Genomic DNA, 54,202 nt, shown 5'->3' on the forward strand with positions numbered 1-54,202 from the left:
CAAAGATACGGCCGCGGTGCCACCGATCCGCCGCATGGCCGGCCGGCAATGTCATTAACAGGGCAGGCAGAAACTGGAACAGGCCGACCAGACCCAGATCCCAGGCGCTGGAGGTGATGTCATACATGTGCCAGGCCACCGCAACCATCAACATCTGGTTGGCGGTGACGCCTGCCAGACGAGCCACCCAAAAACGCATGAATTGGCGCTGCGCAAACAAATGGGAAAAACCGGTTTTGGGCATTGACCGAGCTTAGCAGTGCAGGCGCAAGGACAGGCCTGCAGCGGCTGACGCCGACGTGAGCCGTGCGGCCAACAAGCGGGGAACACCCTAGCCGTCCAGAAATTCCAGCTGAAAAGTTGGCTTTGCTATCTTATCTATTGGTTCTATTAATACATAGTAGTAGTAGATAAGGGTTGCACCTTTCTGTGGGTAACCTTGTTTTCATGATTCATATCAAGGGCTTACATGCGGTCAACCCTTGTGGGCACCCGTGCTTTTGAGGTGTATCCGGAAACTGGATAACATTTCTTTGGGGTGATGCCCTGTGGATAAGTACGACCTTATGCCAGAACTATTCACAGAGTTGTCCTTTCTCATCTTGCGCGTTCATGCGGCTTGCGCCGAGAATCCTTGGTGTTATCCTGAATTTCCTGGTTTGGCCTGTGGGATTGCCACGGCGGGATATCTTTCCGTGTTTATGGTCATATTGACCTCTAGCCTCCGTATAACCTTCGCATATAGCTATTAAATTTATAGCAAAAAAGTAATCATGGATGTCAAGAAACCTTTTGAAATTGCGCGCGAGACGCTCAAACAACTCACCGTGCGCAAGATGGCGCCCACGCCGGCCAATTACCAGATGATTTACAGCGAAGTTGCGGGGGTTGCCACCGAACTGCCGTTTCCCGCCGACCGGCTGCGTGACATTGCGCAGGCCTTGCCCACCAAAACGCCCGGCCAGCAAAAACAGCGCGGCTTGCTGGACTCCGCCATCCGGCAATTGAACTGGGACGGTGTCAAAAACGCCTTGATGGCTTATGGCGGCTTCAGCCCCCCGGCCGACACATCCCCCTTTGCCGGAACGCAAGTGTCAATTGCGCCGCCGGTGGAGACCCTGTCGTCCACGGTCAATGCACCCGCCTTGACGGCGGATTTTTTTGAACAAATTGCGCGGCTGATTGAGTACGCCCTGCCGGCGCTGGGGACGGACGATGAACGCTTTGCCGAGCAAACCCAGTTGTTGCTGACCGCCATGCGCCAGCCGGAGCCCGATGTGCTGGCGGTCAAGCTGATGCTGAGCAACTTTGGCAACCGGCTTTCGTTTGCCGCCGAAGACCAGGCCGAGATCAAGGTCACGCTACTCAAGCTGCTGCACCTGATCATTGAAAACATCGGTGAACTCAGTCTGGACGATCGCTGGCTCACGGGTCAAATCGAGGCCCTGATGACGGCGTCAAGCCCGCCGCTCAGTTTGCGCCGGCTCGATGATGTGGAACGCCGCCTGAAAGACGTGATCTTCAAGCAGACCGAGGCCAAAGGCCGGGCCCTGGAAGCGCAGGAAGAAATGCGGCTGATGCTGTCCACCTTCATTGAACGGCTGTCGCAAATGACCGAATCCACCAGCGCCTACCACGGCAAGATGGAAGAAAACGCGCGCCTGATCGAGCAGGCCAAAACCATGGCCGACATCGCGCCGGTGCTGAAAGAGGTGGTCGGCGCCACCCGAACCATGGCGCACGACAGCCTGACGGCGCGGGACGAGTTGCGCGGCATGCGCGAAAAGGCCCAAACCACCGAAGCCGAGCTGGTCAAACTGCACCAGGAACTGGACCGTGTCAGCGCGCTGGCGCGGCATGACCCCTTGACTGGCGCGCTCAATCGCAAGGGTCTGGACGAAGCGTTGGACCGTGAAATCTCCAATGTCCGGCGTAAAGAGAGCCCACTGTGCATGGCGATGCTGGACATTGATAACTTCAAAACGCTCAACGACACCCTCGGGCACGCCACCGGTGATGCGGCGCTGACGCACTTGGCGACCGTCACCCGCGAAGCGATGCGGCCGCAGGACACGCTGGCCCGCTATGGCGGTGAAGAATTTGTGATTTTGCTGCCCGACACGCCGCTGGACAAAGGGATCGAAGCCATGACGCGCTTGCAACGCGAATTGACCAAACGCTTCTTTTTGGCCGGCACCGAGAAAATTCTGATCACCTTCAGCGCCGGCGTGGCGCAGATGGCGGGCAACGAGTCCGGCCTGGAAACCATCAAACGGGCCGATCAGGCCATGTATTTGGCCAAGCGTTCGGGTAAAAACCGCGTGCTGGGTTCATGATTTCAACCGATTAGAAGTTCCTATGACATATTTGATTTTGGGTTTGATTATTTTTCTGGGCGCGCATTCGGTGCGAATCGTGAACGAGGACTGGCGCACCCGAACCCGGGCGCGGCTGGGGCCGTTGCCCTGGAAGGCGCTGTATTCGCTGGTGTCGGTGATCGGCTTGGGCTTGGTGGTGTGGGGCTTTGGTCTGGCACGACAGCAGCCGGTGCAGTTGTGGAGCCCGCCCACCGGCATGCGCCACCTGGCGGCGCTGCTGACCCTGATTGCTTTTGTGTTGCTGGCGGCGGCCTACGTGCCGGGCAATGGCATCAAGGCGCGTCTGCACCACCCCATGGTGCTGGGCGTCAAGGTCTGGGCGTTGGCGCATTTGCTGTCCAACGGCAACCTGGGTCATGTGGTGTTGTTTGGCTCGTTCCTGGTCTGGGCAATTTTGGATTTCAGTACCGCCCGCCGGCGTGATCGGGCCACCGGCGCACGCTACCCGCGCGGCACCGCAGGCGCCACCGGCATCACGGTGGCGCTTGGCGTCGGCACCTGGATTGCCTTTGCGCTGTGGTTGCACGGGTTATTGATCGGTGTGCGTCCGTTCGGCTGAACCATACATAAGGGGTTGATCAATGAGCATTCGCAATCTTGATTCTTTGTTTGACCCGGCCTCCATCGCCGTTTTTGGGGCCTCGTTGCGGGCCGGCAGCGTCGGATCCACGGTCTGGCGCAATCTCACCAGCGGCAACTACAAAGGCGCGTTGTACGCGGTCAACCCCAAACACCGTGAACTGGCCGGACATCCGGTGGTCGCCCATGCCGCCGATTTACCGGCCATTCCCGCGCTGGCGGTGATTTGTACGCCACCGGCCAGCGTGGCCAAGTTGATTGAAGAATTAGGGCGGCTGGGGACGCGCGCTGCCGTGGTGATGACCGCCGGCATGACGGGCGAGCAGAAGCAGACCATGCTGGAAGCGGCGCAGCGCCACTTGCTGCGCATCCTGGGGCCCAACTGTATTGGCCTGCTGGCGCCGCACAAGGGCCTGAATGCCAGTTTCTCCCACATTGACGCGCTGCCGGGTGAGTTGGCTTTTGTCTCGCAGTCCGGTGCCCTGGTGACCGCCATGCTGGATTGGGCGCAGGGACGGGGCATCGGCTTTTCATATTTTGTGTCGCTGGGCGAACACACCGATGTCGATTTTGGCGACATGCTGGACTACCTGGCCAGCGACCCGAAGACGCGGGCCATTTTGTTGTATGCCGAATCGATCGAGTCGCCACGCAAATTCATGTCAGCGGCCCGAGCGGCGGCGCGCAACAAACCGGTGATTGTGGTGAAGGCCGGGCGTTCGCCGCAGGGTCAGCTGGCGGCCGCCTCGCACACCGGTGCGCTGGCCGGTTCGGACATGGTGTTTGATGCCGCGATTGACCGTGCCGGCATGCTGCGGGTCAATACCTTGCAGGAGCTGTTTCTGGCCGCAGAAACCCTGTCGCGCTTTCGGACCAATGTCAGCAATTCCCTCACCATCTTGACCAATGGCGGCGGCGCCGGCGTCATGGCGGCAGACGCCGCCGCCTACATGGGCGTGCAACTGTCGGAACTGAGCGAGGCCACGCGCAAGCAACTGGATGCCGTGCTGCCGCCCAACTGGTCGCATGGCAACCCGGTGGACATCATTGGCGATGCGCCGGTGACGCGTTACGAGCAGGCGCTCAAAGTGCTCAATGCCGACCCGGCGAGCGGGGCGGTGCTGTTTATCCACGCCCCTACCGCCATCGTGCCCAGCGCCGACATTGCGCGGGCCTTGGTGCCGCTGGTCCCCCATGATGCGTTTGCGCCAGCGCGCCTGATGAGCTGCTGGCTGGGTGACAAAGCGGTGCAGGAGGCGCGCCAGGTGTTTCAGGACGCCGGCATCGCCAACTATGACACGCCGGAGCAGGCGGTGCGCGCGTTTTCCATGCTGCAGCGTTACCGGCACAACCAGGCCGAGCTGACGGAGGCGCCGCCGGCCTTGCTGCCGGATATGCGCCCGGACACGGCGGCGATCAAGGCCATCGTGCAAGCGGCGCTGGCCAGTGGCCGCGAGATGCTGACCGAACCGGAAGCCAAAGCCGTGCTGGATGCCTGCCGCATTCCGGTGGTGCCGACGCAACGCGTCGACGCCACGCCCGAGGCAGCCGTCAGCGCCGCGCTGACCATTGGTTTCCCGGTGGTGCTGAAGATTTTGTCCGACGATATTTCGCACAAATCAGATGTCGGCGGTGTCGCCCTCAACCTGCAGGACGCGCAGGAGGTGCGCGATGCCGTGCAAAGCATGCTGGTGCGCGTGCAGCGCCAGCACCCCAAAGCGCGCCTGCAGGGCTTTACCGTGCAGGCCATGGTGCGGCGCGCGCATGCGCAGGAACTGATTGTCGGCAGCACGATCGACAGCGTGTTTGGCCCGGTCATCCTGTTTGGTCAGGGCGGCACGGCGGTCGAGGTCATGGCGGACCGGGCGGTGGCCTTACCGCCGCTGAATGTGCCGCTGGCCAAAGCGCTGGTGTCGCGCACGCGGGTGGCCCGCCTGCTGGCCGGCTGGCGCGACACGCCTGCGGTGGACGAGGCGGCGCTGCACGGGGTGCTGGTGGCGGTGTCACAGCTGCTGGCGGAGATTCCCGAGATTGCCGAACTGGACATCAACCCCCTGATCGTCAACTTTGAAGGCGCCATGGCGCTCGATGCGCGCATCCGGTTGAGTGCGACAGCGCCCGCCGGCGCGACTAATTTTGCCATCTGTCCGTACCCCCTCCAGCTGGAGGAAACCGTGCAGTGGCAGGGGCGTACGCTGTGTCTGCGGCCGATTCGACCAGAAGACGAGGCGCTGCACATGGAGTTTTTGCAGCATCTTGACCCGGAAGACGTCCGGATGCGGGTGTTCTACAGCAAGCGTGCCATTGAGCGCAGCGAGCTGGCACGGCTGGTGCAGATTGATTACGCCCGCGAAATGGCTTTTGTGGCGCTGGCCCCCGGACCGGATGGCCAGCCGCAGACGCTGGGCGTGGTGCGCGCCATGGCCGACCCGGACAACATCGAGGCGGAGTTTGGCGTGATCGTGCGCTCCGAGCTGAAAGGCAGCGGCCTGGGGCTCTTGCTGATGCAGAAACTGATTGCCTACCTGCGCAGCCAAGGGACGCAGCGGCTGGTGGCCACCGTGCTGGATTACAACGAGCGAATGCTCAAACTGGCCAAAGAACTTGGCTTTAAAGAAGTCGCTGAGAATGAAGCGGGCGAATGCACCAAATGCATCGCGTTGCCCCTTACTTGATGCCGATGGCCCACTGAATCAGGTACTTGGCCACAAAGCCGGTCATGCCGAAAGCCAGACCCAGAAAGATGACAAAAGTGCCGAATTTACCGGCCTTGGATTCCCAGGCCAGCTGGCCGATGATGAACAGCATGTAGAGCATGAAGCCGCCGACGCCGAAGGTGAGGCCGAAGGCGGCAATTTGTTCTTCCGAATAACCAAACATCAGCGCGACTCCCGTTCCGGCAGGCTTGAAACATCGACCAGGTCGCGATAGGCATGCCAACTGGCATGGCCCAGCATCGGAATCACCGCAATCAGGCCCAGCAGGGCAGAACCCAGACCGAGCAAGGTAAAGCCCATGATGAGGGCAGCCCAGAAGGCCATCGGCAAGGGATTCGCCAGAACCGCTTGCCAACTGGTCAGAACCGCCTGCCACAAAGTGACCCGACGGTCCAGCAGCATCGGCATGGCAATCGCGGTCGAGGCAAAAATAGGCGCCGCCATCACGCCACCCAAGGCCAGCCAAAGTTCAAACAGGTGACTGTCTTCGGCCAGCATCACATGCCGGATGAAGTCGAGCGGCGTGGTGATCGGCACGGGGGCCAGCAGGGTGATCAGTGCCGCCGAGGTCAGCACCCAGCCGGTGGCGGCCAGTGCCAGCAACGCGCCGAATTGCACCAGACACCAGTAATCATTGCCCCATTTGTTGAAATGGCTGTGTTGCCAGTTCAACCAGGTTTTCAGCACCACGCTGGCATCGGCTTTTTCACCACGCTCGAGGGCGCGGCTCAGCGCATACAGGCTGGTCGCCAGCACCGGGGCGATCACCAGAAAACCGGAGAGCACCCCGGCCAGGAGCCAAAAACGGTCGCGCGCGAGGCCCAGGATGGCCATCCCGACCAGGGTCAGCACCAGGCCGTGGGCAAAACTGATCCAGCCACAGCGTGCCATGTCGCGCCAGGCATGGACCAGCCAGTGCATTGGCTGGAACAGCGGGATGGTGCGTACGCCAGGAAGTGCGCGGGCAGGCGGCGTGGCCGGAATCTGGGGCGGTGGTGTGTGCATGAGTAGGGCTATTTTAGGCTTGCGTTGGAGGGGACCGGCTTGGCGGCCAGCGCACACGCTGACCCGAATCACGGGCCATGCAGCACCGCATAATGCCTGATTTGCTGCCCGAGGAAATTGCCATGCCCCGTCCGATCCTTGCTGAATCCAATATTCACCCCGCCATTCGGGACAAGATTGCCAGCCACGAACAAGGCCTTGTTCAAGAAGTGCAGGCGGCGGTGGCAAAGCACGACGTGGTGGTGGTCGGCATGGGCCTGAACCCGTTCCCGAAACAGGCGCGCAAAGCGCTGGATGCCGCCGGGGTGGCGTACCAGTACCTGGAATACGGCAATTACTTCAACAACTGGCGCAAGCGCAACGCACTCAAACTGTGGACCGGCTGGCCGAGCTTTCCGATGGTGTTTGTCAAAGGCACGCTGGTCGGCGGTGCCAGCGATCTGGTCAAGCTGATGGACAGTGGTGAACTTAAGAAAATGCTGGCCTGAACGCAACAAGGCCGGGCTTCGCTGTTGGCGAAGCCCGGCCCCGGTGAGTTGCCGCTAGTTACTTGCTGGCGGGACTAGCGGGTTGTGCGGCAGGTTGGACCGGCCCTTTGCCGTCCCGCATGCCGCCTTTGCGGCCATCGCGACCCTGGCGGGGCATGGCGTTGGCATCAAATACTTTTTGCTGCTCGGGCGTCAGCGTGGCGTAGAAGGCTTTGGTGGCTTCCCCATGCTTTTCCATCACGACATTCATGTCGGTCATGCGCTGGGTGTGCAGGGCCTTCATTTTGTCGATGCGTTCGGGTGTGGTCAGCTTTTCCATCTCGGCGCGGTCAGGGCGGGTTCCCATCATGCCAACCGGTGGTTTCATCGCTGCCGTGTAGGTGGTCCATGCGCCTTCCTGGGCCGCGGTCAGCTTGAGCTTTGCTTTCAGGTCCGTGTTGCGTTTGTCCATCCAGGCCTGCATCTTGGCGGGGTCCATTTTGCCCATGCGGTCATGGTGCATACCTTGGTGCATGCCGCCGCCTGCGCCCATCATGCCGTCGCAGTCGCCGCGCATCGGGGATTGTGAAAAAGCGGCAAAACCGGCCGTTGCCAGCAGGGCGGCGATCAAAACGGGTTTAAAAACTGATTTCATGTGAGCTTCCTTTTTGGTTCGGTCTGACACGCAGAACTTGGCATCAGGTTGGAGACTAGTTTGCACCCGCTTTGTATCGCTTGCGTGACGCGTGATGAAGGGTTTGTAAAGTTCCGTTACAAATAGCGCGGGAATTTGATGGGATGATTGGCGGTTCAGAAATTGAATCAATCGTCAAAAAGGGTGCCAGTGTTCAAGAACGTGATCATGTATCGAATCGGGCCAGACTGGTCCGCGTCAGTGGCGCAGATGGAGGAAAGCCTCGACAGCGCGCGCTTTGTGGAATGTGGCGCCAGCCAGGAAAAATCCATTGGCTGGATCGAGCCGCGTGGCGAGGCCAACGGCCCGCTGGTGGAATCGGTCGGCGGGCAGCTGATCCTGAAGCTGATGATTGAGAGCAAGGCGCTGCCGGGCTCTGTCATCACCAAAAAGGCCAAAGAACGGGTGGCACATATCGAGGCCACCACCGGGCGTAAACCCGGCAAAAAAGAAACCCGCGAAATCAAGGACGACATCAAGCTGGAATTGATGCCGCTGGCCTTCAGCAAGGAGTCGTCAACTTTGGTCTGGATCGACCCCGCCGCGCAGCTGCTGGTGATCGATGCCGGCAGCCAGGGCCGCGCCGATGAGGTGGTCACGATGCTGGTGAAGGCACTGGCCGGCCTCGCGGTCACGTTGATCGACACCAAGGTCTCGCCCACGGCAGCCATGTCCGAGTGGCTGATCTCGCAGGAACCGCCCGCCGGCTTCACGGTGGACCGGGAGTGCGAGCTGAAAGCGGCCGATGAATCCAAGGCGGTGGTGCGCTATACCCGCCACCCGCTGGACACGGATGAAGTTCGCCAATATGTCGAGCAGGGCAAGCTGCCCACCAAGCTGGCGCTGACCTGGGACAGTCGGGTCTCGTTTGTGCTGACCGAAGGCCTGCAGCTCAAGAAGCTGGCATTTCTGGAGGTGGTGTTTGAAGGCAGCTCGGCCGGCAAAGACGACGGCTTTGACGCCGACGCCGCCATTGCCACCGGCGAGCTGCGCAAACTGCTGCCCGATTTGTTGGAAGCGCTGGGTGGTGAGGTGTCGCTGGCTTGACGACGACGCCAGTGACGTGTCGCTGGCCCTGACGACGTAAAGCCCAGAAACCCTTTGGGGCTTTACGCCACGACTTAGTAGACGACTGGTCTACTTTTGGTATGATTGCGTCATGGTTATCGATCAATCCCCCGCCAAAAAACACATTCTTGATTGCGGCGAGCGCCTGATCGCGAACAAAGGCTTCGTCGGGGTCGGGCTGGCAGAAATCCTGGCGGCAGCTGGTGTGCCCAAGGGCTCGTTTTATCACTACTTCAGCTCGAAGGAACGCTTTGGCGAGGCCTTGCTGGTGCGCTATCTGGACCAGTACCTGCAGCAGCTGGACACCTTGCTCACAGCGGACGGCACCACCGCCCGCGCCCGCTTGATGCGCTACTGGTCGCACTGGAACGTCAGCCAGTGCGGCATCACCGCCGATGGTTGTGGCGCGTCCGGCGGCGGCGTCAAATGCCTGATCGTCAAGCTCAGCGCCGAAGTGGCCGACATTTCAGAAACCATGCGCCTGACCCTGCGCGATGGCACCGACCGGGTGGTGCAGCGCATTGCCCAGTGCCTGGAAGAGGCGCGCGCGGAAGGCTCCGTCCCGTCCACGCTGGTGGCCGACACCACCGCCATGACTTTGTACGAACTCTGGCTCGGGGCCAGTCTGCTGGCCAAGTTGCGGCGCGATAGCAGCCCGTTTGAACACGCCACGCGCAGCACCGAATGGCTGCTCGGTCCGCAAACCACTTAAGGGACGCCTTGTTGCTCGCCTTTTCTTTCACTTACTAGCCGACCGGTCTACTTTGACTGATCCTTCATTTCAACCTTCACTCACCAGGACCACCATGCAAAACTTTGATTTTCACAACCCGACGCACATAGTTTTCGGCAAAGACCGCATCGCTGATCTTGCCAACCTGGTGCCGGCGGCGGCCAAGGTGCTGATTTTGGTCGGCGGCGCCAGTGCGGAAAAAACCGGCACGCTGGCCGAAGTGCGGCAAGCTTTGGGCGCACGCCAGCACAGCACCTTCAGCGGCATCGAACCCAACCCGGGTTTTGACACCGCCATGAAAGCGGTGCAGCTGGTGCGGGAGGGCGGCTTTGACTTCTTGCTCGCGGTCGGTGGTGGCTCGGTGATTGATGCCGCCAAATTCATCGCCGCCGCGGCGCTGTTTGAAGGCGACGCCTGGGACATCCTGCTGCAGGGCGGCCGCAATATCAGCCAGGCCCTGCCGTTTGGCACGGTGTTGACCTTGCCCGCCACCGGCTCGGAGATGAACAACGGCTCGGTGATCACACGGCGCGACATCGGTGCCAAGCTGCCATTCCGCAGTCGCCACCTGTACCCACTTTTTTCAGTGCTGGACCCGACCAAAACCTACACCCTGCCGCTGCCGCAAATCTCCAACGGTGTGGTCGATGCCTTTGTCCACACGGTGGAGCAATACCTGACCTATCCGGCGAACGCACCGGTGCAAGATCGGTTTGCCGAAAGCCTGCTGCAAACGCTGGTTGAGATCGGGCCACGCCTGTTGACGGCCACGGCGCCGGACTATGACGACCGCGCCAGCCTGATGTGGACTGCGACTCTGGCGCTGAACGGCCTGATCGGCGCCGGCGTGCCGCAGGACTGGGCCACCCACATGATTGGCCACGAGCTGACGGCGCTGCACAACATCGACCACGCCCGCACGCTGGCCATCGTGTTGCCGGCCCTGCTGCAGGAGCGTCGCGCTCAAAAGCACGCCAAGCTGCTGCAGTATGGCGAACGGGTTTGGGGCATCCGCAGCGGCAGCGAGGACGAGCGCGTCACAGCGGCCATTGAACACACGCGTGACTTCTTTGAGCGCATGGGCATTCCGACCCGCCTCAGTGCCTATGGCCTTGGCGCCGAGGCCATTGACGTGGTGGTTCACCAGCTGGAAGATCACGGCATGACCCAACTCGGTGAACACAGTGACATAACCCCCGCGATCAGCCGCCGGATTCTGGAAGGCGCGCTTTGAACCGCGCCCCCGTTGAAAAAATCTCACCTAACCCAGAAGGAAACAACATGAAAATATTGATGGTTCTGACCTCCCACGACCAGCTCGGCACGACCGGTGCCAAAACCGGTTTCTGGCTGGAGGAATTCGCTGCGCCTTACTATGTGTTCAAGGACGCCGGCGCCCAAATCACCCTGGCCAGCCCGCTCGGTGGCCAGCCGCCGCTGGACCCCAAGAGTGACGACCCGGCTTCGCAGACCGAGGCGACGCACCGCTTCAAGGCCGACCCGGCCGCGCAGGCCCTGCTGGCCAGCACACACCCGCTGAGCGAAATGGCTGCGGCTGATTTCGATGCGGTGTTTTACCCCGGCGGCCATGGCCCGCTGTGGGATCTGGCGGAAGACGCCGCCTCTATCGCATTGATCGAAACCATGCTGGCCGCTGGCAAGCCGGTCGCCGCCGTCTGCCATGCACCTGCCGTGCTGCGCCATCCCACGTCGCCCGACGGCTTGTCCGTGGTGCAGGGCAAGTCGGTGACCGGCTTCACCAACAGCGAGGAGCAGGCGGTCGGGCTGACGCAGATCGTTCCCTTTCTGGTGGAAGACATGCTGAAAAGCAATGGCGGCACGTATTCCAAGGGCCCCGACTGGCAACCCTATGTCGTCATCGATGGCCTGTTGATTACCGGGCAAAACCCGGCTTCCTCCGAGCCCGCCGCCAAGGCCTTGCTGGTGCAGCTCAAACCACACTAGCCTGTAGCCCGGTTCCGCCGCGGCCGCCGTCGTGACGCTGCTACGATGGCTGGCCCGATCCCGGCATGCCCCCGAGAAAACTGATGAACTCTTCGAATGAAACCGCGTCAGCCTACCTGGAGAACCGGGCGCTGATGCTGCTCCTGCTGGTGGTCACCCTCGGCCTCGGCTGGATTCTGGTGCCGTTTTACGGCGCCATCATGTGGGGCGCGATCATCGCGCTGCTGTTCGCCCCCTTGTACCGCCGGCTGCTGCCGCCACTGAAACAGCGGCGCACCCTGGCGGCGCTGCTGACGATGCTGGCCGTGCTGCTGATCGTCATTCTTCCCTTTGCGCTGATCACCGCCGCGCTGGCGCGTGAAGCGGCCCATTTGTACGAGCGGCTGCAGTCGGGTGAGCTGAATCCGGCACTGTATTTTCACGAGTTGTTCGACGCCCTGCCGGCCTGGATCATCGCTTTGCTCGATCGTTTCGGGTTGGCCAACTTTGCCACGCTGCAGCGTCGCTTGGTGGCTGCCCTGCAGCAGGGCAGCCAGTTCATTGCCACGCAGGCGCTCAGCATTGGCCAAAACACCTTTGAATTCGTGGCCAGCCTGTTCATCACCTTGTACCTCGCGTTCTTTTTGATTCGCGATGGCGACGGTGTGGCCCGCGCGCTGCGGCGGGCGCTCCCGCTGGAACCCCGGCACAAGCGGGAATTAATCAGCAAGTTCACCACCGTGATTCGGGCAACCGTCAAAGGCAATCTGCTGGTGGCGGCGGTGCAGGGGGGCTTGGGCGGCCTGGCCTTCTGGTTTTTGGGGGTGAACGGGGCCTTTTTATGGGCCGTTTTGATGACCTTCCTGTCGCTGCTGCCAGCGGTCGGCGCCGGGCTGGTCTGGCTACCGGTCGCGCTTTTCTTCTTCCTGACGGGTGCCATCTGGCAAGGCATTGCGCTGATCGCCTGGGGCGTGCTGGTGATCGGGCTGATCGACAACGTGTTGCGCCCGATTCTGGTGGGCAAGGACACGCGCATGCCCGACTATGTGGTGATGATCACCACACTCGGTGGCATGTCGGTGTTCGGTATCAATGGTTTTGTGGTCGGGCCCACCATCGCGGCGATGTTCATCGCGGTCTGGCATATTTATGTGACGACGCAGGCCGACGCCACGCCTTAAGCTCGCCGGCGGGCTCACTGCAGGCCCGCCCCCCGCATCAGGGTTTGCTTTTCATCGGGCAGGTATTCATGCCCAGCAGGGTGTACACCGGGCACCAGCCGATCAGGCCGGTGGCCAGCGGCACGATGCCGAGCCAGCCCCACCAGCCAATGGTGCCCATGGCCATCAGGCCCAGCAAGACCAAACCAGCAAGGATGCGCACCATGCGGTCAATACCACCTTCGTTATTTTTCATTCTGAGCTCCTGAGAGAGTTGTTAATGGCCGGATTAAGCGCTCTTTTTCCCTTTCCGTCTGTGACAGAAGTCACGCAGCCCAGGTTCAGGCGTTGAGCGAGGCGGCCAACTCGCGCAGCGCCGCGCCATTGACGATCTGAATCTGCTCGCGGCCCAGCGCCACCCAGCCTTCGCGTTCAAAGCGGCGCAGCAGCCGGGTGACGATTTCGCGCACCGTGCCCAGTTCGTTGGCCAGCGCCTGATGCGTGATCGCCAGTTGCTGGCCATGCCCCAGCAGCGCCGCCGCCAGCCGCCGATCGAGTTTGTGAAACGCCACCGCATCAATCAGGCTGGTCAGATCGGCCATGCGCTCGGCAAACAGGCCCAGCACCTCGTTGCGAAAAGCCATGGTGTCCAGCCAGCGCCGGAAGATGTCGGCCGGGATCAGGATCAGGGTGCTGGCTTTGGTGGTGATGCCGTGGGCCGACAGCGGCTGGGTCCGAAACAGGCAGGCCGATGACACCAGACACAACTCGCCCGGCACCACCCGGTACAACTCCAGCGAGCGGCCGTCGCCCGAACTGCGCGACACCTTGATTTCGCCCGCCAGCACCAGCGGAAAACCCTGGCAGGGCGTGTTTTCACTGAACAGCACCGTGCCGGCCGGCACCTGCATCGGCGCCAACCTCGGGTACAACTCGGCCAAGGACGGTTGCACCTGCGCCAGCGCGGGATACAGTTCGGCCGGCAGCGCGGCAAGCGCCGTCATGGCGCGGTCAGCCGCATGGCAGCAAGAGAATCGATTAAGTTCATGGTAAATAGGGCGCTAGCCGCCGTGCGGTCTTCGCAAACAGCTATTAAAACACTAGCAACAATGGCCTGCCAGATCGTCCAGTATCGGGCAATCGGGCCGCTCGTCGCCCTGGCAGTGGTCCAGCAAGGCGCTCAAGGTGCGCTGCATGGCCTGCATCGCTTCAATCCGGTGCGCCAGTTCCGTCACATGCTTCTGGGCGATGCGCTTGACGCTGGCGCTGGCGCGCTGCCGGTTGTGCCACAGCCCCACCAGTTCGGCAATCTCGGCCATCGAAAACCCCAGCTCGCGCCCGCGTTTGATGAACTGCAGGGTGCGCACATCAGCCTCGGTGTACTGGCGGTAACCGCTGTCGGTGCGGGCCACCGGCGCGAGCAGGCCCAGTGACTCGTAGTGCCGCACCATCTTGGCCGACACATTGGACAGAAGCGCCGCCACACCAATGGCGACCGGCCAGACCCGGATCGCCTCAATCGACGCCGTGGCGGACGGGTTCATGCGGCGACGGCGTAGCCTTCTTCGGCAATGGCCTGGGCCAACAACGCACGCGGTTGCTCCGACTGCACTTCCACCAAGTTGGCGGCGCGGTCAATGCGGATCTCGGCTTGCGGGTCGGCTTGTTTCACGGCGCGGGTGACCGCTTTTTCACAGTGGCCGCAGGTCATGCCGGTGACGGTAAAGGTTTGCTTCATGGAAAACTCCAGTAGGAATGGGACATAGATCAAGTGAGACGAAGCATAGCTTGAACCTTCCCACGGTGGCAAGGTCAAGCCCAGCGGGGAATGACCCATTGCGAGCAGGGATTTCAATGCGTCCCGGCTTGACCTTGCCATCATGGGAAGGAATAGGATGCCCCCATGACTACTGACACACACCCTTCTTCCGCCGCCGTTCCGCTGGACATCGGCATTGGCGGCATGACCTGCGCCTCCTGTGTGGCGCGGGTTGAAAAAGCCCTGAAAAAAGTGCCCGGCGTGCAGGACGCCACCGTCAACCTGGCGACTGAATCGGCGCGCATTCTGGTGGCACCGGGCGGGCCGCTGGAAGCTCAGCTGCGCCGCGCCGTGCGCGATGCCGGCTACGAACCACGCGCTGCCGACGCCGCCGTGTTGGCCGAAGACGCCTCGCCGTGGGCCGGCTTTGCACCGGTGGCGATGGGCCTGGCCTTGTCGACGCCGCTGGTGCTGCCCATGCTGGGCGACCTGTTGGGCTTGCACTGGATGCTGCCGCCACTGTGGCAGTTTTTGTTGGCGACACCGGTGCAGTTCATTCTGGGCGCGCACTTTTACAAGGCCGGCTGGTACGCGCTCAAGGCCGGCACCGGCAACATGGATCTGCTGGTGTCGATTGGCACCACCGCCGGCTGGGCCTTGTCGATGTGGTTGTGGCTGACGGCGGAACCCGGTGCCATGGTGCATTTGTACTTTGAAGGCTCGGCGCTGGTCATCACACTGGTGATGCTGGGCAAGTGGCTGGAAGTGCGCGCCAAGCGCCAGACCACCTCCGCCATCCGCGCCCTGCACGCCTTGCGCCCGGACGTGGCGCACCTGATCGGGCTCGATGGTGAAATCGATGTGCCGGTGGCCGAGGTGCTGGTCGGTGACCGGCTGGTGGTCAAACCCGGCGAGCGCTTTCCGGTAGACGGCGTGCTGCTGGAAGGGCAGACGCAAGTGGACGAATCGATGCTGACCGGCGAGCCACTGCCGGTGGAAAAACACGCGAGCCAAGCGGCCGGCACCGACCCGGCGGCGCTGCTCACCGGCGGCTCCATCAACGGCGACGGCCGCGTCGTGATGCAGGTGCGCGCGGTTGGTATTGATACCGTGTTGTCGCGCATCATCCGGCTGGTGGAAGACGCGCAGGCCGCCAAGGCGCCGATCCAGCGCATGGTGGACCAGGTCAGCGCGGTGTTTGTGCCGGTGGTGCTGGTGATTGCGCTGATCACGCTGCTGAGCTGGTGGCTGACCGGCCACCCGTTCGAGCAGGCGCTGATTTACGCCGTGGCGGTGCTGGTGATCGCCTGTCCCTGCGCGCTGGGGCTGGCGACCCCGGTTGCCATCATGGCCGGCACCGGCGTGGCGGCGCAGCACGGCATTTTGATCAAAGACGCGCAGGCACTGGAGCTGGCGCACAAAGTCGACATCGTCGCCTTTGACAAGACCGGCACCCTGACCGTCGGCCGGCCCAAATTGACCGCGCTGCAGGTGCTGAAAGACGCCGCGCAGGATGCCATGGAGGCCGATGCCGTGCTGAAGATCGCGGCCAGCCTGCAAAGCGGCAGCGAGCATCCGCTGGCGCGCGCCGTCGTCATGGCCGCGCGCGACAAGGGCTTGGCGATCGACGCCCCCGACAACGTGCGCGCCGTGCCGGGACGTGGCACCGAGGGCGAGGTCGGCGTGCGCAGTTTTCTGATTGGCAGCCTGCGCTGGATGGAGGAACTGCACATCGACATCAGCACCCTGGCGGCCGACGCGACGGCGCTGCAAGCGCAGGGCGCCACCGTGTCAGCGATGGCCGAGCGCACCACCCAGGGCCTGACCCTGCGCGCGCTGCTGGCCTTTGGTGACGAACCCAAGCCCGGCGCCAAGGAAGCGCTGGCGGCGCTGCGGGCCCGTGGCATCAAAACCATCATGATTTCCGGCGACAACCGCGGCGCCGCCGAGGCCATGGCGCGCCGCTTGGGCCTGCGCCCGGAAGCGGGCGAAGTGATGGCCGAGGTGCTGCCCGGCGACAAAGCCGCCAAGGTGATGGCGCTGAAAGAGGGCGGCCACACGGTGGCGATGGTCGGTGACGGCGTCAACGACGCACCGGCGCTGGCCGCTGCCGATGTCGGCCTGGCGATGGGCAACGGCACCGACGTCGCCATGCACGCCGCCGGCATCACCCTGATGCGCGGCGACCCGTTGCTGGTGGCGGCGGCGCTGGACATCTCGGACCGCACCGTGGCCAAAATCCGGCAAAACCTGTTCTGGGCTTTTGCCTACAACGTGGCCGGCATTCCGCTGGCGGCGCTGGGCTTTTTGAACCCGGTGGTGGCCGGGGCGGCGATGGCGATGAGCTCGGTTAGCGTGATGAGCAATGCGTTGCTGCTGAAGCGCTGGAAGCCGGGGAAATAATAAGGGTAAATCGGTCTCTAGCCCCCGTTTTATATGCGTAAGTAGCTATTAAATTAATAGTACTAGGCTACGCACTGCGAAAACTTGAACTGCGGCGGTCCAAGCCGTTTTCAAACCTGCCGGGCGACTGTTGTCGTGCTTAACATGGCGCCCTGTTCCCAGAGGTCACGGCCGGGACAGTTCGGTCGACCTGCCAGCCCGCACAATGGACCGATCAGCGCAGTCCGCGCCCCTGCAACGGCGCCACTGGCCCGCGCCAGCATGTCGCTTTTGACGCCTCCAATAACAGCAAAAATATTTCCTATGAGTGAACAACGCGCGCGCATCAAGGTCCTTAGTGCCGGCATCTTCAGCCTGATACTGGTGTTGGGCGTGGCCCGGTTTTCTTACACGCCCTTGCTGCCGCTGATGCAGCAGCAAGCCGGGCTGGGGGTTGCGGCGGCGGGCTGGCTGGCGGCCATCAACTACGCCGGCTACCTGAGCGGCGCGATCATCGCCTCCCTCATCAGCGACCTGGTGCTGAAAGACCGCCTGTACCGGATTGGCATGGTGCTGGCGATTGTCAGCACCGCCGTCATGGGGCTGACCACGGATGTCACGATCTGGGCCTTGTCTCGCTACGTGGCGGGCCTCAGCAGCGCCGCTGGCATGCTGCTCGGCACCGGCCTGATCATGAACTGGCTGATCCGCCACAACCACCGCAGCGAGTTGGGCATCCACTTTGCCGGTATTGGCCTGGGCATCGCGGGCTGTGCCGCCGCCGTCACGCTGTTCAGCCCGTGGCTGGACTGGCGCCAGCAATGGTTCGCTTTTACCGCGTTGGGTTGTCTGCTGCTGGTGCCGGCCTTGCGCTGGCTGCCCAAGCCGGATCAAAGCGGCTTGACGACGAGCGCGCAGCAGATGCAAGACAACCCGCCGAGTCCGCTTTATCTGCGCATTTTCATGGCGGCCTATTTCTGTGCCGGCTTCGGCTACGTGGTGAGCGCCACCTTCATCGTGGCGATTGTGAACAAGTTGCCGGGGCTGGCCGGGCAGGGCAATCTGGTGTTTCTGGCGATCGGGATTGGTGCCGCGCCGGCCTGCATCAACTGGGACTTTATCGCCCGCCGCACCGGCGACCTCAACGCCCTGATCCTGGCGGCGGTGCTGCAAATCGTTGGCATTTTGTTGCCGGTGATGGTGGGTGGCCTGGTGGCGGCGCTGTTCGGCGCCTTGCTGTTTGGCGGCACCTTCATCGGCATGGTGAGCTTGGTGCTGAGCATGGCCGGGCGCTACTACCCGACCCGGCCGGCCAAGATGATGGGCAAGATGACGCTCTCCTACGGCGCGGCCCAGATCATCGGCCCGGCCATCACCGGCTCGCTGGCCAGCCACCTCGGCAGCTATAACGCCGGTTTGTACTTTGCGGCGGCGGTGATGGCGGTCGGCACGCTGCTGCTTTTAGGGCTCAAGGTTGTCGAACGACGCGATGCGGCGGTGAAAACTCAGCTTGGTATCAGGGTTTTATGAGTGAAATCGGCCTCTAGCCCATGCAGAATAAGCGCAAATAGCTATTAAATTAATAGCAAAAAAGTCATTAACCGGCTGCGCGGTCAGCGTGGCCCCGGTTTGAGCACCTCAAGGTCCGGCGGTCGCCGCACCAGTCGCCGCTAATGGCAGGTGGAACAACTCGGCCACCGCCTGGCCGTATTGGGCGTAGCCCAGTGCATTGGTGTTGTGATGCGAGCCGCCTTTCACCAGCATGAAACGCTTCGGTTCCTGCGCGGCGTCAAACAGCTTGCGGCCCAGCGACGGCGAAATCAAGTGGTCCTCGCTGCCATGCACCACCAGAAGCGGCGAGCCGATGCTGGCCACCTTGCGTACCGACTCAAAGCGCTGCGTGATGAGACTCGACACCGGCAGCCAGCCCCATTTGAAGGAACTGACCACGTCGAGAATGCTGGTGAAGGTGCCGTCGACGATGGTGCCGCTCTCGTCATTGACCTGGGCGGCCAGGTCGATGGCGATGGCGCCGCCCAGCGAGTGGCCAAAGATGTAGCGCGGTGGTGCCGGGTGGCGTCTGGCGATCCAGTCCCAGGCGGCACGCGCGTCTTCGAGCGCCGTTGCTTCCGACGGCAAGCCGGCGCTGCTGCGGCCAAAACCGCGGTAGTCCACCGCCAGTACCGAGAAGCCCAATGCCTGCATGCGACGCATGCGCCCCGCCGAGCCTGACACGTTCCAGCCGGCACCGTGCAGGTACAGCAGTACCGGGGCGGCTTTCTGCTCCGACGGCAGGTACAGGCCGTGCAGCTGTTCCGCCTTGCCGCTGGCGATGGAGTTGAAGTCAATCCACACGTCCATCATGTCATCGGTGGCCTGCACGCCGCCCCAAGCGCGGTCGCTGGGCTGGAAAATCCATTCGCGCTGCCGGACGTCCAGCGCGGCGCAGCCGACCATCGCGGCGACGGCAAGGAGCAGGGTGGTCAGCAAAGGCCAGCGTTTCATACCCATGAGTGAGTACGCCGGGATTCGGAAAGTTCAATCCACCCAAGCAGTGGCGCACGCATGCCGCGCCTCAGCACCAGCACCAAGGGGCGGTGAGGGTGCTAAATGCCAGCAACGCGCATGATCTGCGCTCAAAGATGCCCTTGTATTCTTCTCTTTGGGTTTCCTCTGTACCGTGCGGACACCGGTTGACGCTCGCGATGGATGGGTGGACACTGCACAAGCTTCATCCACCTTCACAGGAGAATTCACATGGCCCCGTATCAAATCGCCGTCATTGTCGGCAGCCTTCGTCGCGATTCCTTCAACCGCAAGTTGGCCCTCGCCATCACCAAACTGGCGCCGCTGAACTTTTCGTTCAAGCAGGTGCAAATCGGCGACCTGCCGCTCTATAACCAGGACGACGACGCCCACCAAGCCGAGTCCGTTGTGCGCTTGAAAGCCGACCTTGCGGCATCGCAGGGCCTGCTCTTTGTGACCCCCGAATACAACCGGTCGATGCCTGGTGTCCTCAAAAATGCGATTGACCATGCCTCGCGTCCCTATGGCCAGAACGCCTGGGCCGGCAAACCGGCGGGCCTGCTGGGCGCTTCGGTCGGGGCCATCGGCACGGCACTGGCACAACAGCATTTGCGCAATGTGCTGGCCTACCTGGACGTGCCGACGCTGGGCCAGCCCGAAGCCTTTATCCATGCCAAGGAGGGCTTGTTTGACGAAGCCGGCGACATCGGTGCGGGCAGCCAAAAGTTTTTGCAGAACTGGATGGATCTCTATGTTGCCTGGGTCAAAAAACACAGTGCCGTCTAGACCCTGGTGCGCCAGTTTGCCGCCAGCATTGCCTTGGAAGCGTTGTGTTTGCGGTAAATTTGAAAGAAAGTAACCAAGCCCGTTACATGAGGATACATTTCATGCTGAGTTAGCAGACAACCAGACGGGGCTATTGACAAGCCTCAACATGAATAAATCTAAGGGATATGGATTACTGGAATGATGAACTTGACAACACAGGGGCTCCAGCGATTTTTGGAGGCGCAAGACCGGGTCTATGAATCAGTGTGCAACGAACTGGCGCTCGGCGAAAAAACCAGCCACTGGATGTGGTTCATCTTTCCCCAACTCAAAGGCTTGGGCCACAGCCCGATTGCCAGACACTATGGCCTCGACTCCAGGGACGAGGCCCTGAGTTTTTGGCAGCACCCCATTTTGGGCCCGCGCCTGAAGGAGTGCACGCAGCTGGTGTTGGCCCAGAGCAACGCGACGGCCCGGGACATTTTTGGGTCAACCGATGACCTCAAATTCAAATCCAGCCTGACGCTCTTTGCGCAGGTGGCCCCGGAAGAGCCAGTGTTCAAGCAGGCACTGACCCGTTTCTTCGGCGGCAAGCTTGACGAAAGTACGCTCAAGCTGCTGGCGTAAATTTACCGCTTGTCCGGCAGTTCGATTTTGACTTCCAGCACTTCAAGATTGTCCTGCCGCTCCAGGTTGACCTTGATGTCTTCCAGATTGATCTTGACGTACTTGCTGATGACCGCCATCAGTTCGCGTTGCAGGGCGGGCAGGTAGTCAGGCTCGGCGGCATTGCGGCCGCTGCGTTCATGCGCCAGAATAATTTGCAGGCGCTCCTTGGCCACGCTGGCAGTTTTCTTCTTCTCGCCGATGAAAAAAGAGATGAATGACATGGCCTTACTTTCCACCAAAGATTCGTTTCAGCAGTCCCTGCTTGGGCGCTTCGGTAAAACGCATGGGCTTGTCAGTGCCCAAAAAGCGGTCAATCACGTCTTTGTAGGCTTCTGACACGTCGCTACCCTGCATATGCACCGCAGGAACGCCCTGGTTGGACGCCTGCAGCACCGATTCGCTCTCGGGTATGACACCGATCAGCTTGATGCGCAAAATGTCCTGTATGTCTTCCAGCGACAGCATCTGGCCCTGGTTGACCCGGGCCGGGTTGTAGCGGGTGATGAGCAAATGCTCCTTGATCGGCTCCAGCCCTTCCATGGCACGCTTGGTCTTGCTGGAGAGCATGCCCAGAATGCGGTCCGAATCGCGCACCGAAGAGACCTCAGGATTGGTCACCACCAGGGCCTCGTCGGCAAAGTGCATGGCCATCAGGGCACCGGTTTCGATCCCGGCCGGTGAATCACAGACGATGAAATCAAAGCCCATGGCGCCCAGATCGAACAGCACTTTTTCCACGCCGTCCTGTGTCAGCGCATCTTTGTCGCGGGTTTGCGAGGCGGCCAGCACGTACAGGTTGTCGCACTGCTTGTCTTTGATAAGGGCCTGGTTCAGGTTAGCCTCACCCTGGATGACATTGATCAGGTCATACACGACGCGGCGCTCGCAGCCCATGATCAGGTCCAGATTGCGCAGGCCGACATCAAAGTCGATCACCGCGGTCTTGTGGCCGCGCAGGGCCAGACCAGTTGCAAAGCTGGCGCTGGTGGTTGTTTTGCCCACACCACCCTTGCCGGAAGTAACCACAATGATTTTTGCCATGGGAGAGATGTCTTTCAAATTTAAAAAATTAGGCTTTCAGCGCTTCAAACAGCAACTTTTCCTGCCCATCGTTACTTAAGCGAACCTGTGCCGGCTTGCCACGCACATCGTCCGCCAGGGGATTTTCACTGGTGCGGTAGACGCCCGCAATGGAAATCAACTCAGGCTCCAGGCACAAGGAAAAGATGCGGGCATTGGTGTTGCCACTGGCACCGGCCATGGCTTTGCCACGCAGCGGGGCATACACATGGATATTGCCATCGGCCACCACTTCAGCGCCCTGGTTGACCATGGCCAACACCACCAGATCGGCACCCCGGGCATAAATTTTTTGCCCGGAACGCAAGGGTTTGTCCACCACCATGGTGGCAGGGCCGTGTATTTCACGTACCACCTCTTGCACCACGTATTCCGTTGCCACTGGCGTAGCGACCGCAGGACGCACTCGCGGCGCATCGGCAGGGGCCTCCACCAGCCCAAAGGCGCGCGCAGACGCCACCCAAGCGGTACTGGCGCCACGCACGGCCACCGGCACCAAGTGACAGGCCCGCAACACGGCCAGCAAAGGGGCCATATCTTGCACCGGGGTGTCTGCCGCCAGGTGCGAAAAATCAATCACCAGTGCATCGTGGTCAAAAAAATCGGCGTTGTCGCCACCGGCGCCGTATTGCTGGGTGAGATCAGCCGCCAGCACCTTCCAGTCGCTGGTCATGAGCATGAGTGCCACCAAGGGCAACTGGGCACTCTTTATTTCAAAAGAGGCATGCGGATGGTCAGGTGAATTAGCGACGGAAGAAACGAACATGAAGTGTTGGGAGACCGTGATGGGCGGTTCAAGTGAACGCAAATTTTACTTGATTGCATTGGTAAAACCACTAAACCGGCCAGCTTCTTTGGTGAAGTCTTGTTCAAACTTTGGCGGGCCAAATGGCAACTTCTTTTTTGTCTTCTGTTTGCCTTTGACTCTCTCCTATTTATTCTATTTTTAATTAGTAGTAGTAGATAAGGGTTGCAGATTTGTGTGGATAAGGCTAAATTTTTGTTTTAAATCAATGGCTTGCATGCGATCAACCCATGTGGGCGACCGTGCTTTTGGTTTGCATCGTGAATATGAACAACTTTCAAAAATTTGATTTACCTGTGGATAACCAGGGCGTTATGCCGAAACTATGCACAGCTTTATTCTTTGACACGCCGGCTCAAAATGATGTAAGCAAATACAGCTGCCTGCGCGCTCAAAAGCGGCAATGCTGTGGCGCGCACCGACCAGTTGCTTTAGGTCCGTTGATCTGCATCAAGACTGATTTTTTGATCACATGCCATGCTTGCGCCGTTCACAGGAGACATGACATGGCCCACGAAAGCATTCGAATCATTCGCGACGAGCACGCTGCGTTGTCGGCCATGTTGCGGTCACTTGGCTTGATGGTCGAGCGCGGCCCAGACCACGAGCCGGGGAGTTTTTTTGATGTGATGCGGGCGATGCTGTTCTACATCGACGAATTTCCGGAGCGTCTTCATCACCCCAAGGAGTCGGACCTGCTGTTTCCGCGCGTCGCGCGCCTGGCCCCGGAGGTCATGGAGACGATTATTCGGCTGGAAAAAGACCACACCAGCGGTGAAGCGTCGGTGCGCGAGTTACAGCACCTGTTGCTGGCGTGGGAGTTGGTGGGCGATTCAAGGCGTGTCGCGTTTGACGAGGCCGTCAAGCGCTATATCGATTTTTATCTGGAACACATGCGGCTGGAAGAAACCGTGATCTTGCCGGCGGCGCAAAAGGTGTTGAATGATGCCGACTGGAAAGAGCTCGACGCCGCTTTTGCCGTCAATTGTGACCCTCTGACCGGCAAGTACCCGCGCGATCCAGCCTATGACCGGTTGTTCACCCACATTGTGATGCGGGCGCCCGCGCCCATTGGCTTGGGCGAGGGAGAGGCCTAAGGTTTGCTGATGCGCGGGCCGCTTCAGGCCAGCGTTGGATAGTCGGTGTAGCCTTTGGCGCCACCGCCGTAAAAGGTGGCGCGGTCTGGCTCATTGAGGGCGGCACCCTCCCGCAGGCGACGGGTGAGGTCGGGGTTGGCAATGAAAGGGCGACCGAAGGCCACCAGGTCGGCACCTTCCGCCAGCGCCTGGTTGGCCAACGCGGTGTCCAAACCGTTATTCACCATCCAGGCGCCCTTGCCACCGGCGTTCCGGTAGCTGGCGCGCAACGCTGCATAGTCAAACGGTGTGTCACCCTGCACATGATCCCGCGCCCCGCCGGTGGCGCCTTCGATGAGGTGCAGGAACGCCAGATTCAGCGGCGCCAGTTGCGCCACGACATAGTCAAACAGCGGCTGCGGCTGCGGGTCTTGCGCATCGTTGGCCGGGGTCACCGGTGACAGACGCAGACCGACGCGGTCGCCGCCGATTTCTTGCGTGACGGCGCGCATGACTTCCAGCAGGAAGCGGGCCCGGTTTTCAATGCTGCCGCCATACGCGTCGGTGCGGGTGTTGGAGCCCGAACGCAGAAATTGGTCGAGCAAGTAGCCATTGGCTCCATGCACTTCGACGCCATCGAAGCCGGCGGCGATGGCATTGCGGGCGGCGCGGCGGTAGTCGTCCACGATGCCGGGCAACTCGTCCAGCGTCAGGGCACGCGGCATGGAGGTGTCCTCAAACGAGGGCACGCCATCGCGGATCAGCACGGTCTTGGTGTTGGCGCGGATGGCCGAGGGCGCCACCGGTGCCTGGCCGCCAGGTTGCAGGTCCACATGCGAGATCCGCCCCACATGCCAGAGTTGCACCACGATCTTGCCGGCGGCGGCATGGACTGAATCAGTCACTTTTTTCCAGGCAGCGATCTGCTCGTCGCTCCAGATGCCGGGCACGTCGGAATAGCCTTGTCCCTGGTGGCTGATGGCGGTGGCTTCGCTCACGATCAGGCCGGCGCCGTTTTGGGGATCGGCGCGCTGGGTGTAGTAGGTGGCCATCAACGGTGTCGGGATGGCGCCGGGCGCGCGGTTGCGCGTCAGCGGGGCCATGACGACGCGGTTGGCCAGTTGAATACGGCCAACTTGAAGGGGATCGAACATAGAAGTCATGAGTTACCTGTGAGCAGAAAAGTGGGAGGGCACGCGTCAACCTGCGTGTGCAATTTCATTTGCAGGCGTTCCCGCAAAATGCAAGCGCAAAGGCGCATGGCGACCCCACTACCAAGACACCCAGGCGACAGCGCGCTGGGTCAGGTCTAATTACTTGAACAGGCCTTCGGCGCGCAAAGCCTCTTGCACCGCAGGGCGGGTGCCCACGCTGCCCATGAAGGCGCCCAGGTTGGGCAGGCCGGAGAGGTCGATGCCGACATGTTTAGACCAGCTGAGCACGGTAAACAGGTAGCCGTCGGCCACCGTGAAGGTATCGCCCATCAGGTAGGTCTTGCTCGCCAGTTCCCCATTGACCCATTGCAGGCGTGAGGCTAACCGGGTTTTGGCCATGGTTTTGGCTTCTTCAGGCATGCCGGGCGTGAACAGGGGTGTGAAGCCTCTGTGCAGCTCGGTGCTGATGAAGCTCAGCCACTCCTGCAGCTTGTAGCGGGCTAACGTGCCGTTGGCGGGCGCCAGCTGTTGGGCCGGCACCTGGTCGGCGATGTATTGCACGATGACCTGACCTTCGCGCAACTGGGTGCCGTCGTCCAGTACCAGCAGCGGCACGTAACCGAGCGGGTTGAGGGTGTAGTAGTCGGTGCCATCGGCCAGTCGATGGGTTTTGGTCGGCGCCGCAATGGCTTCAAACGACAAACCGGACTCCTTCAGTGCGATGTGGGGCGATAGCGAGCAGGCACCGGGAGAGTAATAAAGCTTCATGAATGTCCTAAAGGGGTTCGGGCGAACCGGTTTGAAAAGGGTGGAGCCTTGATGCTAGCCGCTGACACAGCTGTGGCGGGTGGGCCGATGCAAAATGCCAGCATGAAACGAGTTTTGAAATGGATTTTGCTGTCAGGGTTGGTCCTGCTGATCTTGCTGGCGGCGGGTGGCTGGGCTTTGCACCGCTGGCTTGGGACCGACGATTTCAAGGTGCGGGCCGAGCAAGAGGCCAGCCTGACACTCGGTGTGGCGGTGAAGCTGGCGCGCATCGACGTGACGCTGTGGCCGCTGCCGGCGGTGGCGGTCGAAGGCGTCCAGATTCAGACCCAGCCGGCCCTGACGCTGGAGCGGCTGGAAGTGCGCCCGGCCTGGCGTGGGTTGATGCAGGGCCAGCTGGAACTGACCACGGTATTGGTGCGGCGCGCCCTGCTGCCGCAGACGGCGATTGACGCCTTGTTGCTGTCGCTACAAAAAAAGAAGCAGGCTGCGCCCGTTGCACAAGGACCAGAGACTGAAAGCATTGAAAATCTGCAATACATTCCGCGTCGAACGCTGCTCGACAACGTGACCTGGATCAGCGCCAAGGGAGACCGCATCTCGCTCGATGCCGACGTGCACTTGAGCGCACAGGGTTCGCCGGATGACGTGTCGGTCAAGATTCTGGCAGGCCAGTTGCAGGGCGCCACGGCGCGCCTGCAACATCTGGGCCCTGACTGGACGCTGGCCATGGCGGTGGGCGGCGGTACGCTGCACGGCACTTTTCAATTGCAGCCGGCACCCCGGCCTGGAGCCGAGTTTGTGCTGAAAGGGCAGCTGCAAACGCGGGGCGTCGAAGTCGCCGCGCTGACCCGCAGTCCCCAGCCGGCCCTGAGCGGTCGGCTTGATGCGGACACCAGCCTGTCCGGACGCGCGGTCCGGATTGCCGCCTTGGCGGATGTGTTGCAGACGCAGAGCACCTTCAACGTGCGCCAAGCCGTATTGCACGGCGTTGACCTGGCCCGCGCGGTCCGGACCGTCGGTTTGAGCCGGGGAGGCGAAACCCAGCTGGACACGCTGAGTGGTCAGGTCACGACCCGGGGCCGCGCCGGCCAGCTCTCCAATCTGGCGGCGAGTTCCGGTGTGCTGAGTGCCAGCGGGAATGTGGACGTGGCCGCGAGTCGGGCCTTGAGTGGGCACATCAATGTGAATCTGGCGGCGTCCGCTTTGGGCAGCGCGGTCGGGGTGCCGCTGGCGGTGGGCGGCACACTGGATGCGCCCGAGGTGACCCTGACGCGCGGCGCCCTGATCGGTGCGGCGATTGGCACGGTGGTCATGCCCGGGCTGGGCACCGGTGCCGGCGCGTCGGTTGGCGACAAGGTGGGCGAAGGGCTCAAGAAGCTTTTTGGCAAGTAGCCCCTGTCCCGTCTGCGTAAGCAGCTATTAAAAAAATAGCAACTATGTGGAAACTGCCGCGTCCCGGATCAGGTCCGCCGCCTTCTCGCCGATCATGATGGTCGGCGCGTTGGTGTTGCCGGTGGTCAGCTGCGGCATGATGGCGGCGTCCACCACCCGCAGGTTCTGGATGCCGTAAACGCGCAGGCGGGCGTCGACCACGGCCAGCGGGTCGCTGGCCGGACCCATCTTGCAGGTGCCGCAGGGGTGGTATTCGGTGTCGGAGTGGTCGCGCAAAAACTGCTCGATCTGCACCGGGTTGTGGCGTTCCAGCGGGTAGAGCATCTTGCCGCGGTACGGGGCCAAAGCGGGGCTTTGCATGATGTCAAACCCGATCTGCGTGCCCTTGATGAGCGTCGCCATGTCGCGCGGATCGGTCAAAAATTGCGGATCGATCAAGGGTGCCTCCTGGGCGCTGGCGCTGTGCAGCGTCACCGTACCCCGGCTTTGTGGGCGCATCAGGGTGATATGCAGCGTGTAGCCGTGCCCCAGGTGGTTTTTGCGCGTGTGGTCGTCCACGATGCCGGTGCACAGCGCCAGCTGGATGTCGGGCGCGGCCTCGCTCGGGTCGGTTCGCAAAAAGGCCTGCGATTCGGCGACGTTGCTGGTGATGACGCCGGTGCGCTGGCGGCGCCACTCGAAGATGCCTTTGACGATCGTGACCAGCCCGGCCAGCGACAGCCCCAACGTGGCGTCTTTGCGCGGCGTGCGGTAAATCAGCACGGTGGTGACGTGGTCGTGCAGGTTTTGACCGACGCCGGGCAGGTCATGCACCACGGGAATGCCCTGTTGTTGCAGCTGGGCGGCGGGACCGATGCCCGACAACATCAGCAGTTGCGGCGAGCCGTAGGCGCCGGCCGACAAAATGACTTCGCGCCGGGCCTTGACCTGCCGTGTTTGCCCGGCGTGCCGGAACTCGGCCCCGACGGCACGCCGGCCGTCCAGCAGCAGGCGCTGGGTGCGGGCCTGGGTGATCACGGTGAGGTTGGGCCGGGCGCGATGCGGTGTGAGGTAGGCTTTGGCGGCACTGCAGCGTTCGCCATTTTTTTGCGTCACTTGCGCCGGGGCACAACCGAACTGCGAGGCGCCGTTGTAGTCCGGCGTTGGCGGCACACCGTGCTCGGCGCAGGCGGCCAGAAACGCCGCATTAAGCAGGCTGGGGCTTGGCAGATAGCTCACATTGAGCGGGCCACCGCTGCCGTGGAGGGCGTTGGCGCCAAAGCATTCGCTGTTTTCGGCCCGCTTGAAGTAGGGCAGCACGTCGTCAAATCCCCAGCCCGGGTTGCCCAGCGCGGCCCAATGGTCGTAGTCCAGCCGGTTGCCGCGGGTGTAGACCATGGCGTTGATGGAACTGCTGCCGCCCAGCACCTGGCCGCGGGGCTGAAAACCACGTCGTCCGTTCAGGCCCGGCTGCGGCACCGTGTTGTAGTTCCAGTTGTGCAGGCCGAGTGCTGCGGTAGCGGCAAAACCCAGTGGCGCCTGGATGAGGGCGGAGCTGTCGGGGCCGCCGGCTTCCAGCAAGCAGACGGAAATTTTCGGGTCTTCGGACAGGCGGCTGGCGACGACACAGCCGGCACTGCCGCCGCCGATCACGACGTAGTCAAATGATTGAGTCTGCACTTTGGAAACCCTGCTGTGTTGACTACTTGGTAAGGAAATTCAGGTACTTGGTGGCAAATTTTCCGTAGGGCGGCCACAGGAACTTGACCGCACTCCAACGGGCCTGGTAGAACACCGGGCGCATTTTGGAGAAGGTGATGAAACCTTCCTGGCCGTGGTAGTGGCCCATGCCGCTGTCGCCGACGCCACCAAACGGCAGGTCATGCTGGCCGACGTGGAACAGGCCGTCGTTGACGCTGACGCCACCCGACATCACGCGGTCCAGCAGCTGCTGGATGGTGGTTTTGTCATGGCTGAAGGGGTAGAGCGCCAGCGGGCGTGGGCCCTGGTTGATGGCCTGGATTGGCTCCTCCAGCGTGCGGTATTCAATCACCGGCAGAATCGGGCCGAAAATTTCGCGGGTGCACAACTGGCTGTCGGCGGGCGCGTTGAGCACGATGTGGGGCGCGATTTTCCGGCTGACGGCGTCCCATTTGGGGCCCGGAATCAGCTGCACCAGCGTGGCGCCGCCGGCCTCGGCTTCGTCCAGCGCCTGGGTGAGCCGCTGGAAGGCCTTGTCGTCAATGATGGCGGTGTAGTCGGGTGACGCCAGTTGCGGGTAGCGCTTGGCCACGATGGCCTTCGCCGCCGCCACAAAGGCGGGCGTCTTGCCCTGCGGCACATAGACGTGGTCGACTGTGGTGCAAATTTGCCCGGCGTTGAGCAGCTTGACAAACAGCAGCCGCTCGGCCGCCTGCACTACCGGGTAATCGTCGCAGAGGATGGCGGGGGATTTGCCACCCAGTTCCAGCGTCACCGGGCACAGGTTTTGCGCGGCGGCAGCCATCACGGCGCGACCGGTTTGGCCGGAGCCGGTGAACAGCAGGTGGTCGAACTTGAGTTGCGAAAACTTGATGCCGACGCCGCCGGTTTCATCAAAGAAAGCCAGCTTGTCGGGCGGGAAATAGGCCGGAATTTTGTCGATCAGGAACTGGGCCAGATGGCGTGAATTTTCCGACATCTTGACCATGGCGCGGTTGCCGGCGGCAAAGATGTAAATCAGCGGGATGAAGCTCAGGTTGATCGGAAAGTTCCACGGCACCAGGCAGCCGACCACGCCCAGTGGCTGGGGAATGACGCGGTTGCGGGCACCCAGGAAATTGCGCAGATCAATGCCGCGTTTCTGTGGTTTCATCCATTGCTTGAGGTGTTTCAGGGTGTGGTTGACCGCGTCGATGGCCGGAAACAGTTCGGTAAACAGGGTTTCGTGTTGCGACCGGTGGCGATAGTCGGCGTTGATGGCCGCCACCAAGCCGGCCTTGTTCTCGCGAAGAAAGGCCTGCAGCTTGCGCAGATCGGCGCGGCGTTCGTCCAGGCTCGGGATCGGGTGCGCCAGGTAGGCTGCGCGCTGCAGTTTGAGCGTGGCGTCCAGTTCCTGGCGCACCCGGTTGGCGGGCGGGCTGCCGGAGAAAGCGGTGGTAGTCATGTTTTGTAGCTGGGGTCCAGACGGTCAAGTTTTCGCAGCAGGGCCGGCCAAGCCAGCGCGGCACCCAGGCCGGCGGTGGCCACTTTCATGACGCCAGCGATCCTGGCCACGATGTGCGGGTTCACCAGCGTCAACTCGCCACCGGCCTGGGCATCGATCTGGATGCGGCAGGTGTTCTCGAAGGTGTACATCGCCAGAAAGGCATCGGGAATAGTTTTACCCACCGTGAGCAGACCGTGGTTGCGCAACATCAAGTAGTTGGCAGTGCCCAGGTCGGCCTGCAGGCGCGGTTTTTCCTCCTCGTGCAGGGCCACGCCTTCGTAGTTGTGGTACGCCAGCGAGCCCAGCACAAAGGTGGATTGCTGGCTGATCGGCAGCACGCCGCATTTTTGCGCGCTGACCGCGATACCGGCCCGGGTGTGGGTGTGCAGCACACAGCCGGCGTCGGCACGGCCCTGGTGGATGCAGCTGTGGATGGTGAAGCCGGCCGGGTTGACCGGGTAGGGCGAGGCGCTCAGTTTGTTGCAGTCCTGGTCAATCTTGACCAGGCTGGAGGCGGTGATTTCATCAAACATCAGCCCGTAGGGGTTGATCAGGAAATGATGTTCCGGGCCGGGAATGCGGGCCGAGATGTGGGTGAACACGAGGTCGCTCCAGCCGTAGGCGGCCACCAGCCGGTAGCAGGCCGCCAGATCGCAACGCAGCTGCCATTCGTCGGCACTGACCGTTTCTTTGAGGGAGAGGGTGGGCATGAGGGGCTCCAAATGGACGCTCCAGCACGCTGCCGGAATCGCCGTCCAGCAGAATAAGCCCGCACGGGTCATTTGGCTGTCAAGTAGTGGACAGGTCAGGGTATTCACCGGGCGGAAATAGGGTGCGCGGTCCAAATGGGCGGCCCGAGTTGGCGCGCCGGCGACTGCGTGGCCGGCGTCTTTGGTTTTATGCTATTAAATTAATAGCTAGTTGCGCAGGGTAGACGGGGGCTGGCGGCATTTTTTATTATAAATTTCGGGCGCTGGCCGCCCGTGGCCAGCTACTGCTGGCCACGATCAAAAGCGTCATACCCTTGAGAATCACCAAAAGAGGGGTGGCCCGGTAAAATCAGGGCCTTGCCTCACGGCGCGCCGGGCGAGCGCCTTTCACTCCCGCCCATCAACTTACCCACAGCCATGCTTTATCCAGAAAATTTCGACGTCATCGTCGTCGGCGGCGGCCATGCCGGAACCGAGGCTGCGTTGGCAGCCGCCCGCATGGGCTGCAAGACTTTGCTGCTCAGCCACAACATCGAAACCCTGGGCCAGATGAGCTGCAATCCGTCGATCGGCGGTATCGGCAAGGGGCATCTGGTGAAGGAGGTGGACGCCATGGGCGGCGCCATGGCGGCGGCCACCGATGAAGGCGGCATCCAGTTTCGCATCCTCAACTCCAGCAAAGGCCCCGCGGTGCGCGCCACCCGCGCCCAAGCGGACCGGGTGCTGTACAAGGCGGCGATTCGCCGCCGGCTGGAAAACCAGCCTAATTTGTGGCTGTTCCAGCAGGCGGTGGACGACCTGATGGTGGAGGGCGACCGGGTGGTGGGGGCGGTGACGCAGGTCGGCATCAAGTTCCGCGCCAAAACCGTGGTGCTGACGGCCGGCACTTTTCTGGACGGCAAGATCCATGTCGGCATGAACAACTACGCGGCCGGCCGGGCGGGGGACCCGCCGGCGGTGTCCTTGAGCGCGCGGTTGAAAGAATTGAAGTTGCCGCAGGGCCGCCTGAAAACTGGCACGCCACCGCGGCTGGATGGACGCTCGATTGACTTCAGCAAATGCATCGAGCAGCCGGGCGACGGCATGCCCGGCGGCATGAGTCCGGTGATGCCGGTGTTCAGCTTCATGGGGCGGGTCGAGCAGCATCCGCCGCAAATGTCGTGCTGGATGACGCACACCAACCAGCGCACCCACAACATCATTCGCAGCGGTTTTGACCGCAGTCCGATGTTCACCGGCAAGATCGAGGGCGTCGGCCCGCGCTATTGCCCCAGCGTGGAAGACAAGATCGGCCGCTTTGCCGACAAAGACAGCCACCAGATTTTTCTGGAACCCGAAGGTCTGACGACCAACGAGTATTACCCCAACGGCATCAGCACCAGCCTGCCGTTCGACATTCAGTACGCCCTGGTCCGTTCGATGGCCGGGCTGGAGAACGCCCACATCCTGCGCCCGGGCTACGCCATCGAGTACGACTACTTTGATCCGCAGCAGCTCAAGAGCAGTTTCGAGACCAAGGCGATCGGTGGCCTGTTCTTTGCCGGCCAGATCAACGGCACCACCGGCTACGAAGAAGCGGCGGCGCAAGGCATGTTTGCCGGCATCAACGCCGCCTTGCAGGCCGGTGCCAAAACCGCCTGGACGCAGGACACCTGGGTGCCCGGCCGCGATGAAGCCTACCTGGGCGTGCTGGTGGACGATCTGATCACCAAGGGCGTGACCGAGCCCTACCGCATGTTCACCAGCAGGGCCGAGTTCCGGCTGCAACTGCGAGAAGACAACGCCGACATGCGCCTGACGGAAGTCGGGCGCCAATTGGGTCTGGTGGATGATGCGCGCTGGGCAGCTTTCAGCCGCAAGCGTGACGCTGTTTCACGTGAAACAGAACGCCTGCGGTCGCTCTGGGTCAGCCCGAAAAATCTGGCAATCGCCGAGGCGGAGCGGGTGCTGGGCAAGGCGATTGAGCATGAATACAGTTTTTCGGAGTTGTTGCGGCGCCCGGATGTGAACTATGCGAGCTTAATGACCTTGAGTGCGGGCAAATATGCCAGCGCGGAACTGGAGGCCTATGTTTCACGTGAAACCGGCGACCTGGCTGTGGCGGACACGACATTTGCGGCGGTGGTGATTGAGCAGGTGGAAATCACAGCCAAGTATGCCGGCTACATCGATCGGCAAAAAGAGGAGATCGGGCGCGCCGCGCATTATGAAAACCTCAAACTGCCGGAGGCGTTGGACTATATGTTGGTGGCGGCCTTGAGTATCGAAGCCCGGCAGAAGCTGAGCAAGCACCGGCCCGAAACGCTGGGGCAGGCCTCGCGCATTTCCGGCATCACGCCGGCGGCCATTTCCCTGTTGCTGGTGCACCTGAAAAAAAGCAAGTTCAAAGGCTTCGTGACGCCGGGAAAAATGGCGGATGCGAGTGACGCCGAAGAGGGGATTGCTTGATGCGCGCCCTGGAAAAAGACTTGCGCCAGGGGTTGGTCGATCTGGCGTTGCTGCTGGACGACGCGCAAATTACCCACCTGCTGGACTACCTGGCATTGATCGAGAAATGGACCAAGGTCTACAACCTGACGGCGGTGCGCGACCCGGCCGAGATGTTGACGCACCATTTGCTGGACAGTCTGGCCGTGATTGCTCCCTTGCGCCAGCAGTTGGCCGCGCTCAGTCCGACCGAGTCGGCACGGCGTATCAAGCTGCTGGATGTGGGCTCCGGTGCCGGTCTGCCCGGTATTGTGATTGCGATTTGCTGTCCCGAGGTGGCGGTGGACTGTGTCGACACCGTCGCCAAAAAAGCGGCCTTCATCCGGCAGGTGGCGGCCACCCTGCGGCTGCCCAATCTGCGGGGGCTGCATGCGCGGGTTGAGAGTCTGACCGAGCAGTACGACGTCATCAGTTCGCGCGCGTTTGCTTCTCTGCTTGATTTCACCAGCTGGTCCTCGGCCGCGTTGGCGGAGCACGGGGTCTGGCTGGCCATGAAGGGCAAGCGTCCGGCGGACGAAATCGGCGTCTTGCCGGCAGAGATCGTTGTGTTTCACGTGGAACAACTGACGGTGCCGGGGTTGCATGCCGAGCGCTGCATTGTCTGGATGCGCAAAGCGTAAGCCCATCATGTTTGGCATCGCCGACTACGGCTCTTTTGTGGTCGCCATTCTGGTGTTCTTGCTGATTCCCGGTCCGGGGAATTTGGCCTTGATCACGTCCACGGGCAAGGGCGGCATCAAGGGTGGCTTGGCGGCCACCTTGGGCGTGATTGTGGGTGACCAGTTTCTGCTGTGGCTGGCCGTGGCCGGGGTAGCGGCTTTGCTGGGCACCTATCCGGCCGCCTTTAATGCCGTGCAATGGCTCGGTGCCGGCTATCTGGCTTGGCTCGGCGGCAAGATGCTGTTGGCCCGACCGGGCGCCGCTCCGGTGTTGCACATCAAGCCGCACCACTATCTGCGTCAGGCGCTCACGATCACGCTGCTCAATCCGAAGGCGATTGTGTTTTACATGGCCTTCTTTCCTTTGTTCGTCGATCCGGTCCAGCATCAGGGCTTGACCACCTTCGCCTTCATGGCGCTGACCATTGCGGCGCTGACCTTTGGCTACGGCCTGACGGTGGTGTTGCTGACCCACTTTCTGGCGGCGCGCTTGCGTGCCAATCCGTTGATTTCGCGTGCGCTGGAAAAGCTGGCCGGCCTGTTTTTGATTGCTTTTGGTCTCAAGCTGGCGCTGGCGCGCTAAGCGTGGGTTTCTTCGCTTACATTTGCAGTCTGTTTCACGTGAAACACGGATCTCTCGTTCTGTTTTTATTTCATCTCAGGTAAGCACACCATGGCCAAAATATTCTGCGTCGCCAATCAAAAGGGCGGTGTTGGCAAGACCACTACCACGGTCAATCTGGCAGCCGGACTGGCCAAGGTGGGGCAGCGTGTGCTGATGATTGACCTGGACCCGCAGGGCAACGCCACCATGGGCTCGGGGGTGGACAAGCGCAAGCTGGAACTCACGATCTATGACGTGTTGATCGAATCGGCCTCGGTGAAAGAGGCGCGGGTGCAAAGCGACAAGCTGATCGAGGCTGGCTGCGGCTACGACATCCTAGGCGCCAACCGGGAACTGTCCGGCGCCGAGATTGAGTTGGTGACGCTGGAGCGGCGCGAAAAACGCCTCAAGCAGGCCTTGACCGAAGTGGATGCTGATTACGACTTCATCCTGATCGATTGCCCGCCCAGCTTGTCGATGCTGACGCTCAACGGCCTGTGCAGCGCGCACGGCGTGATCGTGCCGATGCAGTGCGAGTACTTTGCGCTCGAAGGGCTGACCGACCTGGTCAATACCATCAAGCAGGTGCATGCCAACCTGAACAAAGACCTCTCCATCATCGGCTTGCTGCGCGTCATGTTTGACCCGCGCATCACCTTGCAGCAGCAGGTGAGCGAGCAACTCAAGGCGCATTTTGGCGGCAAGGTGTTCAACACCGTGATTCCGCGCAACGTGCGCTTGGCCGAAGCGCCCAGCTATGGCGTGCCGGGCGTGGTGTTTGACCCCGCCTCCAAGGGCGCGCAGGCGTTTGTCGCGTTTGCCCAAGAGATGGTCGAGCGCATCGATAAACTTTAGTCAAATCAGCCGTTGGCCCTTGTTAAACAAGCGCCAGCAGCTATAAAAATAATAGCAAATGAACACTGCCCCTGTCCTGCTCCTGCCGGGTTGGCAAAACTCCGGCCCTGACCACTGGCAAAGCCTGTGGGAAACCGCGCACGCCTACCAGCGGGTGGAGCAGCACGACTGGCTGCGCCCCTTGCGCGGTGACTGGATTGCCCGGCTCGAAGACGTGCTGCTGCAGCAAAAGGCACCAGCGGTGCTGGTGGCGCACAGCCTCGGTTGTCTGCTGGTGGCGGCCTGGGCTGCGCACACGCGCAACCCGCATCTGGTGAAAGCCGCCTTGCTGGTCGCCCCGGGCGACGCCGAGCGCGAGGAACTGCGTCCGGTCCTGACCAGCTGGTCGCCGATTCCCATGCAGCCGCTGCCGTTCAAAAGCATCCTGGTCGGCAGCCGCAATGATCCGTATTGCAGTCTGGCGCGGGCGCAAGCGTTCGCCAGCGCCTGGGGCGCTGACTTTGTCGACGCCGGCCCGCTGGGCCATCTCAATAGCGAGTCGGGTCTGGGCGTCTGGCCGCACGGGCATGAACTGCTGTGCCAATTAAGTAAGTAAGGAACTATCGAATGGCTACCAAAAAACCCAAAGGCTTGGGCCGCGGACTCGAAGCGTTGTTCGGGCCCAAAGTGAACGAGACCGCCTCGTTTGACTCGTCCGAAGGCAACCCCGCCAGTCCCGGCTTGCCGGCGTCGCTGCAGCTCACCGACATGCTGCCCGGCATCTACCAGCCGCGCACCCGCATGGACGAGGGCGCCCTGTACGAGCTGGCCGAATCGATCAAGGCGCAGGGCATCCTGCAGCCGATTCTGGTGCGGCAGCTGAAAGACGGTGCCCACCAGGGCAAGTACGAGATCATTGCCGGCGAGCGGCGCTTTCGGGCCGCCAAACTGGCCGGGCTGGACAGTGTGCCGGTGCTGGTGCGCGACGTGCCGAACGAGTCCGCCGCCGCCATGGCGCTGATTGAAAACATCCAGCGCGAAGACCTCAATCCGCTGGAAGAAGCGCAAGGCCTGCAACGGCTGGTCAAGGAGTTTGGTCTGACGCACGAACTGGCCGCCCAGGCGGTCGGGCGGTCGCGCAGCGCCGCCAGCAACCTGCTGCGCCTGCTGAATCTGGCCGAGCCGGTGCAAACCATGCTGATGGCGGGCGACCTCGACATGGGCCATGCCCGCTCGCTGCTGGTGCTGGACCGGGCGACCCAGATCACGGCGGCGAGCCAGATCGTGGCCAAGAAAATGTCGGTGCGCGAAGCCGAGAGCCTGTCCAAAAAGCTCAGTGCCGAGTTCACGCTGACTGCGGTCAAGCCGAAAAAAGAAAAATCGCGCGACATGAAGCGGGTCGAAGAAGAGCTGTCGGACCTGCTCATGGCCGAAGTCGAAGTGCGGGTGAAAAAGCGCGTCAAGCGGGCTGGGCGGCTGGAGGAAATGGGCGAGATCAGCATCCAGTTTGGCTCGCTGGAAGAACTCAACGGCTTGATCGACAAGCTCAAGGCCGCCGCCATCCACGCCGGCAGCCGCTGAGCCGTCAGCACCGCTCCAGCATGTTTGCCCGTTTGCCCTGGCCGCTGCCGGCCTTGTTGGCCTGGGGCAGCGCCTGGGCCTTGTTTGGGGGCTTGCTGGGCCTGGGCGGGTCGCCCTGGCTGGCGCTGACGCTGGCCTCGGCCTTGGGTGTGGCCCTCAGCGTGCTGGCGGGCAGTTGGTGGCGCCGCGCCATCCTCGGCCTCGGCTTTCCGTTGTCGCTGGCGCTCTCGGGCCTGGCCACCTTGCCGGCCTGGGCCTGGTTGCTGCCGCTGGCGCTGCTGCTGCTGATTTACCCCTTGAATGCCTGGCGCGACGCGCCGCTGTTCCCGACCCCGACCCATGCCCTGCGTGACCTGGCGGCGCACGCGCCGCTGCCGGCCGGGGCGCGGGTGCTGGATGCCGGCTGCGGTCTGGGCGACGGCCTGAAGGCCTTGCGCGAGGCCTACCCACAGGCGCAGCTGCAGGGGCTGGAGTGGAGCTGGCCGCTGCGCGGCCTGTGTGCGCTGCGCTGTCCCTGGGCCCGTATTCGACAAGGGGACATCTGGCGTGCCGACTGGCACCCCTACGCCCTGGTGTATCTGTTTCAGCGGCCCGAGAGCATGGCGCGGGCGGTGGCGAAGGCGTCGGCCCAGCTGGCGCCCGGCGGCTGGCTGGTGAGTCTGGAATTCGAGGCGGTCGGGCTCACGCCGCAGGCGGTGCTGCGCTGCCCGGACGGCCGCCCGGTCTGGCTCTACCGCGTCCCGTTTCAGCCCGCCAGGTCGGAACTGCCTCACCACGATATAAATCGCAGTGCGAGCGCCGCCGTCGCCTAAACTGACGGCTTCAAGAAGATCAGAAGAAGTTATGGAACACGGGAGCCCTATTTTGAATTCAACCGACAACAGCCAGCAAGCCGAGGCGAGTTCCGAGCTGACCGCCCTGACGGTTGCGGCTTTTGCCATGGCTTCGCTGGTGGAAACGCGCGACTCCGATACCGTGAATCACATTTTGCGGATCCAGCATTACATCAGGTCGCTGGCGCAGCGGCTGCAGGGTCAGCCGTCATTTGCGGCGGTGTTGACGGACCATTACATCCAGCTTTTGTACCAGTTGGCGCCGCTGTACGACATGGGCACGATGGGTATTCCGGACCGCATTTTGCTCAAACTCACCAGTTTGACGCCGATGGAACACGCCATCATGAAAACCCACACCACGCTGGCGCGCGATGTGATCGCGCAAGCGGAGCGGACCCTGGGCCGCCAGTCGGAGTTGCTGACGACCCTGAAGGAGCTGGTGTTCTCGCACCACGAAAAATGGGACGGCAGTGGCTATCCGCAGGGGCTGGCGGGGACGCAGATTCCGGTGTCGGCGCGTTTGCTGGCGATTGCCGATGTCTACGACGCGCTGATTTCAGACCGCGTGTACAAGGCCGGTATCCCGCACGACAAAGCCGTCGGCATCATTTTTCAGGGGCGGGGCAGCCATTTCGACCCCGACATGGTCGACGTCTTCATGGAGATGCAGGACGAGTTCCAAGCCATCGCCCAGCGCTTTGCCGACACCGAGTTGGACATGCAGCGCAAGATCGAATACATGGCCAACGCCATCGCCGAGGTCGCTGAACTTTAGGTTAAATCAGCCGCTAGCCCCCGTCGAATAAGCGCAAGCAGCTATTTAATTTATAGCGAGAAGATCTTGCCCGGGTTCATGATGTTGTTCGGATCGAGCGCCCGTTTGATGGTGCGCATCATGTCCACCGCGCCGGCACCGGCCTCGGTCACCAGAAAATCCATCTTGTGCAGGCCGACACCGTGCTCGCCGGTGCAGGTGCCGTCCAGGCGCAGGGCGCGCGCCACCAGCGCGTGGTTCAGCTGCTCGGCGAGGGCGCGTTCTTCCGGCTTGGCGGGGTCAATCAGGTAGCCAAAGTGGAAGTTGCCATCACCGACGTGGCCGACCAGAAAGTAGGGGATGCCACTGGCATCGGCCTCGGCCACCGAGTCCAGCAGGCAGTCGGCCAGTCGCGAGATCGGCACGCAGGTGTCGGTGGAAATAGCGCGGCAGCCGGGCTTGGACTGGATGGCGGCAAAGTAGGCGTTGTGGCGGGCGGTCCACAGCCGGGTGCGTTCTTCCGGCGTGGTGGCCCATTCAAAGGCGTTGCCGCCGAATTCGCTGGCAATCTCCTGCACCAGCTCGGCCTGCTCTTTCACGCCGGCCGGTGAGCCGTGAAACTCCATCAGCAGCAGCGGTTCTTCGCGCAGCCCGAGCTTGGCGTAGGCGTTGACCATGCGCACGGTGTTGCTGTCAATCAGCTCGACGCGCGCAATCGGAATGCCCATCTGGATGATCTGGATGGTGCTGCGCACCGCTGCCTCGATGCTCGGAAACGAGCAGATCGCGGCCGAGATCGCTTCCGGCAGCGGATACAGCTTGACCGTCACCTCGGTGATCACGCCCAGCGTGCCTTCCGAGCCGACCATCAGGCGCGTCAGGTCGTAGCCGGCGCTGCTTTTCTTGGCGCGGGTGCCGGTGCGGATGATGTCGCCGCTGGCGGTCACCACTTGCAGCGCCAGCACGTTCTCGCGCATGGTGCCGTAGCGCACGGCGTTGGTGCCGCTGGCGCGGGTGGCGCACATGCCGCCCAGCGTGGCGTCGGCACCGGGGTCAATCGGGAAGAACAGGCCGGTGCTTTTGACCGCCTCGTTCAGTTGCTTGCGCGTCACGCCGGGCTGCACCGTCACCGTCAGGTCGGAGGCAGCGATCGACAGCACCTGGTTCATGCGACTGACATCCAGGCTGATGCCGCCCTGCACCGCCAGCAAATGGCCTTCCAGCGAGGTGCCGACGCCAAACGGGATCACCGGCACGCGGTACGCACTGGCCAGCTTCACCGCATCGGCCACGTCCTGTGTGCTTTCGGCAAACACCACGGCCGCTGGCGGCGGCGCTTCAAAAGACGATTCGTCGCGCCCGTGCTGTTCGCGCATCACCAGCGCGGTGGAGCAGCGCTCGGCAAAGCGGGCTTTCAAGGCCTCGATCAGCGCCAGCGGCACCTCGCGCAGGTGAATGTCAGGGACAAGGTGAGAAACTGGGGTGGCTGCGTTCATCGGGGTTCTCCGGGATTAGGGGCCCATTATCCCGAACTGCCGGGCGGGCGGCGGCCCTGCGTCAAGTGCCCGCGTAGCGAAAGAGCTGATCACCGGCCGGGGCGCGGATCTGCGCATTGAACGAAACAATGATGCGGTCGCGCTCGCCTGCATAGGGCATCGCCTTGTGCGGCAGGAAGGACGGAAACAGCACCAGATCGCCCTCCTGCGGCGCCACATCCAGTGTGGCTTGCTGCAACCAGGCGTTGCCCATGTCGATGTGCGCCCCGCCCAGCAGCGGAAACATCGGGCTGTAAAAACGCGTCGCCCCGTTGAGGGCGCCCCATTGCGGATGCGCCACCCGTTGCGCCGGCGGATCGACCTGCACGTAATAGACCCCGGACCAGGAGCAGTTGCCATGGGTGTGGACATCGTGAAAAGCAGCGCCGTTCTGGACCTGAAACCAGACCCCGATCAACTCCAGTTGCAGCCCATGGCGCCCCGCCGGCCAGACGCCGGTATTGGCCTGCTGCGCCGTGGCTTGCAGCGCGGCGGCGATGAATTGCAGTAAGGCCGTGAATTCAGGCAGGTCCACCCGCGTGAGCAAATCATCGGCGCTGGCATAGAAGCTGGCCGCTGCCGCCGTCGGATCGGTTGCGCGCAGGGCATTGAACACGCGCACCAGCACCGGGTTGACTTCCGCCGCGCCGGCAAAACGGTGCACGGCCATCGGCACCGGCCAGTGTTGCTGCAGGGCGCCGCCCGCCAGCCCCGGCGTCACGCGGTCGCCTCAGTGGACGGTAGTTCCAGCTGCCAGCCGGTGCGCAGCGCCAGTTGCTGCACATCCGCCAGCGTGTCGAGATCGGTGACAAAGCGCGTGTTGGCAGTCTCGTGCACATGCACCAGTTCCGGCTGGCGTTCGATCAGGTGACGACAGCCCAGGTGGGTGTCACTCGCCAGAATTTGGGCTCGCGCCTGTGCATCCAACAGGATCGGGTTGCCGCGCTGGCCGTTGACCACCGGCACCACCACGTTGCCGGCCGGGCGTTTCTTGAAGGCCGCGACCAACTCGGTCAAATCCGCTGACCCGATCAAGGGCTGGTCCGCCAGCACGATGAACACGGCGTCAAAGTTGCCATTGAGGGCCGCCAGCCCCACCCGCACCGAGCCTTGCTGGCCTTCGCGGTAGGCCGGGTTGTAGGCCAGCGTGACCGGAAAACTCTGCACCTGGGCTTCCACCGCCTCGCGCGCATGACCGGTCACCACGACCACTTCGTCCACGCCGGCGCCGCTGAGCGCAATCAGCTGCCGATTGATCAGCGGCACACCCTGCAGGCGGATCAGCGACTTGGCGACACCGCCCATGCGGACGCCTTCGCCGGCCGCCAGCAGCACGGCCCCAATCCGCAGACGGGGGTAGAGGCCGCCTCCCTGTTTTAGCAAGCATCCCATGGTGGTATTTCCTGAAGTTGTAAACGTCGTCAAAAGAAGGATCAGGCCAGCAGCTCGGGCAGGCGTGCCAGGCTGGCCAGATTGTGCGCCGGCATGAAGCGCGTGACATGGGCTGCCGCTAGCCGCATCGCGGCCGACTGGGGCGCCTCAATCGTGGGGTGCAGCCAGCACACGCGGGCGCCGCGGGCCCGTACCTGCGCCAGCACCGTGGCCAAAGCTTCGGGCTCATCGGTGTCAAAGCCATCGCTGAACACCATGAACAGGTCCCCCCGTGCCAGCGCCCGCCCCAGATGCTGATGCAAAGCTTCGTGCAGGCAACTGGCAATGCGCGTGCCGCCGCCAAAGCCGAAAGTCACCGCGTTGATCTTTTCCTGCACGCGTTCGCTGCGTCGCTTCAGCAGCGGCGTAACCTCGGCCAGCCGGGTATGAAACACAAAGGCCCGGGCATCCATGACTTCGACCAAGGCCCGGGTCAGCCGCAGATAAAACTGCGCATGCACTTCCATGGAGCGGCTCACGTCCACCAGCACCACGACGCGCGGCTGGCGCCGCTGGCGGCGCACGTGGTGCAGCTTCACCAACTCACCGCCGGTGGCCAGCGCCGCGCGCAAGGAGCGCCGCACATGAATGACGCCACTGTCGCGGTGGCTCTGCAGGCGGCGCAGCAATTGCGCGCGCAAGCGGCGCTTGAGCGCTTCCACCAAGGGTTCGAAACGGTCCATGTCGGCCGGCATCCAGTCGGCGAAATCACGCTCATCCAGCGGGGCGGTGCGGCTGGCGCCGCCTTGGGCGCGTTGCGGCTCATGGCTGTCTTCGGCCTCGCTGGCGCCTGGCCGGTCGGCCATGCCCAGGGTTGGTTGGGACGCGCCGGGGGGCGTGTTGCCCATCTCACTGTGCAGCTGCTGCACCAGCTCCGGCAGAGTGCGCCCGCGCTGCGTCAAACCCGAACTGCGCGTCGACGCCCGGACCTGGTGCGGGAACCAGAACGCCTGGTGTAATTCCGGGTACTTGAGCCACTGCCTGTGGCTGCCCGAGGCGATGCCGCGCCACAAGGCCTCGACCCGGGCCCATTGCGGCAGCGGCAAGGCGGCCGCCGCGCGCACCATCAGTTCCAGCTCGGCGTAGCCCAGCGCAAAACCGTGTTCACGCAAATAATGGGCGAACTCGCCAAGACGCTGTCTCGGGTCAATGGCCGGCGGATCGGTGGCGTTCATCGTCTCCGCCCCCGTCATTTCATGGCACCGGCCACGCCTACCTCTTGCGCAATGCGCGGCCCATCCATCAGCTTGCCGACACGCTCGGCCGTGACCTGCCAGCGGTCGTTGCGGGTCTTGAGCAGCGCGGCCAGTGTCGGCACCAGTTGCAGGTGATCCAGCGGCAGCTCGCCATGGCCCAAATGAAACAGCACGCGCACCCAGTCCAGCGTTTCCGCCACGCCCGGCACCTTGTCAAGATCTTCCCGGCGCAGGCGCTGGACAAAGGCCACCGCTTCTTCGACCAGCCGGGTCGCCGCTTCGGGCACCAGCGTGCGCACAATCTGCGTCTCGCGCGCCAACGACGGGTAATCAAGGTAGTGAAACAGACAACGCCGGCGCAGGGCATCCGACAGGTCGCGCGTGCCGTTGCTGGTCAGGATGACCAGCGGCCGACTCAGCGCCTTCAGCGTGCCAAGTTCCGGGATGCTCACCTGGTATTCGGACAGCACCTCCAGCAGGAAGGCCTCAAAGGCTTCGTCCGCGCGGTCGATTTCGTCGATCAGCAAGACGCAGGGCTGCGGCGACCGGATCGCCTGCAACAACGGTCGCTGCAGCAAAAAGTCTTCTGAAAACAGGTTGTCGCGCAGCGCCGCACGGTCGCCTTGACCGGCTTCGGCGAGGCGGATCTCCAGCAACTGGCGGCTGTAGTTCCACTCATAGACAGCCTGGCTCAGGTCCAACCCTTCGTAACACTGCAGGCGCAACAAGGGCCGGCCCAGCGCGCGCGCGCAGGCGCCGGCGATGGCAGTCTTGCCGACGCCAGCCTCGCCCTCCAGCAGGAGCGGGCGCTCCAGCGTGAGGCCCATCCAGATCAGGCTGGCCAGGTCTTCGTCGGCAATGTAGCCGGCCTTGAACAGGCGCTCGCGCAAGCCCTCGGGTGTGGTCAACGCGTCAGTGGCAGTGGAAGACATGGTGCAGCACGAGATCAGGATTTGCGGCGAAACAGGTCGGCGAAGAACTTGCGGATCATGGCCCACATGAAGGCCAGCGCATTGAATTCCTTGGCCACCACTGGCGCGCTGGGTGCTGGCGCCGGCTCGGCACCGCCAACGGGTGCCGCAGCCCCTTGCAGCGCCTGCGCCTTTTGTGAAAAGACCTCGGCGAACTGCGCCAGAATCATGTCCGAGACCGAGGTCATCATGCGCCCGCCAAATTGGGCGAACTTGCCATTGACGATCACTTCGGCATGGCCTTGCAGGGTGCTGTGGCCGTTCTCTGCCGGGACCAAGGTGGCCGTCAGTTCCATCGAGGCGGAAGAGCCGCTCTTGTCGGCGCCCTTGCCCATCATCTTCAGCGTGCGGGTGGCCGGGTCCAGGGTCAAGACGTCAATGGTGCCGGCAAAGGCGGCCACCGCCGGCCCGACCTTGACCCGGACGCTGCCCTTGTAGTGGGTGGCATCGATATCTTCGGTGATTTGCGCGCCCGGCATGCAGGTGGCGAGCTCGTGCATGTTGGAGAGCACGGCCCAACCGGCATCAAGACCGGCCGCGACCGGGTACTGTTTATCGAGGACAACTTCCATGGAAACTTTCTGAAAATACAAGAGGGCGGGTGCACCGCAGTGCACCCGCCCTGGTCAATCGGATCTCAGCTGGCGATGCCGACAGCTTTGAGTTGTTGCCACACGCGGTAGGACGTGTGTGGCATGTTGAAGTGGGTCACGCCCAGGTGCGCAAAGGCGTCCACCATGGCGCTGGTAAAGGTCGGGATGCTGCCGACGTGCGGCGACTCGGCCACGCCCTTGGCACCGAGCGGGTGGTGCGGGGAGGGCGTCACGGTGTAGTCGGTTTCCCATTTTGGTGTTTCCACGGCCGTGGGCAGGAAGTAGTCCATCAGCGTGTTGCCCTGGATGTTGCCTTGCTTGTCAAACGACAGCAGCTGCCCCATCGCCACGGCAAAGCCTTCGGTCAAACCGCCATGAATCTGGCCTTCGATGATCATCGGGTTGATGCGGGTGCCGCAATCGTCCAGCGCATAGAAGCGGCGGATCTTGGTCTCGCCCGTGCCCTTGTCGATGTCCACCACGCACAGGTAGGCGCCAAACGGGAAGGTGAAATTGGGCGGGTCGTAGTAATGCACCGCCTCCAGCCCCGGCTCTAGTCCTTCGGGCGGCTGGTTATACGCGGCCCAGGCGATGTCCTTCATGGTCTTGAACTTGTCGTCGTTGCCGCGCAGCTTGAAGCGGTCGATTTCCCATTCCAGATCGGCCTCGCTCACCTCCAGCAGGTGGGCGGCAATCTTCTTCGCCTTTGCGTGGATCTTGCGTGCCGCCATGGCAATCGCCGCACCTGCGACCGGTGTCGAACGGGAACCGTAGGTGCCCAGGCCGTAGGGCGCCGTGTGGGTGTCGCCTTCCTCGATCTGGATCACTTCGGACGAAATGCCCAATTCGGTCGCAATGATTTGCGCGTAGGTGGTCTGGTGGCCCTGGCCTTGCGAGATGGTCCCCATGCGGGCAATGGCCGAGCCGGTCGGGTGGACGCGAATCTCGCAGGAATCGAACATGCCGACGCCCAGAATGTCGCAAATTTTGCTCGGACCGGCGCCCACCACCTCGGTGAAGGTGACCAGGCCAATGCCCATCAGCGTCGGGCAATCGGGGTCCGCGCGTTTGACAGCCTGTTCGGCACGCAGCCCCTTGTAGTCCACGGCGGTCAGCACCTTGTCCATGGCGGTCTGGTAGTCACCCGAGTCGTACTCGAAACCGAAGGCCGAGGTGTAAGGGAACTGCTCGCGTTTGATGAAATTTTTGGAACGGATCTCGGCCTTGTCCATGCCCAGTTTTTGCGCCAGCACATCGACCATGCGCTCGACCAGGTACACCGCCTCGGTGACGCGGAACGAGCAGCGGTACGCCACGCCACCGGGCGCCTTGTTGGTGTAGACGCCGTCGACCCGGCAGTAGGCGCTGGGGATGTCGTAGCTGCCAGACACAATATGGAACATGCCGGCCGGAAACTTGGTCGGGTCGGCACAGGCATCAAAGGCGCCGTGGTCCGCGATCACATTGGTGCGCAGCGCCAGGATCTTGCCGTCGGCCGTGGCGGCCAACTCACCGGTCATGTGGTAGTCGCGGGCAAAGGCGGTGCTGGAGAGGTTCTCGATCCGGTCTTCGATCCACTTGACCGGCTTGCCCAGCACGATGGACGCCACGATGGCGCACACATAGCCGGGGTAAATGCCGACCTTGTTGCCAAAGCCGCCGCCGATATCGGGCGAAATGATGCGGACCTTGGACTCCGGAATGCCCGACAACATCGACACCACGGTGCGGACCACGTGCGGCGCCTGGCTGGTGATCCAGGTGGTGAGTTCACCGCGAATCGGGTCGAACGAAGCGACGGCGCCGCAGGTTTCCAGCGGGCAGGGGTGCACGCGCGGGTAATGCATGTCCTGTTTCACCGTGATCGGTGCGCTGGCAAAGGCCGCATCGGTCGCTTCCTTGTCTCCGGCATCCCAGGTGAAGATGTGGTTGTGGTGGTAGCGCTTGCCATGCGCGCCCTCGGTCTTGCCGACCAGGTCTTCCCGGATCACGGGGGCGCCGGGTTTGAGCGCCTCGAACGGGTCAATCACCGCCGGCAGTTCTTCGTACTCGACTTCCACCGCGGCGACACCATCGGCAGCGGCATAGCGGTCGGTCGCAATCACCACCGCCACTTCCTGCATCTGGAAGTGGACCTTGCCGTCGGCCAGCACCGCCGCGACGTCGCCCGCCAGCGTCGGCATCCAGTGCAGTTTGAGGGGTTTGAGGTCTTCGGCGGTCAGCACCGCAACCACGCCTGGGACCTTCAGCGCTTCTTCCTTGTTGAGGCGCAGGATGCGGGCGTGGGCCACGGGCGAGCGCACGATGGCCATGTGCAGCATCTCGGGCAACTTGATGTCATCGACATAGTTGCCCTTGCCCTGGATGAAGCGCGCATCTTCCTTGCGCAGGCGGGACTCGCCCATGCCCATCAGGGCTTTTTCACGGTCACTCATTGGTGCGTTCATGCATGTCTCCTCTGTGTGCGTCCGCGCTTACGCGGCGACGGTGGTTTTCTGCAAGGCGCTGGCTGCATGCAGCACGGCCTTGACGATGTTCTGGTAGCCGGTGCAGCGGCACAGATTGCCCGCCATGCCGACCCGCACTTCCGCTTCCGTGGGCGTCGGGTTGTCTTGCAGGAAGCGGTAGGCGCGCATCAGCATGCCCGGCGTGCAGAAGCCGCACTGCAAACCATGTTCCTTGTAAAAACCTTCCTGCACGGCATGCAACAGGCCGGCATTGGCCAGACCTTCGACGGTCTTGACGTCGCTGCCATCGCACTGCACGGCCAGATGGGTACAGGACTTGACGGATTGACCGTCGATGTCCACCGTGCAGGCGCCGCAGTGGCTGGTCTCACAGCCGATGTGGGCGCCGGTCAAATTCATCTTCTCGCGCAGAAAGTGCACCAGCAGCGTACGTGGCTCGACCGCCTCTTCCACCTGGCGGCCGTTGAGGGTCATTGAAACTAATGTTTTGCTCATCGAAAGTCTCCTTTTTGTTTTTGTTTCAGCTCAACTGCAACGGGCCGCCGCCGCGCGAATCGCCCGCTTGACCATTTCGCCCGCCATGGCGGTCTTGTACTCAATGTCACCGCGCAGGTCTTCCGCCGGTTCGCACACCGCGCGCACCGCCTGAACCGCCAGCGCCAGCGTGGCGTCATCCAGCGGCTTGCCCATCAGGGCGGCCTCGGCGGCGCTGGCCCGCAGCGCGGTCGGCGCCACATTGGTCAGGCCGATGCTGATCTGCGTCACCACGCCAGCGGCCATGCGCAGCACCACGGCGGCACCGGCGGTCGCCCAGTCGCCGGTTTTACGTTTGAGCTTCTGGTAGGCGTAACCGGTGCCGGCCTGAAACGGCGCCACCAGAATGGCGGTGAGGATTTCGTTTTCGGCCAGTGCCGTCATGTAGGTGCCGTGGAAGAAGTCCAACGCCTTCACCTGCCGCTCGCCCTGGGGCCCTTGCAACACAAACGTGGCGTCCAGCGCCATGGCGATCGCCGGATGGTCGTTGCCCGGATCGCCGTGCGCAATGTCGCCACCGATGGTGCCGCGGTTGCGCACTTGCGGGTCGGCAATCAGCAACGCCGCCTCCGGCAACAAAGGCAGGCGCTCCTGCAACAGTGGGGAGGCGATCAGGTCGCTCTCACTGCTCATGGCGCCAATGCGAATCAGGCCGCCTTCCTCGCGGATGCCGCGCAGTTCGGGAATGCGGTTGATGTCGATCAGTGCGCCCGGTTGCGCAAAACGCAGCTTCATCATCGGCAGCAGGCTGTGGCCGCCGGCCAGCAGCTTGGCGTCGTCGCCCAGGTCGGTCAGCAATGTCAGCGCCTCGCCAAGGGAGCGGGGGGCATGGTACGCAAATGAGGGTGGAATCACGTTGTCTCCTGTACGGCCTGATTGACCTTTAGAAGCGCAACTTTAGTGACAGCCCATGCGGCAGGGGAAGCTAAACAATCAACCGTCGTTCACACAGCACGAATGGCAATAGCACTGCACGAACGAGCGGCCAGCGGGGGCCAGACCCCAGCAAGCGAGGGGCCGACCCAGGTCAGGTGGCTGTTTTGAGCACCACCGGGTCGCCCAGTCCCAACTGCTCCATCAAAAACGGCGCACTGGCGCGCGACACCGGAATCTCGACCGGCGCGGGCCCCATCATGCGCAGCGTCATGCGACCGTCGTGCCGCACGATCTCATCCACATGCGACAGGTTGACGATGTAGCTGCGGTGCACCCGCAGGAACAGCTGCGGATCAAGCCGGCTCTCCAGGTCGCCAATATTGAGATTGCAGAACTGGCTGCCCTGCCCGGTGTGCACCCAGGTGTAATGCCCCTCGGAGCGGATGAAGGAGACACTCGGCACATCCACCAGCAACACCCGGTTTTGCTTGATGGTCGGTATCTTGCGCAGTTGGCGCTTGTCCCCGCCCTCGCGCGCGCCCTGTGCCGGGCTCGCTTTTGCCTCATGGCTGACCACCTCGGTGATGTCATAGAACACCAGCGTGTAGCCGGTGGTGGCGCCTTGCGCATCGCCTATCTTGGACACTTTGATCAGCAGCACTCGATCCGGAATATTGATCATCATCGCCATCGGCGGCGCGTTGTTCACCGGGCATTCGGCCTGACCCAACAGGAACTTGACTTTGGCTTTCGCCGCCTCGGGGTGAAACGAGGTCACGATCTTGCCAAAGGGCATCTTGTCCTGCAGCGGCAAGCTGCGCCGCGCATAGTCGTTCATGCCCATCACCCGCAGTTCCAGGTCCAGATTGACGACGCCGACGTCAAAGCGTTCCAGCAAATACAGCCAGGAACTCGACGGTGCGGCGGAAGGGGAACCGATGGGACAAGTTTTCATCAAAATTACCCGTGAAGTTGTACGCGCGTCGCCGGGGGTGCTTTCGTGCCGGAAAACGGACACTCATGCATGTCAGGCGCGCTTCGTTCATACGTCTGGCAGTCCGCTGAAACGGCCGCTAGAGTCTCGTGCCTGAACTGGTTTGTTGATAAAGCAAACAATCCTCCAGGCCTTCGTGCGTATGACGCTGGATTTTGAGGTGACAAGGCCAAGGCCAATACGGGGTTTTCCCTAGCCCTCCGGTTTCATTTGTTGTGAGTAACACTATCTTCATGAAGACGCTTCCCCACTGGCTGGCCCGCAGCATCGGTTCCGCCGTCCTGACCCCCGCCGTGCTGGTGCTGCTGGTGGGTGTGACGCTGTGGTCGGTCGAGCGATCAACGGCGATCGGCGCCACGAGCCACCCGTCCGGCGTCATTCTCCTCACGCTGGTGGCGGTCACGCTGGGGTGCGCCGCCCTAGCCTGGGTGCGCCCGCAGCGCGTCGGACTGTCACCGCCTCACGTCATGCTGTCGCTGGGGTTTGGCGGCATGTTGCTGGGGCTGCTGTACGACTTTTATAACGCGGGCCCGGCCCGACTCGACAGTTTGTGCGCGCAGTCGGCCGCGCTGGGCTTCATGGACAGCCTGCAACTGCACCTGCAGTTCCTGCCCGGCATGCACACGGGCATGCTGGCCGGTGGCCTGCTGGCGATCCCCAGCCTGCGCCTGCTGCGGCCCGATTGCGGCCGCTACCTGTGTTCGCTCTTTGCCCAGAACCTGATGTGCTCCAGCTGGATGCTGGTCGGCATGACCGCCGGCGCCTTGTGGTTGTCGCGCTGGCAAGTCGCTGCGGGCATCCGCAATTTGGAGGGCATGCTGGGCGGCATGTTTGTCGGCATGACCTGGGGCATGGTCGTGAGCGTGGCTTTGTACCGGGGATTCTTCACGCTGCGCAACCGGGCGCACAGCAAAAAGGTAGCTTGATGGAAAGTCTTGATCTGAGAGTTCTGGGCGACGCCCTGGCCTGGCGCACGGCCGGACATGCCGTCACGCTGGTGACCGTGGTGCAAACCTGGGGCAGTGCGCCGCGGCCACCGGGCGCCCTGTTGGCGGTGCGTGACGACGGCGTGGTGAGTGGCTCGGTCTCGGGCGGCTGCGTCGAAGACGATCTGATTGCCCGCACCAAGGCCGCGTTCAACGCCCCGAACCTGACGCCGGACCACCAGCGGCCGAGCCTGATCGTCTACGGCGTCAGCAAGGAAGAAGCGACCCGTTTCGGCTTGCCCTGCGGCGGCACCTTGCGCCTGGTGCAGGAGCCTGTGTTGGACGCCACCTGGATCGCGCAACTGCTGGCGCGCACCGCCGAGCACCAGCTGGTGGCACGCACGCTGACGCTGGCCACGGGCGCGGTGGTGCTCGGCAGCGCAGTGCGCGGCCAGGCCCTGCAGTTTGACGGCGCCACGCTGACCACCGTGTTTGGCCCCCAATGGCGTCTGCTGCTGATCGGCGCCGGCCAGTTGTCGCAGGCGGTGGCGCAGATGGCGCTGATGCTTGATTTTGAGGTGCGGGTGTGCGATCCGCGCGAAGAATATGCCGCCACCCTGGTGGCCGGTGTGCCGGGCATCCAGCGCATGGACGGCATGCCGGACGATGTGGTGCGCGACCTGGTGCCGGATGCCCACACGGCCATCGTGGCCCTGACGCACGACCCCAAGCTGGACGACATGGCGTTGATCGAAGCGCTGCAATCCAGCGCCTTTTATGTCGGTGCCTTGGGCTCGCGGCGCAACCAGGAAGCGCGCAAGCAGCGCCTGGGCGAACACTTTGATTTGAGTGCGCCCGCGTTGGCGCGTTTGCACGGACCGGTGGGGCTGGCGCTGGGGGCTCAAACGCCGGCCGAAATTGCGGTGTCGATCATGGCCGAGATCGTGCAGGTCAAAAACAGGAAGACCGGCGGGGTGCTCTGATTGGCGTGACAATAGTCGCGATTAAGGAGATTCATCATGGGACAACGACTGACACAAATCGCCACCCGCACCGGCGACAACGGCACCACCGGCTTGGGCGACAACACCCGCGTCTCCAAAAACAGCCTGCGCGTGCACGCCATGGGCGACGTGGATGAGCTCAATTCCAATATCGGTGTGCTGCTATGTGAAGATATGCCGGAGAGTGTGCGCTCACTTTTGGTTGAAATTCAGCACCAGCTGTTCAACCTGGGCGGCGAGCTGTCGATCCCCGGTTTTGAGCTGCTCAAGCCGGAAGCCGTGCTGGCGTTGGACGCCGCACTGGCCCAACACAACGAGGCTCTGCCACGGCTGCAGGAGTTCATCCTGCCTGCCGGTAGCCGCGCCGCCGCCTTGTCTCATGTCTGCCGCACCGTGGCCCGCCGCGCCGAGCGCGCCGTGGTGGCGCTGGAAGGCCATGAGGCCTTGAAAGACACACCACGCCAGTACCTGAACCGGCTTTCTGACTTGATGTTTGTGCTGGCCCGCGTGCTGAACCGCCATCGCACCGACGGCACGGTGGGCGACGACGTCTACTGGAAGAGCGCCAAGCTGGCGCAAGCCGATGCCACCTGAGTGCTATTGAATAAATAGCTGCTTGCGCTTATTTGACGGGGGATTGCGGTCGATTTGGCTTGAACCCGCCGGTTAACGCGGCGCCAACACCGCCATCGTGATGCGCGAGGCGCAGGTCAACTCGCCGGCATCGTTGCGCAGATCAATCTGCCAGACCTGCGTGGTGCGGCCAATGTGCACCGGGCGGGCGATGCCGGTGACCCAGCCACTGGTGGTGCCTTTGATGTGGTTGGCATTGATGTCCAGCCCGACGGCGCGATGCCCTTCCGGCGCGGCATAGGCGGCGCCACACGAGCCCAGGGTTTCGGCCAGCACCACGCTCACGCCCCCATGCAGCAAGCCATAAGGCTGCTGGGTGCGCGAGTCGACCGGCACGCGGGCCCGGATGAAGTCGTCCCCCACCTCCAGAAACTCAATGCCCAAGTGCGCCGTCGCCGTGTTAACGCTGATGGCGGTGAGCTCGGCCACCGAGATGGGTTTTTTCCAGATGCGCATCAAATCTCCAAAATATAGGTAGCGGCAACTATAAACAATGGCAGGACCGGCACTTGTCAAAGGGGCGTCACCAGCTACGGTTTGTATAGCAAAGCCGACGCTCGACCCCGCCAGGCTGCGGCCCTGGTGCGGCAACGACCGCCACCCGGCTGCGGGAAAACCCCGATGCTTTGAGGCGTCCAGGTGACGCGCAGGTGCTAGCCTGCGCGGGCTCGCTCAGGCTAGCCTTGTGCCATGACCCAACTCACCCCGCCGCCCCATGTGCCCCAGATCCGCCTCTACCAAAACTGGCTAAAGGCGCAACGCGGCCTGTCGTTCGAATCGTATGACGCGCTGTGGCGCTGGTCCACCACCGAACTGGAGGCGTTCTGGCAAAGCATCTGGGACTACTTTGATCTGCAATCGCCCACCCCCCATCGCGTCGTGTGTGACGGCGCGCCCATGCCGCGCACCCAGTGGTTTGTCGGTGCCCAGTTCAACTACGCGCAGCAGGTGTTCCGGCATGTGGCGGCGGCCGATGCCGCCGGCGTCGCTGCCATCCTCAGCCACAACGAAAAAAGCCTGGGGCAGGCCCCGGCCCGGCAGTTGAGCTGGCCCGAACTGCGCCGCCAGGTGGCCGCGCTGGCCCTGCACCTGCAGGCGCACGGCGTGCAGCCGGGCGATCGCGTCGCCGCCTACCTGCCCAATATTCCCGAAGCCATGGTGGCGTTTCTGGCCACGGTCAGCATCGGCGGCGTGTGGAGCATCTGCGCCCCCGACATGGGCACCCATGCCGTGCTCGACCGCTTTCAGCAAATCGGCCCCAAAGTGCTGATTGCCTGCGATGGCGTGACCTACGGCGGACGCGACTTTGACCGCACCGGTGTGGTGGCCGAGCTGTGTGCGGCACTGCCCTCGGTGCAGCATGTGGTTCTGTTTGAGAACCTGGGGTTGTCGACAGATGCTATAAAAAAAGTAGCTGACTGCGCAAGTTTCATGGGGGCTACAGCCCGGAATGATGCACAAACTGAGGCATTTCAGCCGCTCTGGCTGCCGTTTGACCATCCGCTGTGGATTGTGTATTCCAGCGGCACCACCGGCTTGCCCAAGCCGATCGTGCACGGCCACGGCGGCATGGTGCTGGTAGCGCTGGCACTGAAAGGTTTGCACAACGATGTCGGCTGCAGCTACGACCCCAACTCGCTGGGCGAGCGCTTCCACTGGTACAGCTCCACCGGCTGGGTGATGTGGAACGCGCAGCTCAGCGGCCTGCTCAGCGGCACCACCTGCTGTCTTTTTGACGGCAACCCGGGTGGCCGCACGGTCGACGCCGCCGGCCACAAGGTGGCGCCCGACTGGACCACGCTGTGGCGTTTTGCCGCCGAACTGGACGTCACCTTTTTTGGCGCCGGTGCCGCCTTTTATGCCAACTGCCAGAAGGCCGGTGTCGACTTGGGCGCCTGTGGCGACCTGTCCCACGTCCGGGCGCTCGGCAGCACCGGCTCGCCGCTGAGCGCCGAGGCGCAGGCCTGGGGTACTGATCAGTTTCGAAAACTGCAAAACGTGGGCGAGCGTGGGGGCGACATCTGGTGGTGCAACATTTCCGGCGGCACCGACTTCTGTGGCGCCTTCCTCGGCGGCAACCGCGAGTTGCCCCAGGTGCCGGGCGAGATGCAGTGCCGCTTGCTGGGTTGCGCCGTCGAGGCCTGGAACGAGCAGGGCCAGCCGGTGCTGGACGAAGTGGGCGAGTTGGTCTGCACCCAGCCGATCCCCAGCATGCCCTTGTATTTTTGGGGCGACGCGGGCAACCAGCGTTACCTGGCCAGCTACTTCGACACCTACCCTGGCGTC

56 protein-coding genes (2 of these 56 cut by a window edge) are annotated in these 54,202 nt (G+C 62.7%); 28 read left to right on the top strand and 28 right to left on the bottom strand.

Features of this window, described 5'->3' with window-relative positions:
* Positions 1-244 carry the beginning of an MFS transporter gene (locus HHJ17_RS13075; RefSeq protein ID WP_296497550.1) on the bottom strand. The gene continues 968 nt to the left of window position 1, outside the view, so 244 of the gene's 1,212 nt are visible here — the first part of the coding sequence; it begins with the start codon at positions 242-244; the stop codon falls past the left edge of the window.
* A gap of 529 nt (positions 245-773) precedes the next feature.
* Here HHJ17_RS13075 and HHJ17_RS13080 point away from each other — a divergent pair.
* From HHJ17_RS13080 to HHJ17_RS13090, 3 genes are read left to right on the top strand one after another with little or no spacing between them, the layout of a single operon-like run.
* Positions 774-2,336, top strand: a complete 1,563-nt coding sequence (locus HHJ17_RS13080; protein WP_296506080.1) for a GGDEF domain-containing protein — start codon at positions 774-776, stop codon at positions 2,334-2,336.
* A 22-nt stretch (positions 2,337-2,358) separates the two neighbouring features.
* Positions 2,359-2,937 (top strand): NnrU family protein, encoded by a 579-nt coding sequence (locus HHJ17_RS13085; protein ID WP_296506081.1) that lies wholly within the window; start codon positions 2,359-2,361, stop codon positions 2,935-2,937.
* Between the two features lie 22 nt (positions 2,938-2,959).
* The gene (locus HHJ17_RS13090; protein WP_296506082.1) at positions 2,960-5,632 is read left to right on the top strand and encodes a bifunctional acetate--CoA ligase family protein/GNAT family N-acetyltransferase; all 2,673 of its coding nucleotides are present in this window, start codon (positions 2,960-2,962) and stop codon (positions 5,630-5,632) included.
* On the opposite strand, the gene HHJ17_RS13095 is transcribed toward HHJ17_RS13090, so the two are convergent.
* On the bottom strand, positions 5,625-5,837 hold the full coding sequence (locus tag HHJ17_RS13095; RefSeq protein ID WP_296497558.1) for a DUF2788 domain-containing protein: 213 nt from the start codon (positions 5,835-5,837) through the stop codon (positions 5,625-5,627). The genes HHJ17_RS13090 and HHJ17_RS13095 overlap by 8 nt on opposite strands.
* Positions 5,837-6,679, bottom strand: coding sequence for a DUF2189 domain-containing protein (locus HHJ17_RS13100; protein ID WP_296497561.1), 843 nt, complete (start codon positions 6,677-6,679; stop codon positions 5,837-5,839). Before HHJ17_RS13100 ends, HHJ17_RS13095 begins: the two co-directional genes overlap by 1 nt.
* 122 nt (positions 6,680-6,801) lie before the next feature.
* Between HHJ17_RS13100 and HHJ17_RS13105 the strand changes: the two genes are divergently transcribed.
* Positions 6,802-7,167, top strand: coding sequence for a glutaredoxin domain-containing protein (locus tag HHJ17_RS13105; RefSeq protein ID WP_296497758.1), 366 nt, complete (start codon positions 6,802-6,804; stop codon positions 7,165-7,167).
* A 58-nt stretch (positions 7,168-7,225) separates the two neighbouring features.
* On the opposite strand, the gene HHJ17_RS13110 is transcribed toward HHJ17_RS13105, so the two are convergent.
* Positions 7,226-7,801: a Spy/CpxP family protein refolding chaperone gene (locus HHJ17_RS13110; protein ID WP_296497563.1), complete on the bottom strand. Its 576-nt coding sequence runs from the start codon at positions 7,799-7,801 to the stop codon at positions 7,226-7,228.
* A gap of 189 nt (positions 7,802-7,990) precedes the next feature.
* Between HHJ17_RS13110 and HHJ17_RS13115 the strand changes: the two genes are divergently transcribed.
* From HHJ17_RS13115 to HHJ17_RS13135, 5 genes are all read left to right on the top strand, one after another.
* On the top strand, positions 7,991-8,887 hold the full coding sequence (locus HHJ17_RS13115) for a recombination-associated protein RdgC (RefSeq protein WP_296497566.1): 897 nt from the start codon (positions 7,991-7,993) through the stop codon (positions 8,885-8,887).
* A 112-nt stretch (positions 8,888-8,999) separates the two neighbouring features.
* On the top strand, positions 9,000-9,620 hold the full coding sequence (locus HHJ17_RS13120; RefSeq protein WP_296497568.1) for a TetR/AcrR family transcriptional regulator: 621 nt from the start codon (positions 9,000-9,002) through the stop codon (positions 9,618-9,620).
* 94 nt (positions 9,621-9,714) lie between these two features.
* Positions 9,715-10,875 (top strand): iron-containing alcohol dehydrogenase, encoded by a 1,161-nt coding sequence (locus HHJ17_RS13125; protein WP_296497569.1) that lies wholly within the window; start codon positions 9,715-9,717, stop codon positions 10,873-10,875.
* A 47-nt stretch (positions 10,876-10,922) separates the two neighbouring features.
* Positions 10,923-11,606 (top strand): type 1 glutamine amidotransferase domain-containing protein, encoded by a 684-nt coding sequence (locus HHJ17_RS13130; protein ID WP_296497571.1) that lies wholly within the window; start codon positions 10,923-10,925, stop codon positions 11,604-11,606.
* Positions 11,607-11,689: 83 nt separating this feature from the next.
* Entirely contained in the window at positions 11,690-12,766 is a 1,077-nt protein-coding gene (locus HHJ17_RS13135) for an AI-2E family transporter (protein WP_296497573.1), read from the top strand.
* Between the two features lie 37 nt (positions 12,767-12,803).
* Here HHJ17_RS13135 and HHJ17_RS13140 read toward each other — a convergent pair whose 3' ends face one another.
* The 4 genes from HHJ17_RS13140 to HHJ17_RS13155 form a co-directional block, all read right to left on the bottom strand.
* Positions 12,804-13,001, bottom strand: coding sequence for a DUF2892 domain-containing protein (locus tag HHJ17_RS13140; RefSeq protein WP_296497576.1), 198 nt, complete (start codon positions 12,999-13,001; stop codon positions 12,804-12,806).
* 85 nt (positions 13,002-13,086) lie between these two features.
* Positions 13,087-13,749, bottom strand: a complete 663-nt coding sequence (locus tag HHJ17_RS13145; RefSeq protein ID WP_296497577.1) for a Crp/Fnr family transcriptional regulator — start codon at positions 13,747-13,749, stop codon at positions 13,087-13,089.
* A gap of 96 nt (positions 13,750-13,845) precedes the next feature.
* Complete coding sequence (gene cueR / locus HHJ17_RS13150) at positions 13,846-14,289, bottom strand: Cu(I)-responsive transcriptional regulator (protein ID WP_296497579.1); 444 nt, start codon at positions 14,287-14,289, stop codon at positions 13,846-13,848.
* Positions 14,286-14,483, bottom strand: coding sequence for a heavy-metal-associated domain-containing protein (locus tag HHJ17_RS13155; RefSeq protein WP_296497581.1), 198 nt, complete (start codon positions 14,481-14,483; stop codon positions 14,286-14,288). Before HHJ17_RS13155 ends, cueR begins: the two co-directional genes overlap by 4 nt.
* Positions 14,484-14,648: 165 nt before the next feature.
* Here HHJ17_RS13155 and HHJ17_RS13160 point away from each other — a divergent pair, with 165 nt between their 5' ends.
* Positions 14,649-16,907 (top strand): heavy metal translocating P-type ATPase, encoded by a 2,259-nt coding sequence (locus HHJ17_RS13160; RefSeq protein WP_296497582.1) that lies wholly within the window; start codon positions 14,649-14,651, stop codon positions 16,905-16,907.
* Between the two features lie 303 nt (positions 16,908-17,210).
* Positions 17,211-18,416 carry a YbfB/YjiJ family MFS transporter gene (locus HHJ17_RS13165; RefSeq protein ID WP_296497585.1) on the top strand — a complete coding sequence of 402 codons (1,206 nt, stop codon included), beginning with the start codon at positions 17,211-17,213 and terminating at the stop codon, positions 18,414-18,416.
* Positions 18,417-18,524: 108 nt separating this feature from the next.
* On the opposite strand, the gene HHJ17_RS13170 is transcribed toward HHJ17_RS13165, so the two are convergent.
* Entirely contained in the window at positions 18,525-19,391 is an 867-nt protein-coding gene (locus HHJ17_RS13170; RefSeq protein WP_296497587.1) for an alpha/beta fold hydrolase, read from the bottom strand.
* A 252-nt stretch (positions 19,392-19,643) separates the two neighbouring features.
* Between HHJ17_RS13170 and HHJ17_RS13175 the strand changes: the two genes are divergently transcribed.
* Together HHJ17_RS13175 and HHJ17_RS13180 are read left to right on the top strand one after the other, a co-directional pair.
* A complete protein-coding gene (locus HHJ17_RS13175) occupies positions 19,644-20,198 on the top strand; it encodes an NAD(P)H-dependent oxidoreductase (protein ID WP_296497589.1) in 555 nt (184 codons plus the stop codon).
* Between the two features lie 180 nt (positions 20,199-20,378).
* Complete coding sequence (locus HHJ17_RS13180; RefSeq protein ID WP_296497590.1) at positions 20,379-20,807, top strand: DUF1810 domain-containing protein; 429 nt, start codon at positions 20,379-20,381, stop codon at positions 20,805-20,807.
* A 2-nt stretch (positions 20,808-20,809) separates the two neighbouring features.
* On the opposite strand, the gene minE is transcribed toward HHJ17_RS13180, so the two are convergent.
* The 3 genes from minE to minC are packed head-to-tail and all read right to left on the bottom strand — an operon-like array spanning position 20,810 to position 22,695.
* Positions 20,810-21,070, bottom strand: coding sequence for a cell division topological specificity factor MinE (gene minE / locus HHJ17_RS13185; RefSeq protein ID WP_296497592.1), 261 nt, complete (start codon positions 21,068-21,070; stop codon positions 20,810-20,812).
* A 4-nt stretch (positions 21,071-21,074) separates the two neighbouring features.
* On the bottom strand, positions 21,075-21,890 hold the full coding sequence (gene minD / locus HHJ17_RS13190; protein ID WP_296497593.1) for a septum site-determining protein MinD: 816 nt from the start codon (positions 21,888-21,890) through the stop codon (positions 21,075-21,077).
* Between the two features lie 28 nt (positions 21,891-21,918).
* Positions 21,919-22,695 carry a septum site-determining protein MinC gene (gene minC, locus HHJ17_RS13195; protein ID WP_296497595.1) on the bottom strand — a complete coding sequence of 259 codons (777 nt, stop codon included), beginning with the start codon at positions 22,693-22,695 and terminating at the stop codon, positions 21,919-21,921.
* Between minC and HHJ17_RS13200 the strand changes: the two genes are divergently transcribed.
* Together HHJ17_RS13200 and HHJ17_RS13205 are read left to right on the top strand one after the other, a co-directional pair.
* On the top strand, positions 22,607-22,879 hold the full coding sequence (locus HHJ17_RS13200) for a hypothetical protein (RefSeq protein WP_296497761.1): 273 nt from the start codon (positions 22,607-22,609) through the stop codon (positions 22,877-22,879). The genes minC and HHJ17_RS13200 overlap by 89 nt on opposite strands.
* Positions 22,880-23,240: 361 nt before the next feature.
* Positions 23,241-23,831: a hemerythrin domain-containing protein gene (locus HHJ17_RS13205; RefSeq protein WP_296497597.1), complete on the top strand. Its 591-nt coding sequence runs from the start codon at positions 23,241-23,243 to the stop codon at positions 23,829-23,831.
* 23 nt (positions 23,832-23,854) lie between these two features.
* On the opposite strand, the gene HHJ17_RS13210 is transcribed toward HHJ17_RS13205, so the two are convergent.
* Both HHJ17_RS13210 and gstA read right to left on the bottom strand, forming a co-directional pair.
* The gene (locus tag HHJ17_RS13210) at positions 23,855-24,973 is read right to left on the bottom strand and encodes an alkene reductase (RefSeq protein WP_296497599.1); all 1,119 of its coding nucleotides are present in this window, start codon (positions 24,971-24,973) and stop codon (positions 23,855-23,857) included.
* A 150-nt stretch (positions 24,974-25,123) separates the two neighbouring features.
* A complete protein-coding gene (gene gstA / locus HHJ17_RS13215; protein WP_296506084.1) occupies positions 25,124-25,732 on the bottom strand; it encodes a glutathione transferase GstA in 609 nt (202 codons plus the stop codon).
* A 51-nt stretch (positions 25,733-25,783) separates the two neighbouring features.
* Here gstA and HHJ17_RS13220 point away from each other — a divergent pair, with 51 nt between their 5' ends.
* Entirely contained in the window at positions 25,784-27,124 is a 1,341-nt protein-coding gene (locus HHJ17_RS13220; protein ID WP_296506087.1) for a hypothetical protein, read from the top strand.
* 42 nt (positions 27,125-27,166) lie between these two features.
* On the opposite strand, the gene HHJ17_RS13225 is transcribed toward HHJ17_RS13220, so the two are convergent.
* The 3 genes from HHJ17_RS13225 to HHJ17_RS13235 are packed head-to-tail and all read right to left on the bottom strand — an operon-like array spanning position 27,167 to position 31,000.
* Positions 27,167-28,783 (bottom strand): GMC family oxidoreductase N-terminal domain-containing protein, encoded by a 1,617-nt coding sequence (locus tag HHJ17_RS13225; RefSeq protein ID WP_296506089.1) that lies wholly within the window; start codon positions 28,781-28,783, stop codon positions 27,167-27,169.
* 22 nt (positions 28,784-28,805) lie between these two features.
* Entirely contained in the window at positions 28,806-30,248 is a 1,443-nt protein-coding gene (locus HHJ17_RS13230) for a coniferyl aldehyde dehydrogenase (RefSeq protein WP_296506090.1), read from the bottom strand.
* Entirely contained in the window at positions 30,245-31,000 is a 756-nt protein-coding gene (locus tag HHJ17_RS13235; RefSeq protein ID WP_296497610.1) for a class II aldolase/adducin family protein, read from the bottom strand. Before HHJ17_RS13235 ends, HHJ17_RS13230 begins: the two co-directional genes overlap by 4 nt.
* A gap of 417 nt (positions 31,001-31,417) precedes the next feature.
* Here HHJ17_RS13235 and mnmG point away from each other — a divergent pair, with 417 nt between their 5' ends.
* From mnmG to HHJ17_RS13275, 8 genes are all read left to right on the top strand, one after another.
* Entirely contained in the window at positions 31,418-33,448 is a 2,031-nt protein-coding gene (mnmG, locus tag HHJ17_RS13240) for a tRNA uridine-5-carboxymethylaminomethyl(34) synthesis enzyme MnmG (protein ID WP_296506092.1), read from the top strand.
* A complete protein-coding gene (gene rsmG, locus HHJ17_RS13245; RefSeq protein ID WP_296497616.1) occupies positions 33,448-34,107 on the top strand; it encodes a 16S rRNA (guanine(527)-N(7))-methyltransferase RsmG in 660 nt (219 codons plus the stop codon). Before mnmG ends, rsmG begins: the two co-directional genes overlap by 1 nt.
* A gap of 7 nt (positions 34,108-34,114) precedes the next feature.
* The gene (locus tag HHJ17_RS13250; RefSeq protein WP_296497621.1) at positions 34,115-34,729 is read left to right on the top strand and encodes a LysE family transporter; all 615 of its coding nucleotides are present in this window, start codon (positions 34,115-34,117) and stop codon (positions 34,727-34,729) included.
* A gap of 90 nt (positions 34,730-34,819) precedes the next feature.
* On the top strand, positions 34,820-35,605 hold the full coding sequence (locus HHJ17_RS13255) for an AAA family ATPase (RefSeq protein WP_296497625.1): 786 nt from the start codon (positions 34,820-34,822) through the stop codon (positions 35,603-35,605).
* Between the two features lie 58 nt (positions 35,606-35,663).
* On the top strand, positions 35,664-36,200 hold the full coding sequence (locus tag HHJ17_RS13260) for an alpha/beta fold hydrolase (protein WP_296497626.1): 537 nt from the start codon (positions 35,664-35,666) through the stop codon (positions 36,198-36,200).
* Between the two features lie 11 nt (positions 36,201-36,211).
* A complete protein-coding gene (locus HHJ17_RS13265) occupies positions 36,212-37,165 on the top strand; it encodes a ParB/RepB/Spo0J family partition protein (RefSeq protein WP_296497628.1) in 954 nt (317 codons plus the stop codon).
* A 20-nt stretch (positions 37,166-37,185) separates the two neighbouring features.
* Positions 37,186-37,977 carry a class I SAM-dependent methyltransferase gene (locus HHJ17_RS13270; protein WP_296497630.1) on the top strand — a complete coding sequence of 264 codons (792 nt, stop codon included), beginning with the start codon at positions 37,186-37,188 and terminating at the stop codon, positions 37,975-37,977.
* A 52-nt stretch (positions 37,978-38,029) separates the two neighbouring features.
* Positions 38,030-38,776, top strand: a complete 747-nt coding sequence (locus HHJ17_RS13275; protein WP_296506094.1) for an HD domain-containing phosphohydrolase — start codon at positions 38,030-38,032, stop codon at positions 38,774-38,776.
* A gap of 50 nt (positions 38,777-38,826) precedes the next feature.
* On the opposite strand, the gene HHJ17_RS13280 is transcribed toward HHJ17_RS13275, so the two are convergent.
* The 10 genes from HHJ17_RS13280 to HHJ17_RS13325 form a co-directional block, all read right to left on the bottom strand.
* Positions 38,827-40,251, bottom strand: a complete 1,425-nt coding sequence (locus tag HHJ17_RS13280) for an FAD-linked oxidase C-terminal domain-containing protein (protein ID WP_296497634.1) — start codon at positions 40,249-40,251, stop codon at positions 38,827-38,829.
* A 61-nt stretch (positions 40,252-40,312) separates the two neighbouring features.
* Entirely contained in the window at positions 40,313-41,011 is a 699-nt protein-coding gene (locus HHJ17_RS13285) for a putative 2OG-Fe(II) oxygenase (RefSeq protein WP_296497637.1), read from the bottom strand.
* Positions 41,008-41,682, bottom strand: a complete 675-nt coding sequence (locus tag HHJ17_RS13290) for a nucleotidyltransferase family protein (RefSeq protein WP_296497640.1) — start codon at positions 41,680-41,682, stop codon at positions 41,008-41,010. The genes HHJ17_RS13285 and HHJ17_RS13290 overlap by 4 nt, the downstream gene beginning before the upstream one ends.
* 41 nt (positions 41,683-41,723) lie before the next feature.
* Positions 41,724-42,896: a VWA domain-containing protein gene (locus HHJ17_RS13295; protein WP_296497642.1), complete on the bottom strand. Its 1,173-nt coding sequence runs from the start codon at positions 42,894-42,896 to the stop codon at positions 41,724-41,726.
* A gap of 14 nt (positions 42,897-42,910) precedes the next feature.
* Positions 42,911-43,849: a MoxR family ATPase gene (locus tag HHJ17_RS13300; RefSeq protein ID WP_296497645.1), complete on the bottom strand. Its 939-nt coding sequence runs from the start codon at positions 43,847-43,849 to the stop codon at positions 42,911-42,913.
* Between the two features lie 14 nt (positions 43,850-43,863).
* Positions 43,864-44,460 carry an SRPBCC family protein gene (locus HHJ17_RS13305; RefSeq protein ID WP_296497647.1) on the bottom strand — a complete coding sequence of 199 codons (597 nt, stop codon included), beginning with the start codon at positions 44,458-44,460 and terminating at the stop codon, positions 43,864-43,866.
* Between the two features lie 65 nt (positions 44,461-44,525).
* Positions 44,526-46,928: an aerobic carbon-monoxide dehydrogenase large subunit gene (locus HHJ17_RS13310; protein WP_296497650.1), complete on the bottom strand. Its 2,403-nt coding sequence runs from the start codon at positions 46,926-46,928 to the stop codon at positions 44,526-44,528.
* Positions 46,929-46,955: 27 nt separating this feature from the next.
* A complete protein-coding gene (locus tag HHJ17_RS13315) occupies positions 46,956-47,444 on the bottom strand; it encodes a (2Fe-2S)-binding protein (protein ID WP_296497652.1) in 489 nt (162 codons plus the stop codon).
* Positions 47,445-47,474: 30 nt separating this feature from the next.
* A complete protein-coding gene (locus tag HHJ17_RS13320) occupies positions 47,475-48,338 on the bottom strand; it encodes a xanthine dehydrogenase family protein subunit M (RefSeq protein WP_296497655.1) in 864 nt (287 codons plus the stop codon).
* Positions 48,339-48,510: 172 nt separating this feature from the next.
* Entirely contained in the window at positions 48,511-49,314 is an 804-nt protein-coding gene (locus HHJ17_RS13325; RefSeq protein WP_296497658.1) for a LytTR family DNA-binding domain-containing protein, read from the bottom strand.
* Between the two features lie 272 nt (positions 49,315-49,586).
* Between HHJ17_RS13325 and HHJ17_RS13330 the strand changes: the two genes are divergently transcribed.
* Genes HHJ17_RS13330 through HHJ17_RS13340 form a run of 3 tightly spaced genes read left to right on the top strand, consistent with a single transcriptional unit; the run spans position 49,587 to position 51,877 of the window.
* Positions 49,587-50,279 carry a hypothetical protein gene (locus HHJ17_RS13330; protein ID WP_296497661.1) on the top strand — a complete coding sequence of 231 codons (693 nt, stop codon included), beginning with the start codon at positions 49,587-49,589 and terminating at the stop codon, positions 50,277-50,279.
* The gene (locus HHJ17_RS13335; RefSeq protein WP_296497664.1) at positions 50,279-51,262 is read left to right on the top strand and encodes an XdhC family protein; all 984 of its coding nucleotides are present in this window, start codon (positions 50,279-50,281) and stop codon (positions 51,260-51,262) included. Before HHJ17_RS13330 ends, HHJ17_RS13335 begins: the two co-directional genes overlap by 1 nt.
* A gap of 36 nt (positions 51,263-51,298) precedes the next feature.
* Positions 51,299-51,877, top strand: coding sequence for a cob(I)yrinic acid a,c-diamide adenosyltransferase (locus HHJ17_RS13340; RefSeq protein ID WP_296497666.1), 579 nt, complete (start codon positions 51,299-51,301; stop codon positions 51,875-51,877).
* Positions 51,878-51,949: 72 nt separating this feature from the next.
* On the opposite strand, the gene HHJ17_RS13345 is transcribed toward HHJ17_RS13340, so the two are convergent.
* Positions 51,950-52,372, bottom strand: a complete 423-nt coding sequence (locus HHJ17_RS13345; protein ID WP_296497669.1) for a hotdog fold thioesterase — start codon at positions 52,370-52,372, stop codon at positions 51,950-51,952.
* A gap of 234 nt (positions 52,373-52,606) precedes the next feature.
* On the opposite strand from HHJ17_RS13345, the gene HHJ17_RS13350 reads away from it, so the two are divergent.
* Positions 52,607-54,202: the 5' portion of an acetoacetate--CoA ligase gene (locus HHJ17_RS13350; protein ID WP_296497672.1), read on the top strand. The gene runs 468 nt beyond the window's last position; only the first 1,596 of its 2,064 coding nucleotides appear in the window; it begins with the start codon at positions 52,607-52,609; its stop codon lies off the right edge, out of view.

Source organism: Rhodoferax sp., assembly GCF_012927445.1.
Taxonomy (GTDB): Bacteria; Pseudomonadota; Gammaproteobacteria; order Burkholderiales; family Burkholderiaceae_C; genus Rhodoferax.

What these genes read in the sequence shown, in the direction of transcription:
- HHJ17_RS13220 (WP_296506087.1), top strand. Translation starts at nt 25,784, where the DNA reads ATGCTAGCCGCTGACACAGCTGTGGCGGGTGGGCCGATGCAAAATGCC.
- HHJ17_RS13300 (WP_296497645.1), bottom strand. Translation starts at nt 43,849, where the DNA reads ATGTCTTCCACTGCCACTGACGCGTTGACCACACCCGAGGGCTTGCGC.
- HHJ17_RS13250 (WP_296497621.1), top strand. Translation starts at nt 34,115, where the DNA reads ATGTTTGGCATCGCCGACTACGGCTCTTTTGTGGTCGCCATTCTGGTG.
- HHJ17_RS13280 (WP_296497634.1), bottom strand. Translation starts at nt 40,251, where the DNA reads ATGAACGCAGCCACCCCAGTTTCTCACCTTGTCCCTGACATTCACCTG.
- HHJ17_RS13100 (WP_296497561.1), bottom strand. Translation starts at nt 6,679, where the DNA reads ATGCACACACCACCGCCCCAGATTCCGGCCACGCCGCCTGCCCGCGCA.
- HHJ17_RS13090 (WP_296506082.1), top strand. Translation starts at nt 2,960, where the DNA reads ATGAGCATTCGCAATCTTGATTCTTTGTTTGACCCGGCCTCCATCGCC.
- HHJ17_RS13105 (WP_296497758.1), top strand. Translation starts at nt 6,802, where the DNA reads ATGCCCCGTCCGATCCTTGCTGAATCCAATATTCACCCCGCCATTCGG.
- HHJ17_RS13265 (WP_296497628.1), top strand. Translation starts at nt 36,212, where the DNA reads ATGGCTACCAAAAAACCCAAAGGCTTGGGCCGCGGACTCGAAGCGTTG.
- HHJ17_RS13095 (WP_296497558.1), bottom strand. Translation starts at nt 5,837, where the DNA reads ATGTTTGGTTATTCGGAAGAACAAATTGCCGCCTTCGGCCTCACCTTC.
- HHJ17_RS13345 (WP_296497669.1), bottom strand. Translation starts at nt 52,372, where the DNA reads ATGCGCATCTGGAAAAAACCCATCTCGGTGGCCGAGCTCACCGCCATC.
- HHJ17_RS13290 (WP_296497640.1), bottom strand. Translation starts at nt 41,682, where the DNA reads ATGGGATGCTTGCTAAAACAGGGAGGCGGCCTCTACCCCCGTCTGCGG.
- mnmG (WP_296506092.1), top strand. Translation starts at nt 31,418, where the DNA reads ATGCTTTATCCAGAAAATTTCGACGTCATCGTCGTCGGCGGCGGCCAT.
- HHJ17_RS13325 (WP_296497658.1), bottom strand. Translation starts at nt 49,314, where the DNA reads ATGAAAACTTGTCCCATCGGTTCCCCTTCCGCCGCACCGTCGAGTTCC.
- gstA (WP_296506084.1), bottom strand. Translation starts at nt 25,732, where the DNA reads ATGAAGCTTTATTACTCTCCCGGTGCCTGCTCGCTATCGCCCCACATC.
- HHJ17_RS13145 (WP_296497577.1), bottom strand. Translation starts at nt 13,749, where the DNA reads ATGACGGCGCTTGCCGCGCTGCCGGCCGAACTGTATCCCGCGCTGGCG.
- HHJ17_RS13180 (WP_296497590.1), top strand. Translation starts at nt 20,379, where the DNA reads ATGATGAACTTGACAACACAGGGGCTCCAGCGATTTTTGGAGGCGCAA.
- rsmG (WP_296497616.1), top strand. Translation starts at nt 33,448, where the DNA reads ATGCGCGCCCTGGAAAAAGACTTGCGCCAGGGGTTGGTCGATCTGGCG.
- HHJ17_RS13165 (WP_296497585.1), top strand. Translation starts at nt 17,211, where the DNA reads ATGAGTGAACAACGCGCGCGCATCAAGGTCCTTAGTGCCGGCATCTTC.
- HHJ17_RS13160 (WP_296497582.1), top strand. Translation starts at nt 14,649, where the DNA reads ATGACTACTGACACACACCCTTCTTCCGCCGCCGTTCCGCTGGACATC.
- HHJ17_RS13110 (WP_296497563.1), bottom strand. Translation starts at nt 7,801, where the DNA reads ATGAAATCAGTTTTTAAACCCGTTTTGATCGCCGCCCTGCTGGCAACG.
- HHJ17_RS13205 (WP_296497597.1), top strand. Translation starts at nt 23,241, where the DNA reads ATGGCCCACGAAAGCATTCGAATCATTCGCGACGAGCACGCTGCGTTG.
- HHJ17_RS13155 (WP_296497581.1), bottom strand. Translation starts at nt 14,483, where the DNA reads ATGAAGCAAACCTTTACCGTCACCGGCATGACCTGCGGCCACTGTGAA.
- HHJ17_RS13295 (WP_296497642.1), bottom strand. Translation starts at nt 42,896, where the DNA reads ATGAACGCCACCGATCCGCCGGCCATTGACCCGAGACAGCGTCTTGGC.
- HHJ17_RS13260 (WP_296497626.1), top strand. Translation starts at nt 35,664, where the DNA reads ATGAACACTGCCCCTGTCCTGCTCCTGCCGGGTTGGCAAAACTCCGGC.
- HHJ17_RS13305 (WP_296497647.1), bottom strand. Translation starts at nt 44,460, where the DNA reads ATGGAAGTTGTCCTCGATAAACAGTACCCGGTCGCGGCCGGTCTTGAT.
- HHJ17_RS13230 (WP_296506090.1), bottom strand. Translation starts at nt 30,248, where the DNA reads ATGACTACCACCGCTTTCTCCGGCAGCCCGCCCGCCAACCGGGTGCGC.
- HHJ17_RS13080 (WP_296506080.1), top strand. Translation starts at nt 774, where the DNA reads ATGGATGTCAAGAAACCTTTTGAAATTGCGCGCGAGACGCTCAAACAA.
- HHJ17_RS13340 (WP_296497666.1), top strand. Translation starts at nt 51,299, where the DNA reads ATGGGACAACGACTGACACAAATCGCCACCCGCACCGGCGACAACGGC.
- HHJ17_RS13310 (WP_296497650.1), bottom strand. Translation starts at nt 46,928, where the DNA reads ATGAACGCACCAATGAGTGACCGTGAAAAAGCCCTGATGGGCATGGGC.
- HHJ17_RS13210 (WP_296497599.1), bottom strand. Translation starts at nt 24,973, where the DNA reads ATGACTTCTATGTTCGATCCCCTTCAAGTTGGCCGTATTCAACTGGCC.
- HHJ17_RS13170 (WP_296497587.1), bottom strand. Translation starts at nt 19,391, where the DNA reads ATGAAACGCTGGCCTTTGCTGACCACCCTGCTCCTTGCCGTCGCCGCG.
- HHJ17_RS13125 (WP_296497569.1), top strand. Translation starts at nt 9,715, where the DNA reads ATGCAAAACTTTGATTTTCACAACCCGACGCACATAGTTTTCGGCAAA.
- HHJ17_RS13315 (WP_296497652.1), bottom strand. Translation starts at nt 47,444, where the DNA reads ATGAGCAAAACATTAGTTTCAATGACCCTCAACGGCCGCCAGGTGGAA.
- HHJ17_RS13330 (WP_296497661.1), top strand. Translation starts at nt 49,587, where the DNA reads ATGAAGACGCTTCCCCACTGGCTGGCCCGCAGCATCGGTTCCGCCGTC.
- HHJ17_RS13135 (WP_296497573.1), top strand. Translation starts at nt 11,690, where the DNA reads ATGAACTCTTCGAATGAAACCGCGTCAGCCTACCTGGAGAACCGGGCG.
- HHJ17_RS13200 (WP_296497761.1), top strand. Translation starts at nt 22,607, where the DNA reads ATGAGTGCCACCAAGGGCAACTGGGCACTCTTTATTTCAAAAGAGGCA.
- minD (WP_296497593.1), bottom strand. Translation starts at nt 21,890, where the DNA reads ATGGCAAAAATCATTGTGGTTACTTCCGGCAAGGGTGGTGTGGGCAAA.
- minC (WP_296497595.1), bottom strand. Translation starts at nt 22,695, where the DNA reads ATGTTCGTTTCTTCCGTCGCTAATTCACCTGACCATCCGCATGCCTCT.
- HHJ17_RS13235 (WP_296497610.1), bottom strand. Translation starts at nt 31,000, where the DNA reads ATGCCCACCCTCTCCCTCAAAGAAACGGTCAGTGCCGACGAATGGCAG.
- cueR (WP_296497579.1), bottom strand. Translation starts at nt 14,289, where the DNA reads ATGAACCCGTCCGCCACGGCGTCGATTGAGGCGATCCGGGTCTGGCCG.
- HHJ17_RS13335 (WP_296497664.1), top strand. Translation starts at nt 50,279, where the DNA reads ATGGAAAGTCTTGATCTGAGAGTTCTGGGCGACGCCCTGGCCTGGCGC.
- HHJ17_RS13120 (WP_296497568.1), top strand. Translation starts at nt 9,000, where the DNA reads ATGGTTATCGATCAATCCCCCGCCAAAAAACACATTCTTGATTGCGGC.
- HHJ17_RS13270 (WP_296497630.1), top strand. Translation starts at nt 37,186, where the DNA reads ATGTTTGCCCGTTTGCCCTGGCCGCTGCCGGCCTTGTTGGCCTGGGGC.
- HHJ17_RS13175 (WP_296497589.1), top strand. Translation starts at nt 19,644, where the DNA reads ATGGCCCCGTATCAAATCGCCGTCATTGTCGGCAGCCTTCGTCGCGAT.
- HHJ17_RS13255 (WP_296497625.1), top strand. Translation starts at nt 34,820, where the DNA reads ATGGCCAAAATATTCTGCGTCGCCAATCAAAAGGGCGGTGTTGGCAAG.
- minE (WP_296497592.1), bottom strand. Translation starts at nt 21,070, where the DNA reads ATGTCATTCATCTCTTTTTTCATCGGCGAGAAGAAGAAAACTGCCAGC.
- HHJ17_RS13085 (WP_296506081.1), top strand. Translation starts at nt 2,359, where the DNA reads ATGACATATTTGATTTTGGGTTTGATTATTTTTCTGGGCGCGCATTCG.
- HHJ17_RS13140 (WP_296497576.1), bottom strand. Translation starts at nt 13,001, where the DNA reads ATGAAAAATAACGAAGGTGGTATTGACCGCATGGTGCGCATCCTTGCT.
- HHJ17_RS13130 (WP_296497571.1), top strand. Translation starts at nt 10,923, where the DNA reads ATGAAAATATTGATGGTTCTGACCTCCCACGACCAGCTCGGCACGACC.